Genomic DNA, 57671 nt, shown 5'->3' on the forward strand with positions numbered 1-57671 from the left:
GCTTCGGAGAGGAAATACCGGTGCGCAATCTCGGCATTGGAGAGTCCCTCGGCCATCGCCCCGAGCATCTCGTTTTCGCGCGGGGTTAGGTCCTCCAGCAGCGGATCCTTGACCGGACGGGCCCCGGCCGGGGATCCCGGACCGGGTGTGCCCGGGCCCACCCCGCTGCCTGCAGCACCGCCGCCCGTGCCGGCACCGCCGCTGCGGACATACGTTTCCAGCAACCGCCGGGTGATGCGCGGCGCCACCACGGCGTCTCCACTTGCCACCACCCGGACGGCGCTGATCAGTTCAGCGGGAGCGACGTCTTTGAGCAGGAAGGCCGAAGCGCCGGCCTGGAGGCCGGCGAAAGCGTATTCGTCGAGGTCGAAAGTGGTGAGGATGATGATCTTCGAGTGGATTCCGGACGCGGTGATGGCCCGGGTGGCCTCGATTCCGTCCAACACCGGCATCCGCACGTCCATCAGCACGACGTCGGGCTGAAGGTCACGGACCTGACGGATTGCTTCGGCTCCGTCGGACGCCTCGCCCGCAATTTCCAGATCGGCTTCGCCCTCCAGGATCAGCCGGAATCCCATCCGCAGGAGCGGCTGGTCATCCACCAGCAGGATGCGGATCGGTGCGGTCTCGCCCATCGGTTCCCCTTGACTCATGTGCACTTACTTTCCGTTGTCGCCGTTCAAGTGCAGGACGGCCCGCACTCGCCAACCGTATTCTCCGCTTCGTCCCGCCTCCACGGTGCCCGCATAGAATCTGGCCCGCTCCAGCATTCCGGCCAGCCCCTGGCCGGTGCCCACAGACCCGGGGGAGTTCAGGATCCCCCGGGCCGCAGCTGACCCGCCGGCGTCCAGGCTGCCCTTGCCATCGTCCACAACTTCGATGGTGACGGTGGAGCCGTCGCGGGCAATCACCACGTCCACCCGGCCCAGCGATCGGCCGTAGCGGAGCACGTTCGTCAGCGATTCCTGCACGATCCGGTAGACCGTTAGCTGGAACGCGGTGTCCAGGGGCAGCGCGGGACCGGTGTGGGTGTAGTGCAGCGGGAGTCCGGCGGTCCGGAATCCCGCCAGCAATTTGCCCAGGTTGTCACCTGTCACGAGCGGTTCGCGCGGAGCCTGCCCGGTGGCCGACTCGTCACGCAGCACGCCGAGGACGCGCCGCATGTCCGCCAGGGCGGTGCGCCCGGTGCTGGAGAGTTCCCCGAGGACATCGGCCGCCCGCACCGGGTCTTTTTTGATGACCACCGCTGCGCCGTCCGAAAGGCTGATCATGACCGTGAGCGCATGCGCCACGACGTCGTGCATTTCCCGGGCGATACGGTTGCGTTCGGCGGCCGATCCGAGCCGTGCGGCCCGAACGGCCCAGGCGGCAATCTCCTGTTCGTGCTCGCGCCGCTGCCGGACGGATATTCCGATCCCGGTAGCAATGACGCTGGAGAGTGTGATGCTGACGCCGGCGGCGATGCTGCTGATCAGCTGGAAGTTCTCCGGCGTGTTAACACCTGTGTCCGGCAACCTGCCGTCCAGCGGACCAACCGCCAGCAGGGCGTAGGGGATAACCAGCGGCACAGTAGCCGACATCAGGGATAACAGGGCAAACCGCCGGCTGCGCGCCACCGCCACGGAGTAGAGCGCAAACCACAGTCCGGCGGAGACGTTCGAACCCCACGGATGCAGCAAGGTCACACCCAGGTCGAGCACGGCCACGAGGGCCAAAACCGCCACCGGCCGGCTTCGCCGTAAGAAGAGCGCCCCTGCGCCCGCCGCAAGCAGTCCCACAACCGGCCACACGCCGTCGTGCGCTGACTCGACGCCCGCTGGAATGACGAGTCCAAGGTAGCAAAGCACCACGACGGTATCCATCACCCGCGGATGCTCAAACAGGTAGCGCCGGAACCGCCCCCGGCGGCGGTCGGTGATTTCAGCGAAGGACGCGTCAGCCGGGCCGGCTGGCGCGTCCTTCACAGGAACTGCATCGATCATGTTCTGAGCCTAGACGCTGGGCCGGCGGAGGTTAGACGTCCCGCCGTTTCAGTACCACGGCGGCCAGGACAACTGGGATGATGACCCAGGCGCCCAGGACCAGGGCAGCCTGCCAGGCTTCCAGCGTGTCCGGGACGTGCTGGACCGCTATCATCGGGTCGATCGTGTTGCCGGGGAGGTACTTGCGGGCTTCGACGAAGAAATCGCCGGGGATCAGCTGGAAGGCGATCGGGGCCACAAAGAACAGCCCGACCAGGCTCATAATGCCCCCGGCTGAGTTGCGGACCAGCGAGCCCAGTGCCATGCCGATAGCGGCGACGGCTGCGATGTAGGCGCTGTTGACGAGCATCATCTTCACCGACTGCGAACTGGCGAGGTCCAACTTAAGGTTGTAGTTGCCCAGGATCGGCAGCGACACAAGGCCGGCCAGGTACACGGAAGCCGCCGTGAGCACAAACGCCGTCACCATAACAACAAGCAGTTTCGCGGCATAGGCCGGAATCCGCTTGGGGACGGCGGCGAAGGTGGAGCGGGCCATGCCCGTGGTGAATTCGGAGCTCATCAGCAGCACACCCAGCGAGCCCAGGATCAGCTGGGCGAATGCGATGCCGGATGTGGGGACGCCGACGGCGAGATCTCCGCCCTGCGCGGCAAATGCCGCTGCCGCTTGCGGGTCCCGGGAGGCCGCCTCAGAGAACTGTCCCGTTCCCCACGCGGACAGGGCACCGAAGCCAACCATCACCAGGACGGTGGAAGCAAGCAGGATCAGGGTGGAGAGGAGGGTGCGGAATTTGATGAATTCGGAATTCAGGACCCGGAAGAAGCTCGGTCCCGGGCCGGTGCTGGACTCCTGGCCGGCCGCAACGCCACCGGCGCCTGCATGCGCGCCGCGGCGGGAGGGTTCGAGGGTTGTTGAGCTCATGGCTTAGTTGCCTCCGGTCTGGACGGGGGCCGCAGCGCCCGCGGTGATCAGCGAGTGGTATTCGACCTCATCCTTGGTCAATTCCATGTATGCCTCCTCGAGGCTGGCCCGAAGCGGGGTGAGTTCGTAGATCAGGACGTGGCTGTCGAGGGCAGCGCGCGCGATCCCGCGGGGGTCCAGGCCTGAGACCTCGAGGAGTTCGTTGTCCTGCAGTTCCACGGAGACGCCGTCAGAGGCCAACAGCTGCATCAGCTGGTCCGGCCTGTCCGTGCGCACACGCGTGCGGACCTGGCCCTTGCCGGTGATGATGTCCTGGATCGGCGCGTCGGCGATGATCCGGCCGCGGCCGATCACAATCAGGTGGTCGGCGGTAACTGCCATTTCGCTCATCAGGTGGCTGGAGAGGAAGACCGTGCGCCCCTCGGACGCGAGGTACTTAACGAGGTTGCGGACCCAGACAACGCCTTCCGGGTCCAGTCCGTTGACGGGCTCGTCCAAGATGATGGTCTGCGGGTCGCCGAGAAGTGCCGCGGCAATCCCGAGCCGCTGTCCCATGCCAAGCGAGAAGCCGCCGACCTTTTTCTTGGCAACGTCCGCCAGCCCCGTCATTTCGATCACGTCGTGGACGCGCTTTTTGGGGATGCTGTGCGTGGCGGCCATGGCCAGGAGGTGGTTGTAGGCGGAGCGGCTGGTGTGGACTGCCTTGGCGTCGAGCAGCGCCCCAACGTCGCGCAGCGGTGCAGCGTGGCGCGCCAACGGGGTGCCGTTGACGGTGACGGTGCCCGACGTCGGACGGTCCAGTCCCATGATCATGCGCATGGTAGTGGACTTGCCGGCGCCGTTAGGGCCCAGGAATCCGGTGACCCTGCCGGCTTCAATAGTGAAGTTGACCCCGGCGACGGCGGTTTTATCGCCGTACACCTTCGTCAGGCCTCGTGCTTCGATCATGGAAGCGGTCCTTTGCGTAGGAGTGGTTGGTGTACCCACCACGCTACCGAGGCCAACCGCCGGTTTCACCGGTCTCAGGGATGATTCCGGGTCGACCCAGGGTAGTCCGCGAGGATGACCCTGAGTCGACCCGGCGCCGGTCAGCGGCCCAGCAACTCCCGGAAAACCGGCGCCAGGGCTTCCGCCGACAAATCATGTCCTTGGCCGGCGATGTTGCGCCAGACGCCGCCGGGAATCATGGCGGCTACGCCCTTCGCAGCCTCGGCCAGTCCGGGGAAAGTTGCGTCGCCGCTCAGGACAAAGCTGGGGATCGAGACCCGGGACAGTGCCTCGACGCTCACGTTCGGGTCGCCGCAGATGGCCTGATCGTAAGCCAGCGTCTGGGCGATGGCCTCCATTCCCGGCCAAAAGGGTGCATTGCGCTGGCCGTGCAGAGCCGCTGGGGGGATCCCCACGACCACGGTCTGGAAATATTCGACGGCGTCACCGGGCCTGCCCCCGGCCACCAGCTCTTCGATCCGCCGGACATGTTCAACGGTGGAGGCCGGAGTGCCGCCGGCCATAAAGAGCGGAGGCTCATAAAGCACGATTGTCTGGAAGTCGAGGCCGTCCACGGCAGCCCGAAGGGCCAGGATGGCGCCGGATGAGTACCCAAAGACGTGGCCGCGGCCGCCGTAGAGCCCCAACAGCGCCTCAAGGTCTTCCACTTCACGGCGGATGTCGTAGGGCCGGGTATCCCCGCTGGTGCCCCTGCCCCGCCGGTCGTAGCTGATGCAGGTAAAACTTTCCCTGAGCGCCGCCGCCAGAGGCGCCGCGGCCATCCGGTCATTCGAGGCGCCGGTGACGAAAAACAGCGGCTCGCCGGCCCCGGCGGTCTCAAAGCCAATGCTGGTGCCGTCTGCGGATTGGACGGAGGACTGCTGCACTGGCTGCATGGCTTATCCCTTCAGGCCGGTCTGGACTCACTCACAGACTACGCCGGTCCATGCCGGGCGGGCCGGTAAATGCGTCAGCGTTCAGTCAGCGGGGAGTAGTACGTCAGGGCGCCCGGCCGCACCGAGAACTCGACGGTCCGGACCGCCGGCATAACCTCGCCGTCGACCGCTAGGACCATTGTCGAATCCACCGGTTCCACCCGGATCCGGGTGGCTTCGGACAGGTGCGTAATTCGCGAGGTGGCGACCGTCCCGGTCAAAACAGCCCACAGCAGCCGCAACCGGGCAAACGATTCGTCGGCTGTGATCATCCTGAGGTCGAAGACGCCGTCGTCAAGGACCGGACGAACCAGCGGGGCATGGTCGCGGGGATAATAACGTCCGCGGCCGATGTACAGGATCCAGACTTTGTGCCGTACGCCGTCGACGACCAGGCTGGTGGGGGTCCCGGCCGCGAAGGTCCGGAACATCGCGACGATGCCGGCCAAGGGTTTGCCAAGCGCCGGCTGCAACAGCTCACGCCGGCGAACCAGGTTCGGGTAGAGGCCTATACTCGCGGTGTTGAGCATCGTCACGTGCACCTGCTCGGGGTTACCGGGAAGCCCCCGTTCCACTGCCACCAAGCCCAGGTCCGCTCGGGCCGCTTCCCCCCGGGTCGCGGCTTCCACCGCCTCGGAGAGGGTTGGAATGCCCGCGTCGCGCGCGAAATGGTTCAGGGTTCCCCCCGGCAGGACCAGCAGCGGCAGGGAATGCTCGACGGCGGCAGCCGCGGCCGTTCCAACGGTTCCGTCACCGCCCCAGACGCCCAGGGCCACAACACCGGGCTGGCCAACGACCCGCGCAATCTCCTCCGCCAGGTCTTCGTCCTGGGAAACTTCCTTTATATGCGCCTTGGGGAATATTTTGTGCAGGGCCGCCGCGGTTTCCGCGGCGTAGGAGCCGCCCAGCGTATTCACAGCGATACCCAGACCTGTACCCTCCGGAAGCTTGGCGACTGTCGCTGCACTCCGGCGGATGGCCGGGAAGGGCGGCCGGACAGGCCACCATTTCCGGGCTGCCAGGGCAGCCCCGGCCCCGATCGCCGAGCCGAAAAACACATCAGAGGGCCAGTGCGCGCCGGTATGAACACGGGAGTAGGCGACGCCCGCGGCAAGCGGCGCGAGCGCGGCTCCGAGGGGCGGCCGGACCATACCGACGCCAAGGGCGAACGCGACGGCAGAGGCCGAGTGGCCCGAGGGCATGGACGAGCTCTTGGGTTGGGGGTGGACAAACCTGAAGGCCGGAAGGTGCTCCGGCAGCGGACGTGCCCTCGGCAGCAGCGTCTTGAATCCGAGGTTCGTGACTGCGGAGGCAACGGCCTGCGCCAGCACCCCGTGGACGGCAGCACGACGGGTCCGCCCCGGAAACAGTGCCATCACGGCGGCAATGCCTATCCACAACCTGCCGTTATTCGCTGCCGCGGAAAGCCGCCGGAAGAACTCGTCGTAATTTCCCCCGGGGAGGCCGGCCACCGCACGGACAATTCGGCGGTCCACTCTTCCCACGCGCCCCGGCGCCTTCCTCAGCATGCTTCGCATCCGACCACCTTACTGCCCGGGCGGGACGATCCCTTCGCTAGGATGAGACGATGACCCGAGTGCTGGACCCTCAGCGATTGTCCGCGGGCCGCGTGCTGGCGGCCAGTACGGCCCTGCTCACCTTGGGCGCAGTACTGACGGGGATGCTGCTCACGGACGTCCAGCATCCCCCGTTTCAGTCCCTGGACGAAGGCTGGGCCGGCGCGGTCACCGCCCTGCGCGCTCCGTTCTGGGACGGGCTCAATGGCTTCCTCAACCTGGCCGGCTACCGGGGCGTCCTGGTGCTGCACGGGTTGCTCGTCGTGGCCCTGCTGCTGCGAAGGCGCGCGCGGACGGCAGTTTTCGCCGCCGCAGCAGGGATAGTTGTCCTTGGTCTTACCCAGATCCTCAAGGCGGCCATCCTCCGCGAGCGGCCCGCCAACACCATTGTCCTGACCGACACGGGATCATTCCCTTCCGGCCACGTTGCGAGTACAGCCGCTTTCCTGGTGGTGGTGGCAATTTTGCTGGGCCGCGCCTGGGCCGGGGTGCTTGCTGGTCTTGGCGTCTTGGCCATGATGGTCAGCCGCACGTATCTGTCCGCCCACTGGCTCGTGGACACGGTCGGCAGCGTATGCCTGGCCGTCCCGGTGGTGCTCCTGCTCTGGCTGTCCTGCCGGAACATCTGCATTCAGGAAAATGCAGATGCCCGCCGGCTAATCAGCTGGCGCGCGCGGGCTTCGCGGCGCCGGCGAGCAGCAGTGCCCCAAGAATTGGAATCATGATGGTCAGCAGTGCCACCCGGATGCCGACCAGGTCTCCGAGGTAGCCCAGCAGCGGCGGCCCCGCCAGGAATGCGATGTACCCGATCGTGGACACCACTGCAACACGGGCGGCGGCATGCCTGGGATCGTCAGCCGCAGCCGACATCCCCATCGGGAACGCAAGTGCGGCCCCTGCACCCCAGAGCACCGCGCCCGCCGTGGCCCACCAAAGATTCCCGGCCAGCACAAATAGCCCCAGCCCTGCGGCGGCCGCCGCCATACTGGCACGGAGCACGGGTACCCGGCCGTAGGCGTCAATCGCCCGGCCGCCGAAGAACCGCACAGCGGTCATGGCCAGGACAAAGGCGGCAAAAAGCAGCGCACCGGTGGAATCTGTGGCCTTCAGGCCGTCGACGGCGGCTTTCGCGATCCAGTCGTTGCCGGCGCCTTCGGTAAGTGTCGCGCCGAGCACCACCAAACCGATCAGCAGTGTCCGACCGTCCCGCCAGGCCGTGCGCCCCTTGGGTTCCGTTCGCTCCCCGGATCCAGCCGCGGGTGCCGGGAGGTGCGGCAGGAAATAGCGCGGCGCAACAACCGTCAGTGTGGCGACAATGACGGCAATCACCAGCAGGTGCGCCGGAAGCCCGACACCCAGACCCGCCAGGCCAGCGCCGATCAGGGCGCCGAGGAACGCGCCGCCGCTGAAGGCTGCATGGAACTGCGGCATGATGGTTCGCCCCAGCTGGTGTTCGACGTCGGCGCCTTCAATGTTTTGGGACACGTCCCACAGGCCGATGCCCACACCGAAGAAAAACAGTGCAACGGCGGTTCCCGGCACGGAGCCGGCCAGCAGCGCCAGCGCCACGCCGACGCCGGCAAAAGCCGCGACCAGGCCGGCGGCGCGCACGGCATTCGCTGTCCCGATCCGTCCCACCACGTGGCCGGCAGTGGGCAGGGCGACCAGGGATCCCGCCGCCACGCACAACAACAGGGTCCCCATCTGCCCGGAGGAGATGCCAAGGATGTCCGTCACCGCAGGGATGCGGGCGGCCCAGCTGGCGAATACCAGCCCGTTAATTCCGAAGATCAGGAAGGTGGCCGCTGCGGCGGCGTTGAGTTGCGGGCGGGTTGCCGTCTTGGTCATACGATCACTACTTCCACCGAGTGTTGGGTGAGCTGGTCAAGGTCTCCGGCACTGAACTGATGGTCCGTGACGAGGACGTCCACGGCATCCAGCGACGCGACAAGTGCGACGGCGGTGGCGTTCCATTTCGCTGCGCAGCAGGCCACGATCACCCGGGCCGCGGACTCTACTGCAGCGCGTTTTACCGCCGCGTCGTCGAGGTCGTGGGCCATCATCCCATCCCGGAGGTTCAGTGCGCAGGGCGTGAGGACGGCTGCATCAAACCGCAGCGAACGGATGTTCGATTCCGTCATGGGTCCGCGGAATGACTGTTCGCCGGCGAGCAAACTCCCGCCGGGCAGCAGCAGGTCGGGATGACGGCCGGCAGCTGGGCCCCCTTCGGTCAACGCGCTGACAGCCTGCAACGACATCGGCATCACGGTCATCTGCCGCAGCCTCAGCTGGCGGGCCACCGCGGTGGCAGTGGTGCCGCTGTCCACCCAGACGTGCCCGCGGTCCGGGAGCAGTGCGGCGACGCCGGCCGCAATCCGCACCTTCACGGCGTGGTCCTCGATTTCGCGTTGGCCGTACTCAGGGTATCCGCCCCCGAGTACGAGGCTCCGGGCACCGCCGTGGACCCGGCGGAGAACGCCGTGCCGGGCCAGGACATCCAGGTCACGGCGGATCGTCGCCCCGGAGGCACCAACGGCGCCCATCAGCTCATCGATCGTTACATGCTCCTGGTGCCGCAACAGTGCTCCGATGCGGCGGTGGCGCTCCTCAGTCCCCATGTATAAATGATAACCGAGCGTGATCATTTGATCACGTCGTGCGCAAATGTATTCTGGCGTTATGGCTGAAGAACTATTTACGGACGGCAGGGTCTCCGGCGCCGGGGAGTACCTGGACGGCGAACGCCACGGCCGGTGGGTCTTTTACTTCCGCAGCGGCCAAGTTAAAGCCGAGGCCGGTTACCGTCGCGGACGGCTCAACGGCGACTGCGTCTGGTACCGCGAAGGAGGCGGACTGGTGCAGAAGGGGGCATTCCGGGACGGGCAGCAGGACGGCTTCTGGCAGCGGTGGCACCGCAGCGGCGAGCTGTTGGACGAGGGATCCTTCGACGTCGGACGGAAGACCGGCGAATGGATCACCTACGCCCCGGACGGCACCGGAACAAAGCGCAAGACCTTCAAATAGCCCAACGCTCTCCCACGTTTCGCACGAAAATCGCCAACGCTCTCCCATCCCGTGAGAAAGCGTTGGCGCAAAACGTGCAGGAAAGGAGGGAGCGTTCTGTCTACCGCGTGACCTCTTCCAGCAACTCGAGCACGTGCCTGTACTGGGCGCCCGTGGCCCGGGTCATGCCCAGTTCGCAGGTCCGGTTGCAGGAGGCGTGGGCGGCGGCTTCCATGTCGGCCACTTCTGCAGCCTGTTTCGCGGTCGCCGACGCTGTCAGTTCCGGGTGCAGCATGCCCCGGTCCCCGGCGAACGCGCAGCAGCCCCAGTTTTCCGGGATCTCAACCCGGTCCGCCACGGCGCCGGCGACGGCGTCCAGGGCATCGTCGAGGCCCATCCGGGTGGACGAGCAGGTGGGATGGAGCGCCAGTGACTCCAGCTTCTCGTGGCCGGGCAGCCGGGGCAGGATCCGTTTCGCGGCGAAGTCCACGGCGTCCAGCATCCGCAGGGCGCGCTGCCCTGCCGCGGGTGCGTCCGATTCCACCGCCTGGCGCAGGCCCTCGGTGCAGGAGGACGCGTCGCACACGATTGGAAGCTCCCCGTCCCGGGTCGCCTCCCGGAGGGCGGCCAAGGTCTTCTCCCTCATCGTTCTTTGGCCCGCCGCCATGCCTTTCGAGGACCAGGGCGTCCCGCAGCACAGGCCATCGACGCCTTCGGGTACGAGGAGGGTGAGCCCGGCCCGGACACAGAGTTGTTCGAAGCTGTACTGGACGCCGCGTCCCTGACCGTCTGGACCGGCTCCTGCCGGTCCGAACATAGTGCCAACGCAGGCCGGGAAGTAGACGGCGTCAACCGGGCCCGGCGGCGTCGGACGCTTCCGCACCGAACCGCCGCCGGGCAGTTCGGCGGAATACAGCGGGACGGTGTCTGAGCCCAACACTGCCCGCGCTGCGTGGTTGGGTGGGGAGATGGCAGCGGCCGGGAGCTTGTTGACGACCGTCAGCGCCAGGGAGGCGCCGCGCGTAACGCCCTCCCAGTGCTTCGCGGCGGCGTTCCAGGCACCGTTGGCGAGCGGGCCGGCGTCAGCCGTCCGGAGGCGTTTCACGAGCGATCCGGTGTTGATGTCCACCGGGCAGGCCGTCTGGCACATCCCGTCCACGGCGCAGGTGTCCACGGACTCGTACTCGTAGTCCTTTTCCAGCTCCTTGACCAGTGCCGTGTCCCCGGCCAGCCGCGCGGATTCGATGGCGCGCAGCGTGACGATGCGCTGCCGCGGCGTAAGCGTGATGTCCTTGCTGGGGCACACCGGCTCGCAGTAGCCGCAGGAGACGCAGCGGTCCACTTCCTCCGCGACGGGCGGCGCCGTCTTGATGTGGCGAAGATGCGCCAGCGGATCCTCATCCATCAATACGCCCGGGTTGAGCATCCCGGCGGGGTCGAAGAGCCGCTTGATGGTGCGCATGACGTCGTAGAGTTCATCACCGTACTGCCGGCGTACGAACGGGGCCATGACGCGCCCAGTCCCGTGCTCGGCCTTTAGTGATCCGCCCTCGGCCAGGACCAGCTCCACCATGTCCTCGGTAAAGGCGCTGTAGCGGTCCAGTTCGGCAGCGGTGGCGAAGCCGTCCGTGAGCATAAAGTGGACGTTCCCGTCCTTGGCATGGCCGAAGATCACGCTGTTGCTGTAGCTGTATTTGTCAAAGAGCCGGATCAGTTCCCGGCAGGTGCGCCCCAGCACGGGGACCGGGACCACAATGTCCTCCAGCAGCGCAGTGGTGCCCTGGGGCCGCGCGCCGGCGACCGAGGCGTAGAGGCCCTTACGGAGCTGCCAGAGCTGGGCGCGTTCCCGCGCGTCTCCGGTGAACCGGGCCGGGGCGGAAAGCCCGAGTCCGTGGAGGACGCCCTCGCCCTGGCCCTGGAGTTCGGCCAGGTGCCCGGCGCTGCCCGCGGAGTACTCCACAAGCAGGGCGGCATGGTCCCGGACCACCAGGTCCTGGACGACGGCGGGCGTTCCCTTGAGTGTCTGGCCCACCTTGAGCGACAACGCGTCCATCAGCTCAACGGTGGCGGCACCCGTCGCGACGAGGGCGGGCAGGGCAGAGTTGGCCGCCTCGAGGTCCGGGAACACCAGCAGGCCCGCAGCGGCATGCGGGAGCCGCGGGATCGTGCGGAAGACCGCTTCGGCCACGAAACCCAGGGTGCCTTCGCTCCCGACGATCAATTGGGCCATGATGTCCACCGGGGTCTGGAAATCCAGCAGGGAGTTCAGGCCGTAGCCCATGGTGTTCTTCATGGAGAACTGCTGCCGGATCCTCTGCACGGAGTCTGCGTTGTTCCTGATCCGCGCGGCCAGCCGGGCCAGGCCTTCGTGGAGTTCCGGCTCGAGGGCACGGAGTTTCTGGTCGGCGTCGGCCGCCGCGGTGTCGATCACGGTGCCGGAGGGCAGCACCACGGTCAGCGACTCCAAGGTGCGGTAGGTGTTGTCCACGGTGCCGCAGTTCATGCCGGAGGAGTTGTTGGCGACCACCCCGCCGATGGTGCACGCTGCCTCGCTGGCCGGATCGGGCCCGAATTTACGGCCGTAGCGGGCGAGCCTCGCATTGAGCGCCCGCACGGTGACGCCAGGCTGGACCCGGACCCGCGCGCCGCCGTCGAGCACTTCGATGTCCCTGAAGTTGCGTCGGACGTCTACGAGCACGCCATCGGTGACTGCCTGCCCGCTGAGGCTGGTGCCGCCGGAGCGGAAAGTCAGCGGCACTCCTTGGGCCGCGCTGGCGCGCAGCAGACCGCCGACGTCGGCGGCGCTCCCGGCCGTGACGACGGCCTGCGGGATCAGCAGGAAGTGCGAGGCGTCATGGGCATTCGCGTGCAGGTCGATCGCCCGGGTCTTCACCTGGGCGGGGTCCTGCACTGCCGAGCGGAGGCCAGCCAAATCCAGGGGAGCCATCAGGGCACCATCCAGCCGAGCACGGGGGTGGACTGCAGGAAGATCAGCACGGTGATGAGCGCAAGGAGCCCCAGGCTCCAGCCGATGAGTTTCCGGAACAGGGTCCCCTCGGCGCCGTCAAGCCCCACCGCCGCGGCGGCAACGGCCAAGTTCTGCAGCGACAGCATCTTGCCCATCACGCCGGCGGAGGAGTTGGCGGCGGCCATCAGCACCGGAGACAGACCCGTCTGCGCCGCTGCGGTGGCCTGCATCTGGCCGAACAGGGAGTTGGAGGAGGTGTCGGAGCCGGTCAGGGCGACGCCGATCCATCCGATCAGTGGCGAGAGGATGGCGAAGAAGCCGCCCGCTGACGCCAGCGCGAAGCCCAGGGTGGTGGTCTGGCCGGACAGGTTCATCACGAAAGACAGGCCCAGGACGGCGGTGACGGTAACGATGGTCCAGCGCAGCTGGACCAGAGTTTCCTTGTAGATGCGCAGGCCCTGGGATGCCGTGATCTTGTACAGCGCCATGGTGATCAGCCCAGAAAACAGCAGCAGGGTGCCGGTCGCCTTGAGGTGGTCGAGCTTGAACTTGGTGGCCGCAACCGGTTTGCCGGCCGAATCGGTGATGTCCAGGCCCGGCCAGGCGAACGTCACGCTGCCGACCTGGCCAAGCCAGGTTTTGACGGCCGGAAGCTGGGCGACGGAGAACACCGCGATGATGATCAGGTAGGGTGCGATCGCCATCCAGATCTGCCGGGGTTCGGGCCGGGAGTTATCGATCGGAACCCCGGTGCCGGGGGCGGCGGCCACGGAGCCCTTGGCGGCGGAACCGCCGTCCCGGGAAGTTCTTCCGGTCGTTGCGGCAGCAGCGGCGTGCACAGCCTCCGGGGTGCTCTCGGCGGACCCGTCCATCCCGACAGTTTCTGTCGGCTGCCAGAACTTCAGCATCAGCAGCACCGCGGCCACGGTCACGACGGCGGCGACAACGTCAGTCAGTTCAACGGCGAAGAAGTTGGACGTGACAAATTGGGCCACGCCGAAGGCGGCGCCTGCCACGAGGGCCACGGGCCAGGTCTGCTTGACGCCGCGGCGGCCGTCGACGATGAACACCAGCAGCAGCGGCACGATCAGTGCGATGAACGGCGTCTGGCGGCCGGCCATGGAGGACAGATCATGCAGCGGCAAGCCGGTGACGCCGTTCAGGGCGATGATGGGCGCGGCCATCGCGCCGAAGGCGACGGGAGCGGTGTTGGCCAGCAGCGAGACCACTGCTGATTTCAGTGGTTTCATGCCGGCTGCCATCAGCATGGCGGCGGAGATTGCCACTGGCGCGCCGAATCCGGCCAGGGATTCCAGCAGGGCGCCGAAGCAGAAAGCGATGAGGATTGACAGGATCCTCAGGTCGTTTGAGATGGAACGGATGGTGCGTCCCAGCACTTCGAACCACGGGGTGGCCACGGTGAGCCGGTATATCCAGAGTGCGTTGACAAGGATCCACAGGATCGGGAACAGTCCGTAGAAAATGCCGGCCGCGGTGGCGCTCAGGGCCTGGTTCACCGGCATCTGCCAGCCGACGATGGCCAGCAGGAGGGACAAGGCCAGGCTTGCCAGGGCCGCCTTGGGGGCTTTCACCTTGAAGACGCCGAGTAGGACGAAGAGCAGGACGAGCGGAAGCGCCGCGCAAAGGGCCGAAATCACCAGGGACCCGGCAATGGGATCGAGGATCTGCTGAAACATGAGTCTCCAGATTGTGTTAGGCGTCACAACACCGTGGCGCCCTTCGATTGTCTTACAAGTGCACATGTTGGTCAAGCCTGACCAGTTGTCTTGTCTGGCAAGATTGGGACTGAATCAAGAAACTCTTGGCGGAATGGGAGCTCCGGTGCCTGGCCGAATTGCAGCAGTCTCGATCGTGGACGCGGTCGCCTCGGATCTGCGAAACCGGATCTTTGCCGGTGCGCTTGGCTCCGGGGACGCCCTGACGGAGTCGGAGGTCGCCTCCTCCTACGACGTGGCGCGGCCGACGGCGAAGGCCTCAATCGAGAAGCTGGTCGGCGAGGGGCTGCTGGACCGCGGGACCCACAAAACCGCCCGGGTGGTCGAACTCGGCCCGGATTCCGTGCGGGACATCTATCTCGCCCGCGCGTATCTGGAAAGCGAAGTGCTGCGCCGGCTCGCAACCGCGCGGGAGGTTCCGGCCGCGGCGGTGCAGGCCAACCGCGACATCGCGGCGGTTCAGACCGGCGCTCCGCTCGACGTCGTCGAACCGGACATGCGGTTCCACACCAGCCTGATCGACGCCGTGGGCAACGAACGCATCAGCCGGATGTACCGCTCGCTCGTGGGTGAGGTGCGGCTGTGCATGGTCCGGATTCAGTCCCTCCACCTCCTGGACACCGCGCTGATCCAGGCCGAACACCAGAGGATCCTCGAGCTGATCGGGGCCGGACAGGGCGAGGCTGCCGCCGTCCTCCTCGACGAACACTTGGGGCGCGCCCGTGAGCGGCTGGTCGCTGCCATGGGAGGAACCGCCGGCCCGGAGGCTGCACAGCCGTCCGGGCTGTTTACGGAGTAGTTGGCGCAAAACCTGCAGCAAGGGAAGGCGCGTCGAGGAACTCCGTCCGCGGGCTTGTGGCTAGCGGGCGCGCTCGACGCGCTTTTCGTCCCAGACGGGCTCGGCCGATTCGTAGACCTTGCCGTCGGAGCCAAAGACCAGGAAGCGGTCGAAGGTCCGTGCGAACCAGCGGTCGTGCGTCACCGCCAGGACGGTGCCTTCGAAGTGGTTGATGGCGCGTTCCAGCGCTTCGGCCGAATGCAGGTCCAGGTTGTCCGTAGGTTCGTCCAGCAGCAGCAATGTGGCGCCGGAGAGCTGCAGCAGCAGGATCTGGAAGCGGGCCTGCTGGCCGCCGGAGAGGGATTCATACTTCTGTTCCGACTGCGGGGCCAGGCCGTATCCGTCGAGTGCACCGGCGGCGGCTTCGCGCCCCATCCCGGAGCGGTGCTCGTCTCCGCGGTGCAGGATTTCGAGCAGGGTCTTGCCCAGCAGGTCCGGGCGGACGTGCGTCTGGGCGAAGAAACCGGGCCGGATGCGGGCGCCCAGCTTCACCGTTCCGTCGTGCGGCACTTCGGCGATGTCAACGTCGGAAACCGGCAGGTGCTCCCGCTCCGGGTCGGTACCGCCGGTGGCCAGCAGACGCAGGAAATGACTCTTGCCGGAGCCGTTGGAACCCAGGACGCCGACTCGGTCGCCGAACCACACTTCGGTCGAGAACGGCTTCATCAAACCGGTGAGGCCCAGTTTCTCGGCGACGACGGCGCGCTTAGCGGTGCGCCCGCCCTTGAGCCGCATCTGCACGTTCTGCTCGATCGGCAGCGCCTCGGGCGGGCCGGCTTCGAGGAACTTCGCCAGCCTGGTCTGGGCGGCGTGGTAGCGGTTGGCCATGTCCGAGCGGAACGCGGCCTTGTTCTTGTACATGTTGACAAGTTCCTTGAGCTTCACGTGCTCCTCGTCCCAGCGCTTCCGGAGCTCCTCGAAGCGCGCGTTCCGGTCCGCTCGGGCCTCCACGTAGGTCCCGAACCCGCCGCCGTGGATCCAGGCCCCGGCACCGTTAATACCCGGTTCAAGGGTAACGATGCGGCCCGCTGCATTGTTGAGCAACTCACGGTCGTGGCTGATGAATAGGACTGTCTTTTTCGATTCGTTGAGCTTCGCCTCGAGCCAGCGCTTACCGGGAACGTCAAGGTAGTTGTCCGGTTCATCCAGCAGCAGCAACGGGTCCGGGCCGGCGAAGAGTGCCTCCAGCACCAGGCGCTTCTGTTCACCGCCGGAGAGGCTGGACGCGGGCCGGTGCTGCGCCCGGTCAAAGGGGAGCCCCAGGGCAGCCATACAGACCTCGTCCCAGACCGTTTCGACGTCGTACCCGCCGGCGTCGCCCCAGTCCACAATGGCTTGGGCATACTTCATCTGGGTGGGCTCGTCGTCGTGCTCCATCATCGCCAGTTCGGCCTCGTCGACGGTGCGGGCGGCGGCTGCCAGGGCGGGAGGCGCGGCGGAGACCAGAAGGTCACGGACGGTTGAATCATCCCGGACCTGACCCACGAACTGCCGCATAATTCCCATGTTGCCGGAGCGCCCGACCACACCTTCGTCCGGGACAAGGTCTCCGGAGATGATCCTGAACAGCGTTGTTTTGCCGGTTCCGTTGGGTCCGATCAGAGCAGTTTTAGTGCCGTCCGGAACCTTGAAGGTCACACCGTTGAGCAGCTGTGTGCCGTCGGAGAGGAAGTAATCGATGTTGGAAACGTCAATATGAGCCACCCTTCCATCCTCCCACGGCACACACGCGCCGCCGGGGGCGCCCCTAGCCCGCAGCGGTAAGGAACTCCTTCAGGAGCGGGCCGGAGGTCGTGGCGCCGAGTCCGCCGTCCTCGACGAAGACAGCAACAGCAAGGTCGCCGTGCACCGCCACGATCCAGGCGTGGGTCTTGGGTGGATCGTCCTTGCCGAACTCTGCGGTCCCGGTCTTGGCGCCCACCGGCGCTCCGGGAACGGATGCGAGGAAGCCTGCATGTCCGGAGGTCACGACGGCCCGCATCATGTCCGAGAGCAAGGCGGCCTCGGCCGCGGTCACCGGCGTCCCCGCGGTTTTCGCCGGAGCCGGAGCTGACGACGCCGGGCCAGCCGATGTCGTCGTCGGCTCGGCCGTCGCACCCGCCCGGGTGGAATCGTCGCCGGCGTTGGGATTCAGCACGAGCTGCGGGGTAACGGGGGCGCCCTTGGCGACGGATCCGGCCATAATGGCCGCTGACAGCGGAGACATCAGCACCTTGCCCTGGCCGATCATCGACGCGGCGTGCTCGGTGCCTTCGGCGGTCCCGGGGACGGAGCCAAGGAACGCGGCGGCTCCAAGACCGGGAGCTTCCACGGCCACGCCCAAGGAGGTGGCCGCGGATTCCTGCTGGGCCTGGCTGACAGTATCGCGGGCATTGATAAAGGCCGTGTTGCAGGAGTGCGCAAAAGCGTCCCGCAGGGTCACGGAACCCAGGGAAGCCGCCGGATAGCCTTCGGCATTTTTGAAGGTACGGCCGTCGACGGACAATGTTGCGGGGCACTCAACGATCGAATCGGGAGTTATACCGTTGCGGATCATGGCGAGGGAATCCACGATTTTGAAGATGGAACCGGGGGCGTACTGGCCCAGCATGGCAGTGTCGTAGCCGTTGCTTCCCGGGCCTGAAGCGGCGGCAAGCACCGCGCCGCTGGAGGGCCGCAGCGCCACGATGGCCGACGCCGGTGCGACCTTGCCCAGAACATCCTCGGCCAGTTGTTGCAGGGCCGGGTCCAGCGTGGTCTTCAGCGCCGTCCCCGGCGTGATCTCCACCTGGAACAAGCCCCGGCGTCCGCCGTTCAGCAGCCCTTGCCGTTCTTCGGCGGAGAGGCCGGCTTTTTCCGCGAAGACCTGGATGCCGTCGGTGCCGCGGAGTTGGGCATCGTACTGCTGCTGCAGTCCGCCGGTTCCCGTGGTGTCGCCGGCTTTGAGTGCCCCGCCGGACTTTTCAATTTGTTCGGCGTTGGCCTCGGCCACGGTGCCCAGAAGTGCGCGGGCGAATGTTCGGGTCGGTGCCAGCGGAAGGGAGTCAGCGATCGCCCGGGCCCCGGGAATCGCGGCAATTTGATCGTCAGTGATGCTCTGGCCGTCCTGGCGCAGGGTAATGGCCGGGACGAAGGCTTCCGCACCGGCCGCGGCGACCTGTTGGGAATAGGCGGCGGGGTCGACTCCCACCAGTTGGGCGAGCCGGGTGGCGGAAGCTGCGGGATCGGCGGTCCCCAGCCGGGGCTTGTCGATGCCGACGTTCACCACCGGCCGGTAGGTAACCAGCTTGGCGTCCCCAGCACCCAGGATGTCAGCCCGCGCCGGCGACTGGGACATGGTGCCGAGGACTTCGCCGTCTGCCAGTTCGGGCACCAGCGACGCCGGGTTCCAGACGGTGAGCCACTTGTCGCCCGATTTCTTGAGCTGGGCGAAGGTGGTGTATTTCCACTCGCCGGTGCCGATCTTCCAGCTGTAGTCCAGCGGGATCGTAGCGGTGTCCTTGTCCAGTTTCAGCTCGCCGGTCACGACTGAAGGCTTGGCCGGATCCAGCGCCTTGAACACCTCTTTTAGCTGTTCGTTGGCCGCTCCGGAGTCTTTGCCTTCGAACGGCACTGCCGCGACGTCGAGCGCCGCGACAGCGGAAGCAAGCTGTTTCGCCGCATCCTGCGCGCCGGCGCGGCCATCGGAGCAGCCCACCAACGAGCCGCCAAGTATGAGCCCCACCAGGGCAAGTGAAAGTTTTGATGATTTCCCCATCGCGCCATTATGCACCGGCCAGCGGAAGAATCTCGTGTCACATGGTCCTTGCCGGCGATCAGGGGTTCCGGAGCGGGAGGCCGGCGGACCCTGGGCCGGCCTGTGCCGGGCTCTTGGAGGGTGACGCCTAAAGTGCGAGCGAAGGCAGCGTGAGCCCGAATATGTCCTTCAAGGCATATTTAGCAGCATGGTACCCCGGCATCCCGGTCACCCCGGGACCCGGAGGTGTGGAGGACGAACACAGGTACACGCCCGGCAGCGGCGTGCGCCAGGGTGCGGTGCCCAGGACGGGCCGCCTGATGATCCCGCGGAGGTCCATCATTCCGGCACTGAAGTCACCGCCGACATAGTTCTCGTTATACCCTGCCAGGCCGGCCGCCGTCGTGACGTGGCGGCTGCGGACGAGGTCGCGGAATCCGGGGGCGAAGCGCTCCAGCTGGGCTGTTACGGCTTCGGCCATGTCCACTGTGGAACCTGCCGGCACGTGGCAATAGCTCCACAGGATGTGCCGGCCGGCGGGTGCCCGGCCGGCGTCAAAGCGTGATGGCTGCGAGACCAGGACGTAGGGCCGGTCCGGATGCCGGCCCGCGGCGACAAGGTTTTCGGCTTCGGCCATCTCCGCCCGGGTGCCTCCGACGTGGACAGTGCCGGCATCGGCCAGTTCGGGCGCGGCCCAAGGGACGGGTCCGGACAGGATGAAGTCGACCTTGCAGGCCGCGTCGCCGAACCGGAACGACTCCAGGGCGCGCCGGTACCGTTCCGGGAGCCGTCCGTCCGCCAGAGCCAGCAGCCCCGGCGGTGCCACGTCCAGTAACGTCGCCCGGACCGGTGGAAGCTCCGCCAGGGACCCGATCCTGGCAGCTGTTTCCACATCTCCGCCGTGCGCTTTGATGTCCGCCACCATGGCCTGGGCGATTGCCGCGGATCCGCCTATCGGAACGGGCCAGCCCCCCGTGTGGGCCAGCGTCGCCAGCATAAGGCCGGCTGCGGCCGCCGCCGGGGCCGGCAGCTTAGACACTGCGTGCGCCGCGACGCCGGTCAACAGCGCCGGTGCCAGCTCCTCCCGGAACCGTGCCCGCCAGAGCGGCGAGCCCTGTTCCAGCACCCGGGCACCGAACAGGGCCGCCGCCATCGGGTCCTTGGGCAGGCGCAGAAGCTGGTTCAAGGCCAGGTCCGTAACGCCATCGGCACGGTCCACCAACGGGGCCATGAGCCGCGCGAAAGCCACGCCGTCGCGGCCCAGGCCGGCAGCGGTGCGCTCGAGTGAGCGGTACGCAAGGGCCGCCTGGCCGCCGTCGAGAGGTGTCCCGTACGAAACGTCGGGAACCTCCAGCCGGATCCGGCGGGACAGCTCGAACTGCCGGAAGAAAGGCGAGGCCAAGGCCATCGGGTGTACTGCCGAGCAGACATCATGAAAGTGGCCGGGCTCCATCAGTTCCCCGGTGCGCAGGCCGCCGCCCAGTGTCGGCGCCGCCTCGTAAACGTGCACCTTCAGTCCGGCGCGGGCCAAGGTCACGGCCGCGGCAAGCCCGTTCGGTCCTGATCCCACAACTGCGACATCAGGCATCCGCTGATTCCTTACGCCAGGGCAGAACGGATTTAGTGGGGTGGAACAGGTCCACCCGCAACCTGTCCGGCGCGCCGTCGAACGGGCCGCCCTGCGGGTCATCCATGCCTTGGCGGCGGACCACGTCATAGCCGGGGTCCCAGATGTCCCACGCCACCCGCACCATCAGGTAGCCAATGGCGATCATATGGAAGGCCACCGCGAGGACGTAGTAGGGCATATCAATATTGTGCTGGGAGACCCCACCGCTCGTCACCTGTCCGAGATACATCCAGACTGCCGCCCAATGCAGGCCCTCGACGGTCTGCCAGATCAGGAAGTCCCGCCACCTCGGCCGGGCCAGGGCCAGCAGCGGGATGAGCCAGATGACGAACTGGGGTGAGTACACCTTGTTGGTCAGGATAAACGCGGCAACAATCAGGAACGCCAATTGCGCGAGCCGGGGACGCCTGGACGCTGCAAGGGCCAGCACCGCGATCAGCACACAGGCGAGCACAAACAGGTTCAGGGCGAGGGTGTTGATCGCCTCTGCCTGCAGGGGTTGCCATCCGAGGCGGCCGGCGACGAGGTTGTAGGCAAACCAGGGCGAGCTGTAGCCGGCAGGCCGGTCCTCGGTGAACTGGTAGAAGTATCGCCAACCCTCCGTGTTAGCGGCGGCGACCGGAACATTGACTGCCAGCCACGCGGCAGCGCCGGCGCCGGCAGTCACCAGGATCGCCCGTACCTTGCCCGTGCGCAGCGCCAGGAGCAGGACCGCCCCCAGGATCAGCAGCGGGTAGAGCTTGGTTGCGGTGCCCAGTCCGATGAAGATCCCGGCCAGCACGAGCTTGTTCCGGGAGAAGCAATACATGCCCAGAGCCAGCAGCCCAACCGCCCACATGTCCCAGTTAATGGTTCCGGCCAGGATAATACCGGGAGCCACCGCCACCATGGCCGCGTCCCACCGCCGTCGGCGGGCCATCCGTGCCGTGGCGAGCACCGTAATGATCCAGACGGCGGCGATCAGGGTGGCATTGATGTCAAAGTAGGCAAGAATCCGGGCCGCAGAAACGCCCCCGCCGGGTACCAGCACGGCGGTGCTGCCGGCGATGAATCCCATCAGGACGGGGTATTCGAAAAAAGTCCCTGGGGTGATGAAGGGAAAGGCACCGTCTCCCAGCCCGCGGTTCTTGAACAGCTCAGGGAAGTCCGAATAGCAGGTCGCGTAGAACTGACCAGGGGTTTCCCAGCCGCTGGTGCGGCAGTAGGACTTGATGAGGATGCCGAGCACGGCTGCCAGGACGGTCAGCATGATCAGGACGCGTTCGACGGTAAAAAATCCGGGGGAAATGACGCCGGGGGCGCAGCGGCGGCCCATCGGTCCGCCGACCAGCTCCGTGAAGTTCCTTAGCAGGGCATCGCTGCGGCTGGGGATAACCAGCCGGACACGTCTGCGGTGCTCCGGCGGCTTAGTCTCCTGCATGTCCCTGAGCATACCGGGGTGGAGGCGCCTGACCGCGCCGGGCAGGGCCGGTGCCCGCGGGAATGGCGCCGGTGTTTCCTGAACGGGCAGTTAACGGGGGAGCCCACGCGTCGCCGCGTGGGCTCCTTGCGGATCAGTTCCGTTGTCAGGCACCAGGTCCTCCTTCGATGGCGCGAACCTGCCTCAGCGGATGAACCCGATCCGGTGCATTGTAAGAAAGACATCTTCCCGCTTCTGGTCCAGGAGCGGGCCGTTGAACTGCGTCTTTCGCCGTGGGCCAGGGTTGAGGCTCAGCTGCAGTAGTCTCTGGAGTTTCTTCTTCATGGCGGTCACCTCCTTCCGGTGGTTCGCGCCGCGCGGCCGGGGAGTGGTACTGGCGATAGTCACGATGGACCTTTCATTGGTGCTACTGGAATAGGGAGTAATTGGGCATGACAATTAAGGCCTCTGTTAAATAAGGAAGAAAGGGCCTTAATGGGGCACGGAAAAGCCGAGGCTCTTTAAGGAATTTCGCTAAAGCGAAAAAGTGGCTCCTGGGCGCGGAAAGCGGCAACCCCAACAAGAAGCTGGGTTCCGAACTTTAGGGATGCTGCGAAACCACGTGGTTCCGTCCGGTTTGGTCCGTTGTCACGCCACCGCAGGGACGGGCGGTGGCGGTGTTATCCCGGCTGGGGGCCCAGTTACAAAAAACTAGGCCGCGAGCAGAAAATTCAGGAGACAGTCGGGCCAAAATTCGGGCGCGGCTCAGCGACAGAGGCCGGGGGGGCAGTGACGAGGTACATCCGTCCGCTAGTCAAAGTAATCATTTCTCCCAACCTCCTTTTCTGTTGTGCCGTGGCTCCGGCTGATCGGCCGTGCGACCTGCGCCTTGACCCCGGCAGGAAGCCTTTGAGTCAGAATTAAAATTACACTATGAATCCAGCGTTTGACCAGTGAATTCATTAACTTTCTTGGAGTTGTTTTATAAACAGTATTTATAGGCCCCAGCGGACCACTGCCGGCGTCTTTTTATCCCAACCGAGTGTGCAGACTTTGGCGGTTCCCAAGACGAAGTGGCGTCCTTCGTGCGCATCGAGCCCCAACCACCGCGCGGTGAGGATCCGGGAGAAGTGTCCGTGGGCCACGATCAACACATTATCCAGGCCGGATTCCAGCACCCGGGCCACGATCTTGTCTGCGCGCGCGGCAACGTCATCCAGCGATTCGCCGTTGGGCACGTCGTGGGTCCAGATCAGGTACTCCGGGTTGTCCTTGCGGATGAGGTCCGAGCTGATGCCCTCGTAATCGCCGTAGTCCCATTCGACCGCGAGGGGTTCCAGTTGCGCGTCGGGAAATCCAGCCAGTTCCGCGGTACGCCGGGCCCGGCGAAGCGGTGAAGTCAGCACCAGGTCAAAGTCGACGGCGTCGAGTACCTTGCGGGCCTCAACGGACTGCTGCTCGCCCTCCACTGTGAGCGGCACGTCGGTGAGGCCGGTGTATTGGCCACTCTTGGACCACTCGGTTTCGCCGTGCCGGAGGATCCACAGCTGCGGACGGGGACTGTTGGAGGGTGCAATCACTTAGGACTCCTCGGTTGAAAGTGGGAGGGCGGACTCGGGCTGGGCTGCCCACCATTGGTGAAGTTTGGCCTCGGCCACATCGGCATCCAGCGGCCCGTGCTCCATCCGTTCCTCCAGGAGGAAATTGTAGGCCCGGCCGACGACGGGTCCCGGCTTGAGTCCCAGGATTTCCATGATCCGGCCGCCGTCCAGGTCCGGGCGGACGGCCTCGAGGGATTCCTGCTCGCGCAGCGCCGCAATCCGTGCCTCAAGGTCGTCGTAGGCGAAGGAAAGCCGTTCGGCCTTGCGCTGGTTGCGGGTGGTCACATCCGAGCGGGTGAGCCGGTGCAACCGCTCCAGGAGCGGACCGGCGTCGGTGACATAGCGTCGGACGGCGGAATCGCTCCAGCCGGCATCGCCGTAGCCGTAGAAGCGCATGTGCAGTTCCACCAGCTTGGCCACAGCTTTTGTGGTGTCGTTGTCGAAGCGCAGCGCCTTCATTCGTTTTGACGTTAGTTTGGACCCGACCATGTCGTGGTGGCGGAAGCTCACGGCGCCGCCCGCTTCGAAACGGCGCGTGGCCGGCTTGCCGGCGTCGTGCATCAACGCGGCGAACCGCAGCACAAAGTCCGGACCCGGCACGGCGCCGTCGCTGGCGGTTTCAAGTGCAGCCGCCTGCTCGAGGACCTGGAGCGAGTGCTGGTAGACGTCCTTGTGCCGGTGGTGTTCATCCGCCTCCAGCCGCAGGGCCGAGACCTCAGGAAGGACAAAGCCGGCCAGTCCCGTGTCCACGAGCAGGTCCACTCCGGACCGGGGGTGCGGGGCGCAAATGAGTTTGACCAGTTCATCGCGAACGCGTTCGGCCGAGATCATGGTGATTCGTTCTGCCATCCGGGACATGGCGGCGCGGACATCCCCGTGCACAGTGATTCCCAGCTGCGCGGCAAAACGGGCAGCACGCATCATGCGCAGCGGATCATCGGAGAAGGAACTTTCCGGCGCGCCCGGGGTGGCGAGGATTAGCGTCTGCAGGTCGCGTACTCCGCCGAATGGATCCACGAGTTCCAGCGCCGGTAGGCGCAGTGCCATGGCGTTGATCGTGAAGTCGCGGCGCAGCAGGTCATCCGTCAACGACTTTCCGAACGCAACGACGGGTTTGCGGGAATCGGGATCGTAGGCTTCGGCGCGGTAGGTGGTGATTTCGATCTGGAAGCCCGACTTGCGCATCCCGATGGTGCCGAAGGCCCGCCCGATCTCCCAGAAGTTATCAGCCCATTTCTTGATGAGGGCAACTGTCTGGTCCGGAGTGGCGTCGGTGGTGAAATCCAGATCGGGGGAAGTCCGGCCCAGGAAAAGGTCACGAACGGGTCCGCCCACCAGGGAGAGCTCGTGGCCGGCGTCGACAAACCGTTGCCCGAGCTCCAGGACCACCGGGTCTACCTGGAAATCAACGGTGTGCGGGTAAATCTCGTGATGTGCGTGCGCCATAGTTTCTTAAGCTTGGCAGAAATCCCGGCCAGCACCACACCGAAAGCCTTCCGAGTCCGGCTGCTGGCCCCCACGAGGGAGCGGGAACAAGCGTCCGACTTTCCCTGGCGTCCACTTTCCTGCCATGTTCAGGTCATCAAGTGCGGGCAAGAGTCGTTAGAGTGGACATCATGGCCCACCCCGTACCGAGCGCTCCCGGCAGGAGGACAAACGCACCGTTGCCATCGGCAATCGGTGCCAACGTCGCGCCGGTGCAGCACTCCGGGCAGGCGTCCCTCCCTACTGTTGAGGAAATTTCGGCCGGCGGCGTTGTGGTGGACACCACCGACGCCGAACTCCGCGTAGCGATTATTGCCCGCCTAAACCGCGGCGGGCGGCTGGAATGGTGCCTCCCTAAGGGGCACCCGGAGGGCAGGGAAAGCAACGAGGAAGCCGCCGTGCGTGAAATCGCGGAGGAAACCGGCATCGAGGGCAAGATCCTCGCCCCGCTGGGCAGCATCGACTACTGGTTTACGGTCAGCGGACACCGCGTGCACAAAACCGTCCACCATTATCTGCTGCAGGCCACCGGCGGTGACCTGACGATCGAGAACGATCCGGATAAAGAAGCCGTGGACGTCGCCTGGGTTCCCATCCACGAACTGGCCCGGAAGCTTTCTTTCCCTAACGAGCGCCGCATCGCCGACCTCGCCAAGGATGTCCTTCCGGACCACCGCTAGGGCCTTGCCAGCCCCGCATTGCGGCCCGGATAGCGCACAAAGCCATATTCGGGTGAGACGATGAAGCTAATGTCATCTGCCAAACCCACCCCCGCGCCCTCCGGCCCTGCCGATTCCCAAGCTGTCCAATCCGGAGAAGTCCGTTCCAGCGCCATAATGGCCGCCGGTACGCTGGTTTCGCGTTTCCTGGGCTTTGCCAAGACGTGGCTGCTGGCAGCCGCACTCGGGTTGGGCTCCACCGTCAACGACACCTTTATCAATGCCAACAACCTGCCGAACCTGATCTTCCTGCTGGTCGCCGGCGGGGTGTTCAACGCCGTGCTGGTGCCCCAGATCATCAAGGCAAGCAAGGCCGCCGACCGGGGCGCTGATTACATCAGCCGGTTGCTGACGCTGGCCGTCCTGGTATTGCTGGGCCTGACCCTGGCGGTAACGCTGCTGGCGCCTTCGGTAATTGAACTGACCACGCAGGGTTACGCACCGCAGCAGAAGGCACTGGCGGTGTCCTTCGCGTTCTGGTGCCTGCCGCAGATCTTCTTCTACGGCCTGTACGCCCTCCTGACGCAGGTCCTTAATGCCCACGGAGCGTTCGGTCCGGCAATGTGGGCGCCGATCCTGAACAACATCGTGGCAATCGCCGGGCTGGGGATGTTCATTGGGATTATGGGCACCAATGCGGCCAACTCTCACACCCTGGACACGTGGGATTCGACCCAGACTGTGCTGGTGGCCGGATTCTCGACCATTGGCGTGATTGCCCAGACCGCCATCCTGCTGATTCCGGTGTTCAGGCTCCGGCTCGGACTGCGCCCGCGTTTCGGCTGGCGCGGGGTTGGACTGGGCCAGGCCGCCAAGCTCAGTGTCTGGACCCTCGCGACGGCCGCCGTCGGGCAGCTTGCTTTCCTCTATGTCATGCGCATCGCCACGATCCCGGGCGCGGAACGGCTCAGGCTGGAGCAGGCGGGGGATCCGGCCGCAGGCTCGTTGCCGGGCAATGCCGTGCTGGAGGTGGCGAGCCAGCTTTACTTGCTCCCGCATTCCATCATTGCCCTGTCCCTGGCCACTGTGCTGTTCAACCGGATGACGCGTGCCTCGCAGGACGGCGATCGTGTGGCGCTGCGCAACGCGCTCTCGCACGGGCTGCGAACCATGGCCGTGGCGACGGTTTTTGGTGCTCTTGCCTTGTTCGCCCTGGCCGGACCGCTGGGCATGTTCTTCTCCGGCGGGGTGCCCCAGGACGGCGTTATGCTGGCCCAAACGCTGACCATCCTGGCCCTCAGCACGCCGTTTATGAGCGCCAATTTTATGATGTCCCGGGTCTTCTACGCCAATGAAGATGCCAGGACACCGTTTTTCATCCAACTGGTCCTGGCCATCGTCAATGTGGTTACAGCTTTTGCCATCCAGTTCCTCCCCTTCGGCCAGATCATCTTCGCGATTGCACTCCTATACACCGGCGGCAACATCCTCTCCGTAATCGTCAGCGCGGTCTTCCTGCGGCGCCTCCTGGGCCACCTGGACGGCCCGCGGATCGCCAATGCCTACATTCGAATGGGCTACGCCGCGCTGGGTTCCGCGGCGGCCGGAGCGGCTGCCCTGTGGCTGTTGGGCAGCTACACCCCTGATGGCTTCGCCTGGAGCAGTCCCAGTGCCGCCCTTGTGAGCATCATCGTCGTCGGGCCCGTTATGCTGGCGGCTTATCTGCTCCTGCTCAAGATCTTCCGGGTGACAGAGCTGAGCGACCTGCTTCAGCCACTGCTCGGCCGCCTGCGCCGCCGGTCGGTTGTTCCGCAGGATGCCGGGAATCTTCCCGACGGCGCTGCGGCGGCGCGTCCGAAACCGGAGCGCGCCACAGTATCGGTGGATACCGGACTCATCCCGAGGATTTCCGGGGAATTCGACGCCGCATCCTTCCGTGCCGGCCCCGATCTGGCTGAACAGGACGAACGCTCAGCACACAGCGGACCCGACGGCGGCTACCTCGCCGCCGAGGACCTGCCCAGCACCGCTGAGGGCGGCCTGAGCGGTGACGTTCCCCTGCCCGGGCGCAGGACGTACCAGGGCCCGGTGGGCCACAACCCCTATTTTCCGTTCGGCGGCAGGAAGAAAAAATAGCAGACGGCGGGATTCGCAGCGCTGCGCGTCCGCGGCCGGCACAGTGCATCGGCTAGGATCGAAGACTAACAAGGGGAGTTGCAGACCAAGGGTCCACCGGCTTACCGGGCGATCTGCGGTTACTGACGACGTGATCAGTTCAGCGGCTCCCGGACAGTCTAGGAGGAGCCCGTGTCCCACCCGATCGATGTCGGATCAGTACTTGGTGGCCGCTACAAGGTCACTGCCACCGTACTGACCTCACATGACCAGGATCTGGTGCTGGACGGTGTGGACCAGGTACTTAACCGTGCGGTGAGCATCCTTGTGGCCGGGCCCGGTAACGCGGATCAAGTGGCACACAGTGCACGGGAAGTCGCCACCGGCGAGCGTCCGGGCAGTGTGCAGATCCTGGACCTTGGTGTCAGCGACGACACGACGTACCTCATCACCAACCACGCTTCGGCCGCTGACCTGCTGGACCTGGTTGTCTCCGCCAATCCGCCCTACGTAGAACCGTTCTTCACGGACACCCTGGGCAGTGAAATCTTCGGGCAACCCCGCTCCAGCGAGCCCGAAACCTACGACGGACTCTACGACGAGGAAGAAGTAGACGCGGGATACATCAACTACGGGACGAACCAGCCGCCGGCCGCACCCCCGGCAGCGGCGACCCGAATGCCCTCACGTCCGACCGCGGGGCCCGCCGCCGGCGCTGCTGCAATCGCCGGCGGCGCCGCGGCGTCTGCCGCGAACGCCCCCGAAACCGCGCCGCAAGAGGCTGCGCCGCAGGTCACAGCCCCCCAGCCGGTCCAGGGGCGCGCCCCGGGCTCCGGCGAACGAGGCACCACAGCAGAGGATCCCGGCGATTCACCCAAGGTTTCGCTGTGGTCTGACGACGATTACGGTCGCCCGGATACCGGCAACGACCGCGCTCCCCGGCAGAACCAGGAGGGCTCTGCGGGCACCGGCTCTGCAGCGGACCGCGCCCCGGGCTTTTTCCCGGGCTCAGCCCACAATACCGAGGCTGCTGACGCTGAGGAAGACTACGACACTGACGACGAGCCGCGCCGCGAGCCCCGCTCCATGCGCTGGCTGGTCGGTGGACTACTGGCGGCGGTCCTTGTTGTCGGGCTGGTTCTCGCCGTAACCAACCTCGGCGGCCTGTTCAAGAGCACACCCCAGCCCGCCGCCGGTGGTACTTCTTCCACCGTCGCCCCCAGTCCAACCTCGGCGGAGACGTCAGCCAGCGCCAGCCCTTCGCAGGCCGCTGGCCCGCCCGCCGTCGAGGGCGTCACCCGGCTGGGGAACTTCGACTTCGCCGGAACGTACGACGGCGACCTGGTCAAGACCGTCGACGGCAACGGAGCCAGCTACTGGTCGGACATGGAATTTGCGACCGAAAACTGGGGCGGGCTGGCCTCGGAGGTTCCACTCGTAGTCAAACTGAAGGCCCCGGCCAAGGTCTCGTCGGTGACGCTGAGCCAATTGGGCGCCTCGGGCGGAAACATCAGTGTTTATACCAACGACCGCCCGTCCCTCGATGGTGCAAAAAAAGTCGGCAGCAACAGCTTCACCTCCCCTGACCTGACGATGCCCCTGCCGGAGCCGGCGACTGCCCAGTACGTCATCGTTTCGATTGAATCCCTGCCCAAGCTCGCTGCACCCAAGACGCGCTACGGATTCGGGCTTCGCCTGGCGGAAATAAAAGTCCAGTAGCGCCTCAGTACCACCGTCAGTAACCCCGGCCTTCGATGCGTCCTACCGTGTCCGGCCGGAATATTCAACGCTTAGCAGTAGTTGTGCCATGTGGCCGGCCACCCAGGCGGGCGCATCGACAAAGGAAGAGGTTCACCGTTCAGTGAGCAACGCAGAAAACAGCACGTCCGAAGTACGTGATGTCATCATCGTCGGCTCCGGCCCCGCGGGCTACACCGCAGCGGTGTACACCGCACGCGCCAACCTGAAGCCGCTGCTCCTGGCAGGATCGGTAACCGCCGGCGGCGAGCTGATGAACACAACCGACGTCGAGAACTACCCCGGTTTCCCGGATGGCATCATGGGTCCGGACCTGATGGAAAACTTTGAAAAGCAGGCCGCGCGGTTCGGTACCGAAATCCAGTTTGAGGACGTAACAGAACTGGACCTTGAAGGCGACATCAAGACGGTGACCACTGGCTCGGGGGAGACCTTCCGCGCCCGCTCCATCATTTTGTCGACGGGTTCGGCCTACCGCGAGCTTGGCCTCCCCAATGAGAAACGTCTATCCGGCCACGGCGTGAGCTGGTGCGCAACCTGCGACGGTTTCTTCTTCAAGGATCAGGACATCGCCGTGATCGGCGGGGGTGACTCGGCTATGGAAGAGGCGCTGTTCCTTACCAAGTTCGCGAAGTCCGTCACAGTGGTCCACCGTCGTGAGACCTTGCGTGCGTCCAAGATCATGGCCGACCGCGCCCTTGCCCACGAAAAGATCAGCTTCGTCTGGAACACCGGCGTCGAGGACGTGCTCGGTGAAGACAAGGTCACCGGCCTTCGGTTGAAGAACCTTGTGGCGGGCACTGAGACCGAACTTGCCGTTACGGGTGTTTTTGTGGCCATTGGCAACGATCCCCGCACGGACCTCGTCAAGGGCAAGTTGGACCTGACTCCCGAGGGAACCATCGCCGTCGCCGGGCGCACCTCGAAGACAAGCCTCAAGGGTGTGTTTGCGGCAGGCGACGTCATCGACCCGACATACCGCCAGGCCATCACGGCTTCGGGTTCCGGCTGTGTAGCCGCACTCGACGTCGAGCACTACCTGGCCGACCTCCCCGCCTAAACGGCGCGCGCAGAAATCAACCGAAGAGAAGGACAAGGCTATGAGCAACGCAAAAGAAGTAACAGACGCTAGTTTCGGCACCGATGTACTGGCTTCTGACAAGCCGGTCATCGTGGACTTCTGGGCCGAATGGTGCGGACCGTGCCGCAAGCTTGGTCCGATCCTGGACGAGATCTCGGTGGAATACAGCGAGAAGGTGGATGTCGTTAAGGTCAACGTCGACGACAACCCGGCAATCGCAGCCCAGTACGGGATCACTTCGATCCCGGCTGTTTACCTTTTCCAGGGCGGCGAAGTGAAGAGCACCGTCATCGGGGCTCGACCCAAGCAGTTCTTTGAGAAAGAATTCGCTGACGTTCTGTCCTGATTCCAGTTTGGGGCGGTGCGTGTCACCGGCCAACACCAAGAATGGCCCTCCTTCCCCCCGGAAGCGGGGCCATTTTGGCCCTCCGCCTCAACCTCCCGTTCGCTCCTCGTTGCCGCCCCACGAGCTCGATAGGCAACGCTTCGGGGACGCGTGACGCGAACTGCATTAATTACCGGTTGTTTCTCCGGGAAATTTGCTCCACGAGCGTTGTACACCTTGGGGCTTTCCATTCCCTCGCCGGTGACGGGGTGGACGTAGTGCAACCAGGGACCTCACGGTCGGAGCTGATACCAAGGCGCTCAACGTAGGGCGCGCAGGTATTGCTGCCGGACCGGATCGTTGAACTTCTGTGGATCTCAGTGAATTCCGTTTCACGTGAAACAGTTTGGTCAGCTCTTAGCCGGTGACCAGAACTCTCGGAACTCGCGCTTATCGAAATCTCAAAAGAGTCTCACAGACACCCACGTCGCGACCAGCCACCATCTCCATAGGGCCTTGGTCCGACCTGATTGCAGTTCCTGGCCACCGCCAGATCGGGCCGCGCTTGTGTCCGCCAAAGAGCCCAATAACGGCGTCAGGCGCCGCACCATACGCGGCGGAAGTGCCCAAATGCCGGATTGTCCAGCTGGCAGCAGCCCGCTCCTGGCTTGCGTCCACCCCTCCACCCCGCGGGGTGAAGTACATATTCAGCCGCCCTCCGTGGACAGCGTGGTGCCAGTTTCACCTGGCTGCATATGTTTCACGTGAAACGTCCGCACCCCTGATTGCAGGCGCCTACTCCCACGGTGTGTTGACCCGTCGCGATCCGCACCACCAACTACTGCGTGCCTAACCAAGAGGGCTGCCTGTACATCCAGACGCAACGCCACCTATAGCCTCTCAGGAGAGCTCGGCACGGATATCGGGGGTCAAAGGATGGTTCAACTGCGGCGGACCCACCGGAACCAATTTGGAACCTTCGCAATGGACTCCCTGGAGCCGGATCACTCCTGATTACCATTGTTGGCACCCGGTCAGTGCCTTTATCGCAGCGGCGGCCGGGCGGCGCTAGCGCCGGGTAAACCGGACGCCGTCGCCGGAACTACGCCAATGTTTCACGTGAAACACATCATCCCTCGCATCGTCGCCGTCTCCGGTCACAAACGATGCGGAGTCTCAGGCGGCACGGGCGGGTTCACTTCCTGTACAGAGCCCAATATCTTCAGGGCCAGCCAGCTGGGGGACACGGGGCACAGAGGCGGTGCGGGCCACGATCAAGGACCTCGTACTGCAGTTGGGGTCCCGATGTCCTTCGGGCACCGCGCGTCTATCCGCGGCACCTCCTGCAGCGAACGCCGGTGCCTCGCGCTCCAGTCTGCGGTGAAGGACTGACAATAGAAAACCCGAGGAAAATACGGCAAACTCTGCCACAGGGGGACCGTGATACCCCCCCGCCGCCGAGAGGACTGCACCGTAGATGGAGAGGTCCACTGGGCGCTCTCTCTTCCGCCGGGCGAGAACGCCTGCAAGGACCGGCTGGAATGCCCGGCCGAACCATCCCTAGCGACATCATTTTGCCATTTGGCCGCCGTGGATCTCTTGGGAGGGCCCACGGATTAAGCGGTATCGTCCAGCCCGCGTTCTGCTGCATCAGCCAACTGATACCCAGCCTTCAGCGGAACCCTTTGGTGCGGGCCTCCAATGTCACTTCGGACACCCTAGAACGTACCTCGACAGGGGTCGCCAGATCACGATGGTCCGGGCATCCGATGGGGGAGGCTGAGGGAAGCAGGCCTAGCCGATACCTCCCCACTTCTCTTGTTGCCCTCGAAGAATGGGCTGTGCCGCAGCGACCGGGATTTGGCCCAGCGCTTCCCGAATCCAGTGTGCCCTGGCGGCACGCGGATGGTGATGCAGGGAGGCGGACTAAGACTGCCGATCATACCCAATAGCCCCAAACCGGGTAGATTCCCACAGCCTTCTCCACAGAGGTTACTCACAGGGTTATCCACAGGGGATGAGGGACTGATCACACGGTCGAAGCGTCGGCGCCCAGAGAGCCATTTGACGTTAACTCGGTTCGCGCCATTGCCCGTGATTCGAGGCCGTCCCTGGTCATCGACCCACGTACAGATTGTGGCTTGCATCAACAGCACCTTGTCTGAATATTCGTGGAAAATTAACCAGCTGCAGTGGATTAAGTAAGCACAGCCTAGCGTTTTCGGTGCCGCCAAAATAGCGTCGCCGGATGTTTCACGTGAAACGCTACGGGAGTCCTAACGCCCGGTTGGAAGCAGCTCGCAGCTGGCGCTCCAACGGCCCTGGCAGCAGCGTCGCGGCCCTGACCTGGGTGTCGAGTAATCCACAGCTTTATCCACAGCACTATCCACCGGGTTATCCACCGCCGACCACAACAGCCCAGGGAAGCCTCCGGGTACGCGGTCCCAATCTTCACCATCACCCGCCGAGCTGGAGGCATCCGTTATCGGCCCATGTCTGGCGTCCGCCACCCCGTCCAGCAGCCGTGGCAGCACGGATAAACGTGACGGTACCCCGCGATCGAAAGAGCACTCGCTCACGTCCGTGACGGCCGGGACAACTACTGTGAATAGCCACTACACACGATTGGGCTGCAGCGACCCTCAAAGCTCCACACGGGGGGCTCGTCGATTTCCGTCACTCGAAGCCCCATACGATCGGACGGCCACCCGAAGCTTGCAGACCCCCAGCCGCGCCCCGTCATCGCCAAACTCACACTGATGTCTGTCGCTTGGCGCGAGCATAAAGAACCGGTCTACCACCGTGCCACCCGCTGTGCCGGGTAAGGCCCGCGACGAAACAGCACGGCAACGAAGGTCGCCCACAGGGTGTGGGCAGAAAGGAGCTGTGGGCACGCTGCCGGCTCATGGGGGGCGCGCCCGCATGCCTGTCTAGGGCTTGTGCACGGCCTCCAGGCGTACATAGAGCGGTGCGGAGTGCAGTTGTCGAGAACCGAGACGCAAGGGGTCCAGAGAGCGGCCTAGGGGCCCCTAGACCGCTGCGAATTGCACCTGTCCTTGATCTGCGGCCAAGACCTGCCAGCCTAGCGCCCTGCAATTGTGAGTCATGGCGATCACCGCCCGGCGATGCCAGGCGTGTTGGTCATGCCCTGGGTTCGCTGCAATGAGACGCGGATCCAGCGGGGTTATGTGAATGTCCGGCACCCGGGCCTACCGCCGTCTACCGTACCCCAGTCCGTGCCATACCCCATCAACCGAGACAAGGAAGGATCCGACCGCCAGCTGAATGCAGACTCGATGCCGGGCCGCCAGCGTGCGGAGGCACAGTCTCCACTTTCGGGAATTGTCGAAGCAACAACCAGCTGACTGCGGCGATAGCCCAATAGTTAGTATTGGCGTCTGGCCGGGTAGCCCGCGGCAGCACGTGCTTTTGTGTTGGGCCAGCAGGAATTTGCCATTTCCAGCCGTGACTTCGGTGAACGGGCGCCTTTTGCTGCTTCAGCCGACAGGGCATCACCAGCAGGTGCAGCACCTTCGTGAGAATTGACGTCCATGTTTCACGTGAAACGTGTGTTCAGCGCGGGCGCAAATCTTCCGTGCAAACACCGTGGATCAATGAATGGGCACCGAAAACTGCCGCTGGCATGTCCTCTTATCTCCAGTTCGTCCATGGTCGTTGGGGGGCATTTGGCATGCGTGCCAGCTCCGTCCCTTGACTGCAGGACAGCCTTGCTATTGCACCATAGGCACTTGAACGACTGAGCGGGTTCCAAGCGTGGCCCGGCAGCTGAGTCCGCAGAATTTGGACTGCATAGCAGGAGCCACCAAACGACCAACGGGTCCGCGCAGACCTTGCTGGCGTTGGAACCGCCACCGCTACCAATAGAAAGGGGCCTGTTTCACGTGAAACAGGCCCCTTCCAGTGTGTCGTTGATGCGCTATCCTGCCGCTCCCGGCGTCAAGACATCCATGATGCGGTTTAGATCCTCCACGCTTGCGAATTCAATACTGACACGACCCTTTCGCGCCCCCAACGAGATCTTGACGTTGGTATCAAGGCGGTCAGAAAGTGAAGACGCCAGATAGTCCAGGCGCTCGTGCCGTGCACCGGGCCGCGGAATGTTGTTTTTCGGTGTCGCTGTCGGGTTCTGATACAGCGTTACAGCTTCCTCCGTCGCGCGGACGGACATACCCTCGGCAACGATCTTTTGGGCCATTCTTTCCATCGCGGGGGCGTCGGGGAGGGCGAGCAGCGCGCGGGCATGACCGGCAGAGATAACACCGGCAGCTACGCGGCGCTGAACCAGTGGAGGCAGCTTGAGCAGACGCAGTGTGTTGGACACCTGGGGCCGGGATCGCCCAATACGGTCCGCCAGTTGTTCATGTGTGGTGCCAAAATCTTCCAGCAGCTGCTGGTATGCCGCGGCCTCTTCCAGCGGGTTCAGCTGACTGCGGTGGAGGTTCTCCAAGAGGGCGTCGCGAAGCAGGTCATCATCCGTCGTATCCCGCACGATGGCCGGAATGGTTTCGAGCCCAGCAGCCTGTACAGCCCGCCAACGACGCTCGCCCATAACAAGCTCGTAGGGTTCTCCACCTATTTCGGTTGAAGTACGAACAACAATTGGCTGGAGGACGCCGATTTCACGAACTGAATGCACCAGCTCTGCCATATCGTCCTCGTCGAAGACCGAACGGGGCTGTTTCCGGTTGGGATGGATGTCGGTGACCGGAATCTCCGCAAACCGGACCCCGGGAACTTCGACGAGCTCCACGTCCTGGCCCTGCCTTTGGGAACCAGTCTCAGCATCCGGCGCCTTGCGGACCGGCGCCTTCCTGGTTTCGGAAGCAGGCTTCGAGGACGTATGCGCCGACCCATCAATGTTTGCCGCTGCCGGCGAAGACGTCTCCGCCGGCGCCGCCACCATGTCCTCGGCGGGGACTAATTCACCAGCTGCTGCACCTGCATCGGGTGTTCGCTTTCGGCCTTCCGGAAAGAAGAGATCCACGGGGCGGGACGGCGCGGAACCACTGCCTGAAGCCGCAGCGGAACTTGGAATGAGTGCCCCAAGTCCACGGCCGAGGCCGCGTCGCTTATCGCTCATGGATAAATCCCTCCATTGGAAGAGTCGGTCAGCACCGGACTCTAGCTAGTGCAATTCTCGAAAAGATACTAACGTTGTGCGATTTCGGCTGCGGCTTCAAGATAGGACAGCGCCCCGCTGGACGAGGGATCGTACGTCATCACGGTCTGCTGGTAGCTGGGGGCTTCAGAAATCCGTACCGATCGCGGCACCACAGCCCCGAGTACCTGTTCCGGGAAGTGTTCGCGAACCTCTGCAGCCACTTGGGCAGCGAGATTGGTGCGGCCGTCGTACATCGTCAGAAGAATCGTAGAGACGACCAGATCCGCATTTAGGTGCTTCTGGATCATTTCGATGTTTTTCAGCAGCTGGCTGAGTCCCTCCAGTGCGTAGTACTCGCATTGAATCGGAATCAAAACCTCATTGGCAGCACAAAACGCGTTGACTGTCAGCAAGCCTAGGCTTGGGGGACAATCGATGAAGATGTAATCCAGGCGTTCCTCACCATTCTTGGCGCGTTCCTGGGCATACACATCAATCGCCCGCCGGAGCCGCTGCTCGCGGGCAACGAGGCTGACCAGCTCGATCTCCGCCCCGGCGAGGTGGATGGTGGCTGGCGCACAGATCAGCTTGGCAATGTCGGGGCAGGGAGCTACAACGTCCCGCAAGGGAAAGTCATTGATGAGCACGTCGTAAATGCTGTCGACTTCGGCGTGGTGTTCAATTCCCAACGCTGTCGACGCGTTCCCCTGGGGGTCGATGTCGATAACCAGGACGTTCAAGCCAGCGGCGGCCAGGGCGGCAGCAATATTGACCGTTGTGGTGGTCTTGCCCACTCCGCCCTTCTGATTGGAGACGGTAAAAATTCTGGTCTTCTCGGGCTTCGGGAGTTCACGGCCAAGAAGACGTTCACGCCGTTTGTTCTCATGGGCGAGCTCCCGGGCAATCGGGCTGGAGTCGTCAAGGGAATCAAGCACATTTCCCTTGGCAACTACCGAAGTTTCACGTGAAACACCAGCCATGCCACTGGCCTTTGCAACCGATACCGGACGATTACCGGTGTTTCGATGAACGACGGGAGGCACAACCGTGGCCCGTGCGGACCCCAGGGACACAAACGGGGGAATCCGCTGTGTGGAGGCTTCGCTACTGGTCACTGTGACACACTCACTCTCGTTCGGCTCTTGCTGCCGGTTACTAGCCTAACCTCTTACCCAGGGGGACAGAGGGCACCGGGCGGACGCTAGGCTTTCTTTTGAGGCTTATTCACAACGATACGGACAACCGTTGTGGGTTCTTCGAGGAGTCCTTCACCCACAAGCAAAACAGTGGTCTGCGTGCCACCAAGCTTGCGGATCACCTTGGCTGCCTTTTCGACTTCCTCGCCGGCGCTTCGTCCCTTGATCGCGATAACTTCACCTTTGCCCGCCAACAGCGGAATTGTGAGGCCGGCAAGGTTCGAGAGTGCTGAGACGGCCCGGGCCGTCACGACGTCGGCCTTCACCATCCCAACCGCCAGCTCTGCCCGGCTGCGCATCACCGTTACATTAATAAGGCCCAGGTCATCAACGACCTCCTGAAGCCAAACCACGCGGCGTTCGAGGGGCTCAATCAGGGTCAGTTCAAGGTCCGGGCGGGCAATGGCCAGACACAGGCCAGGCAATCCGGCCCCGCTGCCGACATCCGCCACGTGGCTTCCCTCGGCAATCTGACTCTCAATTACGGCACAGTTCAGCACGTGCCGGCTCCACAACCGGGGAACTTCGCGGGGACCGATGAGGCCCCGTTCCGTGCCCGAGGTGGCCAGATGCTCCACATACCGCTTTGCCAGGTTCAGGCGGTCCCCAAAGATCGTCTGTGCTGCCTGCAATTCAGCGTCGGTTATCTCAACCATCAAGGTATCCGCCGGCATCAGTCTGCAGAAACGACGATGTGACGTTCGGCGCCTTCGCCTTCAGACTCGCTGACGAGTCCCAGATCGGCAACGGCGTCGTGCACAATTTTGCGCTCATAGGCGCTCATCGGAGCAAGAGCAACGGCTTTACCGGACTCCTTAACGGAGGCAACGGCGGCGTCTGCAATCTTTTGCAGTTCGCCGGAACGCTCGGAACGGTAGCCGTTGATATCCAGAACCAACCGCGAGCGGTTTTCGGTCGCGGACAACACCGCCAGCCGGGTCAGTTCCTGAAGGGCTTCGAGTACCTCCCCGTCCGCACCAACCAGATTTTCCAGACCGGCTGATTCTTCCTCGGTAACGATTGAAATGTACGTGCGACCATTACGCACTTCGATGTCAATATCGCCGTCAATGTCGGCGATGTCCAGAAGTTCCTCGAGGTAGTCCGCGGCCACGTCGCCTTCTTCTTCCAGCCGACCGGCGGATGAACCCTTGCCCTCGTCAGCTGCCGATTCTTCGGTACCTTCATCAGTGGTCCGGTCAGCATCGTGGGTTCCGCTCAGGGCCTCGCCCTGCTCATCAATGGCTTCAGCGGAAATAGCGTGTTCGGTGCTCTCGGCGGACATTACTTCCTCTTCCTGTTCTTGCGTTGTGGCTGGACACGCTGGCTCTTAGCCGCCAGGGCCGCAGCGGCCGCAGCCTCCGCGGATTCGGCCTCGGCCTTCTTGGCACTAGTCAACGGCAAGGCAGGCAGGCCCTTGGCAGCACGACGCTCAGCCAGCGCCTTGGCAGCGGGGGATCCCGGCGTCGGCATACGGCGAATAACAAAGAACTGCTGACCCATGGTCCACAGGTTTGTGGTGGTCCAGTAGATCAGGACACCGATGGGGAAGTTGATCCCGCCGACGCCGAAGACCAGCGGCAGGATGTACAGCATCATCTTCTGCTGGCGCATAAACGGACTCGCCATGGCTTCCTCGGACATATTCTTCGCCATGATCTGCTTCTGGGTGATGAACTGTGAGGCCGTCATCGCCAGAATCATCACAATCGAGAGAATCCACACCGCAACGACGTTGCCGCCGGCCGGCGTACCGTGCAGCAGGGTGGCAGAGAGCGGGGCACCAAAAATGCTCGACTCATCGAACTGCAGGACCTGTTCGTGACTCATCGCGCCGATGCCGACACCGCTGGTCGCCGCCGACGTAATCCCGGAAAGGACCTGGAAGAGCGCAAAGAAGAACGGCATCTGGATCAGCATGGGAAGGCACGCCGAGAATGGGTTGGTGCCGTGCTTCTTGTACATGGCCATCTGTTCCTGGGCCATGGCCTGGCGGGACAGCTGATCAGTTTTGCCCTTGTACTTGTCCTGCAGCTTCTTCAGGTCCGGCTGCAGGAGCTGCATCCCGCGCTGGGCCTTGATCTGTTTGACGAATACGGGAATAAGCGCCGCGCGGATCACCAGCACCAGCCCGATGATGGATAGGGTCCACGTCCAGCCATTGGCGGCAGGCAACCCGATGACGCTCAGTCCATCGTGGAAGACCAACATAATGGCGGACACAAGCCACTTGAAAGGAAACATGATTGTTCCAAAGAAATCCATACGATATCCCTATTCGTCAGGCCGCAGAGCGGCCTTCTCCATCAGTCCGAGCAGCCAGATACTTGTCCGGATTGTTCATCACAACAATTGTGGGGGTGTGGTCTGCGGGCCATTCGCATTTACCGGCGGGGACATGGTCCACACCACCGGCATTCCAGGGGTGGCAGCGCACCAGGCGCTTGGCCGCCAGCCAGCTTCCCTTAACCGCGCCGTGCACGGTGACCGCTTCAAGGGCATAGGCCGAGCAGCTCGGGAAGAAACGGCAGACCTGGCCGTACAGCGGCGAAATCACCTTGCGGTATGCCAGGAGCAGCAGGATGAGGATATTGCGGGGCGCATTCCAGACTGCCCGGCCCAACCATTCCGCTGCGAACTTTGCAGGAGGGACGACGGCGGCAGTTAAGTTACGCACGCGAGGTCCCTTCCTGTGTTGTCTCGTAAGAAACTGACGAAGCAGCCTTAGGAAGGCGGCTGCCCAGCCGTTTCATGTTGTTTTCCAGTGCGGCGTCATAGTCCGATCGCAGTTGGTCCCAACTGGCTCCCGCCGCGGCGGGCAAGGCCCGAACCACGATCGCGAACCCGCTGCCGTATTTCTGCAAGGACAAGGCGCCGACTTCTCTCAGTCTCCTCTTAACGAGGTTCCTGGCAACAGCGTTCCCGACACTCTTGGAAACGATGAATCCGATCCGGCTTGGTTCACCGGCAGCCAAGGCTGCCGTATATAACACTACGTTCCGGCGTCCATTGCGGACACCGGAACGTACAGTTGTTGAAAAATCGGTTGATGTCCTCAGACGGTTGCGGGTGGCCAGCACCGTTAAACTCGCACAGGGATGTGGACCGACGAGTCAGTTATTTAGGCCGACAGCTCGGTGCGACCCTTGCCACGACGGGCTGCCAGGATGGCACGGCCGGCACGGGTACGCATACGAAGGCGGAAGCCGTGCTTCTTGGCTCGACGGCGGTTATTCGGCTGAAAAGTCCGCTTGCTCACGTTAGTTACTCCAGTGGGATCAAAGGTGCGCCCACCCGATCAAGGGGAAGAACTGGTCGACGCTAAGTTTTGTATGTGCCGCTTACCTCAACTCGCAAGACGCGCGGGGCGCCGGGAAAGATTCAAATGAGGCTTAAAGCGTACACATGGGACTTCACAACGTTAGGGCTTGCCGCCCTCCAGAGTCAAACCGGGGGTCGCGCCGCAGAGTTTCCCCAGCTGTGGCTAACTCCCTTCCCGGCCTGTGGATGACGAGTGCCAAAGGGTCCCAATTCGAACTACAGCAGTGTGATTATCCACAGGACAGAACCCAGCTATCTTCTGCCCATTTGATCCCCTAGAGTGTCCCAGTAGCCGATTATCCACGGACTGTGCATAACCCTGTGGATTAAGCCGGGGCCAGCGCACTGGTTCGGGCCATGTGGCTGCCGGCAATTTAGGCAAGCAAGTTTGAGGAACTGATTGATGACAGTAGACGAAGCCAACCAAGCCAACACTGTCGGAAGTTCCTGGCGGCGGGTAGTAAGCCTGCTGGAGAACGATCACCGGGTATCACCCCGGCAGCGCGGCTTCGTCATCCTCGCCCAAGCCCAGGGGCTCATCGGTTCAACCCTGCTGGTGGCGGTCCCCAATGAACTCACCCGTGAGGTACTCCAGACACAGGTGAAGGAAGCCCTCGACGACGCCCTCCGGAGCGTCTTCTCCGACGAAATCCGTTGTGCAATCGACGTCGACACCGATCTGGTCCCGCTGCACCCGGAACCCGAACCCGCCGTCGAATTGTCTCTCGTGGCCGATCCTTCCGTCGAACTAAAACCACAACCCATGCTGCCGAGCACGTCGCATGAATTTGGCCGCCTCAATCCGAAGTATGTCTTCGACACCTTTGTGATTGGTTCCTCCAACCGTTTCGCCCATGCTGCGGCGGTGGCCGTCGCTGAAGCGCCGGCCAAGGCCTACAACCCGCTCTTCATCTATGGCGATTCCGGTCTGGGCAAGACTCATCTGCTCCATGCGATCGGCCACTATGCCCGCAGGCTGTACAGCGGAATCCGGGTCCGCTACGTGAACTCCGAGGAATTCACCAACGACTTCATCAACTCCATCCGCGACGATGAAGGCACCAGCTTCAAAACGACGTACCGCAACGTGGATGTCCTCCTGATCGATGACATCCAGTTCCTGGCCGGCAAGGACCGGACGCTGGAGGAGTTCTTCCACACCTTCAACGCCCTGCACAACAACAACAAGCAGGTGGTCATCACCTCCGACCAACCACCCAAACTGCTCGCTGGCTTCGAGGACCGGATGAAGTCCCGCTTCGAGTGGGGCCTGCTGACCGACATCCAGCCGCCGGAACTCGAGACCCGGATCGCAATCCTGCGCAAGAAGGCCCTCAGCGAGGGCCTCTCGGCACCGGACGACGCCCTGGAATACATCGCGTCGAAGATCTCCAGCAACATCCGCGAACTGGAGGGGGCACTGATCCGGGTCACGGCCTTCGCCAGCCTCAACCGCCAACCGGTGGACGTTGCCTTGGCAGAGATGGTGCTCAAGGACCTCATCACCGATGACGGGGCCCAGGAAATCACCTCCGCGCAGATCCTCACCCAGACCGCCGACTACTTCAAGCTCAGCATGGAGGAGCTCTGCAGTAAGTCGCGGACCAGGACCCTGGTCACCGCCCGGCAGATCGCCATGTATTTGTGCCGTGAACTCACGGATATGTCCCTTCCCAAGATCGGGCAGGAACTCGGCGGCCGCGACCACACCACGGTCATCCATGCAGACCGCAAGATCCGTGAGTTGATGGCTGAGCGCCGAGTGATCTACAACCAGGTCACCGAACTGACCAACAGGATCAAGCAGCAGCAGCGTAATTCCTAGGCAGTCGCGCCAAGCACTCTTACCTTATTAACAGACGCCTGTGGACAACCCTGTGGATAGTTAAGGGGACAACTGCGGTTAATGGGCTTAAAACCCTTAAGGCGCCTGTGGATCACGGGCAGCGGCGAAAACGTTATCCCCATCCACACCCTGTTTAAAACCTACTCCGCCCACAGTCCATGAACAGGCGTTAACCGCGGGAACGCACCGTCAAACGGGGTTATCCACAGTATCCACAGCAGTTATTAACACTACTAATCCCTCAATAATGAAATTCCCTCAAATAACAATCTCCGTCCCACCCCGGAACACGGCCAGGAACGAGCCGGCCGTCGGCAGAACCCGGGCACCGGAGCCGCCCGGACAATCTGCCCGGTTCCAACTCGGAGATGGGAGAATCACACTTCATGCGGCTAAGCTGTCTGCAGTGTGTCCGTCCTGGACATCTTTTGTGATTCCTTGCCGGGCCGGTGGCCCGGCCATCAGTGATGACAGCAGCAATGAAAGGCGGCACCCTTCCGTGAAGTTCAGAGTCGAACGGGACGTCCTGGCAGAAGCCGTGACCTGGACCGCCCGGTCGTTGTCTCCGCGGCCGCCAGTACCCGTCCTTTCCGGTCTGCTACTGAAGGCTGAAGCCGGTACGGTGAGCCTCTCGAGCTTTGACTACGAGACCTCGGCAAGGCTCGAGATCGCTGCTGACATCACCACCGAGGGCACGATTCTGGTATCGGGACGGCTGCTCGCCGAGATATGCCGCAGCCTCCCTTCGGCGCCGGTCGACGTTGAGACCGACGGCAACAAAGTCACATTGACCTGCCGGCGCAGCAGCTTCCATCTCGCCACCATGCCCGAGGCCGAATACCCTCCGCTGCCTGCTCTGCCCGCAATCAGCGGCACAGTACCCGGCGACGCCTTCGCCCAGGCTGTCTCCCAGGTGATCATCGCAGCGAGCAAAGATGACACCCTGCCCATCCTCACCGGCGTCCGGATGGAAATCGAGGACGACATGATCACCTTGCTGGCCACCGACCGTTACCGTCTGGCCATGCGCGAGGTTCCGTGGAAACCGGTCACTCCGGGCATCTCCACAAGCGCACTCGTCAAGGCCAAGACCCTCAATGAAGTTGCCAAGACTCTCGGCGGCACCGGTGACATCCACCTCGCCCTCGCTGATGACGACAGCCGGCTCATTGGCTTTGAAAGCGGCGGCCGCACCACCACGTCCCTCCTCGTTGACGGCGACTACCCCAAGATTCGATCACTTTTTCCCGAGTCCACGCCGATCCATGCCACCGTGCAGACCTCGGAACTCGTCGAGGCCGTCCGTCGTGTCTCGCTCGTTGCGGAACGGAACACTCCGGTCCGGCTCGCGTTCACCCAAGGCCAGCTGCACCTCGATGCCGGCACCGGCGAAGATGCACAGGCATCAGAAGAGCTCGAGGCCCAGCTCACGGGCGAAGACATCACCGTCGCGTTCAACCCGCATTACCTGATTGAGGGCCTGAGCGTCATCGAGACCAAGTTTGTCCGGTTCTCCTTCACCAGTGCGCCCAAGCCGGCCATGATTACGGCCCAAAACGATGCCGACGGAGAAGACCAAGGCGACTACCGTTACCTGGTTATGCCGGTGCGGTTGCCCAACTAACCCGCAGTTGAGGCCGTTTTGAGGGATCAAAACGGCCTCAGCTGCCAGTCAGTTGGGTGGACGCCATCACCCGAAACACCCCAGCGCAGAAAAGAGTTCATCTAAGTGCACATTGGACTGATCGGCCTTGGAAAAATGGGTTTCAACATGCGCGAACGGCTGCGCGCGGGTGGAATTGACGTTACCGGTTTCGACCGCAACCCTGAGGTCACCGACGTCGCCAGCGTTGATGACCTGATCGCCGCCGTCCCGGCGCCGCGCCTGATCTGGGTGATGGTTCCCTCCGGCGGGATCACCGACGCCGTCATTACCGAACTCGGCGCCAAACTCGACGCCGGTGATCTGGTCATCGACGGCGGTAATTCCCGCTTCACCGAGGACCAAAAACACGGCGCCGCACTGGCTGAAGTGGGCATCCGATTTGCCGACTGCGGTGTGTCCGGCGGCGTATGGGGCCTGCAGAACGGTTACGGTTTGATGGCCGGCGGGGATGCGGTGGATATTGAGCGCGCCATGCCCGTCTTCGACGCACTTCGTCCCGAGGGCGAACGGTCCGACAGCTTCGTTCACGTCGGCGGGGTTGGAGCCGGCCACTACGCCAAGATGGTTCACAACGGCGTCGAATACGGCCTGATGCAGGCCTATGCAGAGGGGTATGAACTCCTCGCCGCTAAGGACATTGTGACTGATCTTCCCGGTACTTTCCGCGCCTGGCAGAAGGGGACTGTGGTCCGCTCGTGGCTGCTGGACCTGATGGTGAAGGCGCTCGATGAGGATCCCGGCCTGGAATCGATCGATGACTATGTTGAAGATTCCGGCGAGGGTCGCTGGACCGTGGAGGAAGCGATCGCCAACGCCGTGCCGGCCCCAGCCATCACGGCAGCCCTCTTTGCCCGCTTTTCATCGCGCGAGGACAACTCACCCGCCATGAAGATGGTTTCCGCACTGCGGCATCAATTCGGCGGACACCCAACCCGTCCGGCAAAATAGTCCTGTCCCGAAATCCTGACCCGGCGTGTACCTAGAACAACTTTCGCTCACGGACTTCCGCAGCTATGCCCAGGTAGAGCTGAGCCTGGAGCCGGGTGTCACCGTGTTGGTAGGGTCCAACGGCATCGGCAAAACCAACCTGATGGAAGCCATCGGCTATCTGGCCTCACTCAGCTCGCACCGGGTCAGTTCCGATGCGCCGCTGCTGCGGTTTGGAACCGATCGGGCGATGATTCGTGCCAAGCTGGTCCGCGGCGAGCAGTCCACGGTGCTCGAAGTCGAAATCAACGCCGCGCGCGCCAACCGCGCGCGGATCAACCGCAGCAACCCGGTCCGGGCCCGCGACATCTTGGGTATTTGCCAGACCGTTTTGTTTGCACCGGAGGATCTTGCCCTGGTCAAGGGTGACCCGTCCAGCCGGCGCCGTTTCCTCGATGAGCTCCTGGTCAGTCTCATTCCGAGGCATGCTGCCACCCGCAGCGACTATGACCGGGTGCTGAAACAGCGCAACGCGCTGTTGAAGTTCGCCAGGTCAGGAAGATTCAGCCCGGGACACGAATCCACCCTGGATGTCTGGGATCAGCACATGGCCCGGGCGGGAGCGGAGCTGCTGCATGCACGACTCGAATTGGTGGAAAGGCTTGGACCGCATCTCAAAAGCGCCTATGCCCAGCTCACCGACGGGTCCAAGGAAGCAGGTGTGATCTACCGTTCCACCCTGCAGGGTGTTGTGGACGATGACGGCGCTGTGCCGGTCGAAGCCTTGGTGGCGGTTCCGGGTCCCAACGGGCAAGTTCCGGGACCCGGGGATTTGCGGCTTCTCTCGATTGATCAGCTGACCGAACGCTACATCCAGGCTTTCGCATCGTCTCGGCGCAGGGAATTGGAACGCGGGATCTCCCTGGTTGGCCCGCACCGCGACGAACTCGAACTGGTGCTCGGTTCCGCCCCCGCGAAAGGCTATGCCTCGCATGGTGAAACGTGGTCCATGTGTCTGTCCCTCCGCCTGGCCTCGTACTATGTCATGCTCGATGACGCCCGCACGGGCGGATCAGCTCCCATCCTGATTCTGGACGATGTGTTCGCGGAGCTTGATGTCCAGCGCCGGCGTAAACTGGCCGCGATAGTATCCGGTGCCGAGCAGGTGCTTGTGACCGCCGCCGTTGAGGACGATATCCCCACGGAACTGGCCGGACGGCGGGTGAGGGTAGTCCCGGGAGGAATCGATGTGCGGGAAGATCGATGAATAAGGATACCGACGGCGGCCTGCAGCCGGGACGCGATCCGGACGATATCGATGCCGCGCAGTCGGCATTAAACAGAATGCGTGAGGCGGCGGCGGCGCGCGGAGAAATACGGCGCAAAGCTCCACCACGCCCCGGAACGGCTCCGCCAAAGCCTGGCCGCAGCTCCAGCAGCACCCGCGGCTTCGGACAATTCCACGGCACCGGCAGGGACCCGATGGGGCTGGGCAAAGTGGTGGGCCGCCTTGTTGCCGAGCGTGGTTGGAGCTCTCCTGTGGCCGTGGGATCGGTGATGGCCGAATGGTCGACGCTTGTGGGACCGGAAATATCCGCGCACTGCACGCCGGAGAGTTTCACCGATACCACTTTGCATGTCCGTTGCGATTCCACCGCCTGGGCTACGCAATTGCGCCTGCTCAGCATCAGCCTGCTGGATAAATTCCGCACCGAACTCGGTGAAGGTGTGGTGACCAAGATCCAGGTCCTCGGACCTGCGGCGCCGAGCTGGCGCAAGGGTGGCCGGACGGTCAACGGGCGCGGACCGCGGGACACCTACGGATAGCGTTCAGCCTGCTGGTACGCCAGGCCTGAAGCACTCCTTGCAAAAACTCTTGAAAATTCCGCAAACGGCGTGTAGGGCGCTCAGACGTACCGGAGTCGTATAGTCACCCGCGTCCGGTACTCCCGGAGCCTTGCAGGTGGAGTCTGTGGCCTCCCAGCGGCACTTTCCTTCCCGTTTGGCGCGATGGAATGCGGGATTCACCCCTATAACACGGTAGAATCGGGGGAGATAACTGGGCGCCGGTGAAACGTTGACTGAGTCCGTTTCCGACGAAATTTTCGCGTGCGGTTAACGGATCCTCAAGTCGGCAGGACAACCGGTGTCATCAGTGCCGTGCCCGTTGGCAGAAGCTGTTTCCTCCGGAAAGGGGCGACGGCTGGCCTTTAACGAAAAAAGAGGAGTCGAAAGCGCCTGTGGCTAACGACAATGCAGAGATCCCGGCAGTGGAACCAGCAGTGGTAGCGGCGGATACCCCGCCGGAAGCCACAATTGCCCACGGCTACGGTGCCAGCGACATTACGGTGCTCGAAGGCCTGGAAGCCGTCCGGAAACGTCCCGGCATGTACATCGGTTCCACCGGACCGCGCGGATTGCACCACCTGGTCTATGAAGTCGTGGATAACTCCGTCGATGAGGCCCTGGCCGGGTACTGCACCCACATTGAAATTGTGCTGCAGGCCGACGGCGGGGTCAAGGTGGTTGACAACGGCCGCGGCATCCCGGTGGATATGCACCCGACGGAGCACAAGCCCACGGTGGAGGTCGTGATGACCATCCTGCACGCTGGCGGCAAGTTCGGCGGCGGCGGTTACGCCGTCTCCGGTGGCCTGCACGGGGTGGGCATCTCAGTTGTCAACGCGCTCTCCAGCCGGGTCGATACCGAGGTCCGCCGCCAGGGCCATGTTTGGCGGATGTCCTTCGCGGACGGCGGCAAACCCCAGGGCGGACTTGTCCAGGGCGAGGAAGCCAGCGAGACCGGCACCACCCAGACGTTCTACCCGGATGCCGGTATTTTTGAATCGACGGAGTTCGATTTCGAAACACTGCGCGCCCGCTTCCAACAGATGGCGTTCCTGAACAAGGGACTGCGGATCACGCTGACCGATGAGAGGCGCGTTGCCGAGGAACCGACCGAGGACGCTGACCTCGACCTCGACGCCGTTGCAGTCGACGGCGAAGTCCCGGCGGAGTTCCACACCGTTGTGTACCAATACGATGACGGGTTGCTGGACTACGTCAAGCACCTGAACTCCGGCAAAAAGGTCGACGTGGTCCATGAAGATGTCATCGCCTTTGAAACCGAGGATACCGAACGTCACATCGCGCTGGAAATGGCGATGCAGTGGACCAACGCGTACTCCGAGAGTGTCCACACCTATGCCAACACCATTAATACCCACGAGGGTGGCACCCACGAAGAAGGATTCCGCGCTGCGATGACCTCGCTCATCAACCGCTATGCGCGGGAAAAGAGCATCATCAAGGAAAAGGATGACAACCTTACCGGCGACGACATCCGTGAAGGACTGACGGCAGTCATTTCGGTCAAGCTTGCCGAGCCTCAGTTTGAAGGCCAAACCAAGACCAAGCTCGGCAACTCCGAGGTGAAGGGATTCGTCCAGCGAGTCGTCACGGACGGCCTTGGCGACTGGCTGGAACGGAATCCCGGCCCGGCCCGCGACGTTATCCGCAAGGCCATCTCCGCGGCCCAGGCCCGGATGGCAGCCCGCAAGGCCCGCGATAACGCCCGCCGGAAGAGCCCGCTGGAATCTTTCGGGATGCCTGGCAAGCTCTCGGACTGCTCTTCCAAGAACCCGGAAAAGTGTGAGGTCTACATCGTGGAGGGCGACTCCGCCGGTGGTTCCGCCAAGCGCGGCCGCAACCCGGAAACCCAGGCCATTCTTCCGTTGCGTGGAAAAATCCTCAACGTCGAACGGGCGCGGCTGGACAAGGCACTGGGCAACGCCGAGGTCCAGTCCATGATTACCGCCTTCGGTACGGGGATTGGCGAAGACTTCGACCTGAGCAAACTCCGCTACCACAAGATTGTCCTGATGGCGGATGCTGACGTCGACGGCCAGCACATCACCACCTTGCTGATGACCCTGTTGTTCCGCTACATGCGCCCGCTGATAGAAAACGGCTACGTCTATCTGGCGCAGCCTCCGCTGTACCGGATCAAGTGGTCCAACGCTCCGCACGACTACGTCTACAGTGACCGGGAGCGCGATGCGCGCCTGCTGTCCGGCCAGGCGGCCGGCCGCCGCATTCCCAAGGACAACGGCATCCAGCGCTACAAGGGCTTGGGTGAAATGGACTATACGGAACTGTGGGACACCACAATGGACCCCGATCACCGCACACTGTTGCAGGTCACGATGGACGATGCCCTGGCCGCGGACCAAACCTTCTCCACCCTGATGGGTGAGGACGTTGAATCCCGTCGAAACTTCATTCAGCAGAACGCCAAGGACGTTCGGTTCCTGGACATCTAGGGTACTCAAGCCCTACATATCCCTGGACCGATATATACCTGAAACGGAAAATATAGACTATGAGTGACGAAACACCAGAAGTTCCGGCCGGCGCGGCCGACGCTGAGCCCGTTATTGAGGGCACCGTCCTTGGCACCGATGTGCTGACCGACCGGGTTGAACAGGTTGACCTGCAGACCGAAATGCAGCGGTCCTACCTTGACTACGCGATGGCCGTGATTGTGGGGCGTGCCCTTCCGGACGTCCGCGACGGCCTCAAGCCGGTCCACCGCCGCGTGCTCTACGCCATGTTCGACGGCGGCTACCGACCGGAGCGCTCCTTCAATAAGTGCGCCCGTGTGGTCGGCGAAGTTATGGGCCAGTACCATCCGCACGGCGACACCGCCATCTACGATGCCCTGGTGCGCCTGATCCAGGACTGGACGATGCGCTACCCGCTGGCGCTGGGCCAAGGCAACTTCGGCTCTCCCGGCAATGACGGCGCGGCGGCACCCCGATACACCGAAACGAAGATGGCGCAGCTGGCCATGGAGATGGTCCGCGACATCGACGAGGAAACTGTCGATTTCCAGGACAACTACGACGGTAAAAACCAGGAACCCACCATCCTGCCGGCGCGGTTCCCGAACCTTTTGGTCAACGGATCCTCGGGCATTGCCGTTGGTATGGCAACCAACATTCCGCCGCACAACCTCCGTGAGGTTGCCGACGGGGTGCAGTGGTATCTGGCCAACCCGACCGCCAGCCGGGAAGAACTGCTCGAAGAGCTGATCACACGCATCAAGGGGCCCGACTTCCCGACCGGGGCCACCATCCTGGGCCACCGGGGGATTGAGGATGCCTACCGTACGGGCCGCGGCTCGATTACGATGCGGGCCGTTGTCAACGTTGAGGAACTCCAGGGCCGTACCTGCCTCGTGGTCACCGAGCTGCCCTATCAGGCCAACCCGGACAACCTGGCGATCAAGATCGCCGAGCTCGTCAAAGACGGCAAAATCTCGGGCATCGCCGACCTGAGGGATGAGACCTCGGGACGCACCGGACAGCGGCTTGTGATTGTGCTCAAACGCGACGCAGTCGCCAAGGTGGTGCTGAACAACCTCTACAAGCACACCCAGTTGCAGGACAATTTCGCCGCGAACATGCTGGCGATCGTTGACGGGGTGCCCCGCACCCTGAGCCTTGATGCCTTTATCCGGCACTGGGTGACCCACCAGCTCGACGTCATCGCCCGCCGGACCCGGTACCGGCTCCGCAAGGCCGAGGAGGAAGCGCACATCCTGCGTGCCCTGTTGAAGGCGCTCGATGCACTCGACGAAGTCATTGCACTGATCCGGGCCTCGAACACGACCGAAGCGGCCCGCGATGGTCTGATGCAACTCTTGGACATTGACGAGCTTCAGGCCCGGGCCATCCTAGACATGCAGCTGCGCCGGCTGGCTGCCCTGGAACGGCAGAAGATCCAGGACCGCCACGCAGAACTCCAAGCCATGATCACCGAGTTCAACTCGATCCTGGCCTCTGAAGAACGCCAGCGTGGAATCATCAGCACCGAGTTGGCCGAAATCGTAGCCAAACACGGCGATGACCGGCGTACCAAGGTCCTGCTGGGCTTCGACGGGGACATGTCGATGGAGGACCTGATCCCCGAAGAGGAAATGGTCGTCACGATCACCCGCGGCGGCTACGTCAAGCGCACCCGCAGCGACAACTACCGCTCGCAGCAGCGCGGAGGCAAGGGCATCAAGGGTGCACAGTTGCGTGGCGACGACGTCGTCGAACATTTCTTCGTCACCACCACCCACCACTGGCTGTTGTTCTTCACGAACCTTGGCCGGGTATACCGGGCGAAGGCGTACGAGCTCGTGGAAGCCGGGCGCGACGCCAAGGGCCAGCACGTGGCCAACCTGCTCGCGTTCCAGCCGGACGAACACATTGCCCAGGTGCTGGACCTGCGCGACTACCAGCAATCGCCGTATCTGGTCCTCGCCACCAAGCGTGGCCTGGTGAAAAAGACCCGCCTCGAGGACTATGACACCAACCGCTCCGCAGGCGTTATCGCAATCAACCTTCGCGATGAAGATGAACTGGTTTCGGCCCAGCTGGTTTCCGAAACGGATGACCTGATGCTGGTTTCCCGCATGGGCCAGTCGATTCGTTTCACCGCCACCGATGAAGCCCTGCGCCCGATGGGGCGGGCAACGTCCGGCGTTACCGGCATGAAATTCCGCGAGGACGACGAACTTCTGGCCGCCGACGTGGTGACGGAGGGCTCCTTCGTCTTTGTCGTCACGGAGGGCGGCTACGCCAAGCGCACCGCCGTGGAGGAATACCGCCTCCAGGGCCGTGGCGGCCTCGGCATCAAGGTGGGCAAGTACCAGGAAGAGCGCGGCCATCTGGTGGGCGCCCTGATTGTCCAAGCCGAAGACGAGGTCCTGGTGGTTATGGAAGGCGGAAAGGTGGTCCGTTCCTCGGTGGCCGGAGTGCCGGCCAAGGGGCGCGACACCATGGGCGTTATCTTCGCCAAACCCGACAAGAACGACCGCATCATCGAGGTGGCACGCAACAGCGAGCGTGGACTGGAAACCGACGAGGTGGTCGAAGACGAAGATGCAGTCGATGCTGCCGAAAGTCAGGCATCGGCGACGGATGACGTAACGTTGGCTGAAGATACCGGATCACACGAGGGGTCCGCAGCGGAAGAATCAGCACCGGCCCCGGAGTCAGATGAGTCATCAGGCAGTGCCGAGCTGGACGAAGACAATACCGGAGGTAACGCGTGAGTAATTCCGACTCATATCCCAAGCCGAACAGCGGCGTACCCGGCGGGGTGCGGCAGCCCGCCTCCGCACCGCGGGTAGGTGCACCGTCGCGTCCCGAGCAGAGTCCGGGAGCTTCGGGTGCGGCTGCTGGCTCGGCCCAGCGGCCGCAAGCCCCCGGGCAGCGTCCCGCGCAGGGACGACCCGCTGCTGCCGGGCAGCGCCCGGCCACCCCCGGACAAGGTCCGGGGCAGAACCGCCCGGGGCAGAACCGTCCGGGACAAAACCGTCCGGGACAAAACACAGCCGGACTGATTAAGCCGGCGCCCAAGGCCAAGGTCCGCCGGGCGCGCCTGTTGGTGAGCAAGGTTGACCCTTGGTCCGTGTTGAAGATGGCATTCCTGCTCTCCGTGGCACTGGGCATCGTGACGGTTGTGGCAGCCATTGTGCTCTGGACGGTCTTGGACCTGACCGGAATCTTCGACCAGGTCGATGGCCTCCTTGGCACGCTGGCCGGCTCCGAAGGCGGCGGTTTCGAGTTGAAAAAGGTCGCTTCATTGGGGCAGGTGGCATCGTTCGCTACCATCATCGCCGTCATCAACGTTGTGCTGCTGACGGCGCTGTCCATGCTCTCGGCCGTGCTGTACAACATCTCCGCCACCCTGGTAGGCGGCATCGGCGTCACCCTCACGGACGACTAAACCCGCGGTTTTCCCCGAAAAGTTGCGGGAAAATGCCTCGATTTGAGATCGGGCCGGGATGTGCTGTAAAGTCGTATCTCGGCCCGATGAGGCATCGGGGCGTATAGCTCAGGCGGTTAGAGCGCTTCGCTGATAACGAAGAGGTCCCAGGTTCAAGTCCTGGTACGCCCACGGAATCTGTACAGATTCAAGTGGAGGGTCGGTGGTAGTACTTACCACTGAACCGGAACGGGGTGCATGTGAAGAAGTTGTTGGTTTTTATAGCCACGATCGCAGGCGTCCTGCTCTACAAGAAAGTGCAGGAATCCGAGGCCCGGAAAACAGTCTGGAGCAGATCGACCGACACGGTTGATTAGCCCAGATCCCAGGCGCAGGAGCTGGAAAACAGCTCCACGAACTGGGGTATGATTGTCGGGTTGCTTCTTATGGGGGCATGGCGCAATTGGTAGCGCACCTGCTTTGCAAGCAGGGGGTTCGGGGTTCGAGTCCCCGTGCCTCCACCATAGGAAAGGCCCCGGTCCGCGGAAACGCGGACCGGGGCCTTTTGCGTTTCCGCTGACGTGCAGGTCGGCGCCGGGACCCTCGTTTCACTCCGGACGCATACGGTTAAGTGCAGCGTTTCCGCGCCCATTACTCTTAGACCGTGAACTTCTTCCTAGCCGCCCTGGGCGTCCTTGGCGTGGCTTCCTCCGGGCCGCTTATAGCAGCGACGCTGGGGGCCACGTCGGTCAGCGCACTGGCGATCGCCTTTTGGCGCAATGCCATCGGGTCGGTTGTGATGGCCGGCCCCGTCCTGGTCCGGGGCCCGCGTCAGTTCGGCAGGGTCACCGGCAGCGAGTTCCGTTGGTCACTGGCGGCTGCAGTTGCCCTGGCGCTGCACTTTGCGTGCTTTATTACCTCTTTGCAGTTGACCTCGGTCGCGGCAGCCACTGCCCTCGTCTGCCTGCAGTCCGGCTGGATAGCCATCTTCCAACTCTTCCGCGGCGTCCGGCACCGCTGGCCCGTCCTGGCCGGCCTGGGCCTCGCGTTTGTTGGGGTTATTGCCATCACGGGATTCGACATGGGAGCTTCCCAGGGTGCCCTGCTGGGCGACCTCCTGGCGGTGGTAGGCGGCGCCCTGGCGGGAATCTATACCATGGCCGGCGGCAAGGCGCGCCAGAGCCTGGGGACGGGCGTCTACACCACGCTGTGCTACGGGATGTGTGCGGCCGTCGTTGCGCTGCTGGCGCTGTTCTCGCAGCAACCGCTGGCCGGCTTCGAAACAACCGGCTGGCTCGGCATCCTGGCCATCACAGTCTGCGCACAGCTCATCGGCCACACCGCCTTCAATCACCTGCTGGCCACCATGAGTCCGCTGCTGGTCTCGATGATCATCCTGCTGGAGATTCCTGGAGCCGCGCTGCTGGCTGCGGCGTTTCTGTCCGAGACCCTGCCGGCCGGAACCTACGCAGGTTTGGCGTTGATCCTGGTGGGTCTTGGCGTGGTGGTCCTGGGCCAGCGTGGTTCCCGCTCGGTGCAGGGTGCCGGGGCTCCGCTGGCGGAACTGGGGACGGACTGACAACGGCGGGACAGCGGCCCCGCGTCGCAGCGCCGGGTGTTACTGGCCGCCGCGGCGGCCAGGCTGGGCGGTGTTGACAGTGTGGATGGCGCGGAGCAGCTTGGCAGGAAAGTAGACGGAGAAGAAAACGACCATGGGGGCCTTGAGCGCCATCTTCTTGACGTTGTGGGCCTTGTACGTGCGGTCGAAACGCGTCACGTAGTAACGGTAGTCGCGGGGCGAGTCTTCCAGCCGGCGCGCGGACATCCCCGAGACCATCTGTGGCCAGTATTGGATCCGGAGTTCATGGTCGGCCAGGTGCAGGGACAAATCGATGTCCTCGTGCATCTCGTCCTTCTCATCCCGGCACGTCTCGCTCCGGATTATTTCCCAGGCTGAGCGGCGGAGGGCCATATTTGACCCAAAGAGGAAGTGGTACTGATGCTTGGCCAGCCTGAGCATCAGTTGTCGCATTTTGTCGTCTGCTTTCAGGCCAAAACGACGCATCGGCATGTCGTAATAGACCACCGGTCCGGTCGCGGCGTGCACCGCCTTGTCCCGGAAAGCCTTCTGCACCTGTTCGACCCAGTCGGGTTCGAGGACCGAGTCGGCGTCGATCCGGCCCAGGATGTCTCCGGTGGCGCGGTCCAGGCCGAAGTTGCGGGTCGGGATCAGTCCCTGGTCCCGGTCCTGGCTGAGCAGGATGATGGGGCTCTCCGGGTACTCCAACTGCATTTGCCGGACGATTTCACCTGTACGGTCCGTTGACATGTTGTCGACCACAATGATCTCGTGTGCCGGAACGGACTGGTACACGGCAGCAATCAGGCACTGCCGGATCACACTTTCCTCGTTGTAGGCCGGAATCACGATCGAGACGTCGGGCGTCTGGACAGCATCGTCTAAGGCATCCTCAGAGGATTTTTCGGGTGACATTCCCCCCAATTTAGCACCACTGCGGTCTTTCCAGCCCGGTGCCGGGCAATGCCGGGCCACGAACTGGTAAACATCGTGCGAAAAGAAGGGAAGGACCCCGCCCGCGGCGGAGTCCTTCCCTCAACGACCGCCTGGTGACGGCCCTAGGCCTGCTTAGCTGCCGGCATTCTTGTCCGTGCCGTTGTTGCGGCTCGCAGCGATGTTTCGGACTGCGGTCTTCGCGTCCGTGGCGACCTTGGCTGAGGTGTCCTTGACGTCCTCGGCAGCGTCCGCGACGACCGTGGCGGCATGCTTGGCTTTGTCCGCGGCGTCACCGGTGGACTTGGCAGCATCTGATGTGGCGTCGGCGGCAGCGTCTGCAGCGTCAACCGTTGCTGCGCCAGCCTGGCCCGCGGCTTCCTTGGCGGAATTCTTGACGTCGTTGACCGTAGTGGCCGGCACGGGAGCGGGGGTGACCGGCGCAGGCGTCTGCCAGGGATCTTCGACCGGCCTGGAAGCCTTCCACGCGGCCACACCGGCCGCGGCAGCGGCCGCGATGACGCCGAAGATCAGCAGCCCGCGGTGCTTGGGTTTCTGCGGTTTGGCCACCTCGACGCCAACGGCGTGGCCGGCCTTCTTGGCAGCGACCTTGACGTGCGTCCCAGCAGTCTTGGCCTGCTCCTGGACGGAGTGGATGATCCCCGCGTCGCCGAGGCGCTGGGCAACTGCATCGACATGGGCCGGCGCGTTCTGGAGTGATCGGTGTACGGCGTCGGAGGCCTGGCCGAGCTGATCCGAGAGTTTCGGCAGATAGTCCGCGACAACCCGGTCGCGGGCGTTGGCGAGGACCGGAGTTGCCTTGTCCAGCGCCTCCTGCAGGCGGGGGGTTGCTCCCTCAACAGCGTCATTGATCCGCGGCGCGAGATTGGCAAGCCCGTCCTGCAGGCGCGGGGTCACCGTCGCAACGCCGTCGGCGAGATTGTGGGCCGCCGACTTGAGCCCCTCCTGGATCTTGGGGGAAGCTGAATCCAAGCCATGCTGCAGGCGCGGAACGGCCCAGCTGACTGCCGCTTCAACCCTTGGGGTCGCCCATTCCTTGGCATTCTCGACCCCGGTGCTGACTGAATGCTCCAGCTCACGGGCAATTCGATCCGTTTTCTTCACAACTACCTCCCGATTAAATGTGACGGTTCTGGAGTTAGCCTACGTGTCCGGGACCCCACCGGCTATTCTTCAGGCCGATTCCGGGCGGATTTCACCCAGCGCGGAACTGGCGCACCCGCCCCGCCCGCAGGGGTCGTTCGTGGAAGAATAGGGGCCATGACTGCCATCGCAACTGCAAAAGCAACTATCCACACGAGCCTGGGCGACGTCGTTGTTAATCTCTTCGGCAACCATGCTCCCAAAACCGTCGAAAACTTCGTCGGCCTGGCGACCGGCGAGAAGGCCTGGACGCACCCGGAATCGGGCGATGACAAGACGGGGACGCCCCTGTATGACGGCACTATCTTCCACCGCATCATCAAGGACTTTATGATCCAGGCGGGCGATCCCCTGGGCCGTGGTGTTGGCGGACCCGGCTATAAGTTCGATGATGAAATCCACCCGGAGCTGACGTTCAACGAGCCCTACAAACTGGCCATGGCGAACGCCGGCATCCAGATGGGCCGCGGTACCAACGGTTCGCAGTTCTTTATCACAACCATCCCCACCGGCTGGCTGCAGGGCAAACACAGCATCTTCGGCGAGGTGGCCGACGACGAGTCCAAGAAGGTTGTTGACGCCATTGAAGGTGTCCGCACCGGAATGGGCGACCGTCCGGTCGAGGACGTCACCATCAACAGCATTGATGTAGTGAAGCTCTAAGCCCGGCTTATGAGCTACGGAATTCCGGCGGCGGAGCCGTCCGCGCAGATCCCGGTGTGCCCCAGGCACCCGGAACGGGCCGCCTACGTGCGTTGCCAGCGTTGTGGGCGCCCCGCCTGCCCCGACTGCCAGCGGGCGGCCGCCGTCGGATTCCAATGTGTTGACTGTGTCAACGAAACAAAACGTACGACGCCGGATATCCGGACGGTCTATGGCGGCGCGGTGACCACAGGCAAACCTGTGGCCACGCTTACCCTCATCGGCCTCTGTGTCCTGGTCTATGTTCTCCAGTGGCTGGTGCCCAATGACGGCATCTACCAGAACTTCGCGTTCGCTACGGTTTATGCCACCCCGGAGTATGGGGTCTTCGAACCCTGGCGCATGGTGACGTCCGCCTTCCTCCATTCCCAGGGCTTTATCCTGCACATTGTGCTGAACATGTATATGCTCTGGGTGTTTGGTCAGGCGCTCGAGCCCCTGCTGGGTCGGATCCGCTTCCTTGCCGTCTATTTGTTGTCCGCCTTCGGCGGCTCGGTCGGCTACCTCGTGCTGACCCCCGGATACGTCCCGGGCCAACCGCTCAGCGGCGTCGTGGGCGCCTCGGGTGCCATTTTTGGACTTTTTGGCGCCATGCTTGTGGTCCAACGCCGCCGCGGCGGCGATACCAGGCAACTCTGGGTGCTTATCCTGATTAATGGTGTTATCGGTTTCCTGGTCCCGACGATTGCCTGGCAGGCCCACCTGGGCGGGGCGGTAACCGGTGCCCTGTGCGCAGCC

47 protein-coding genes and 2 tRNA genes (2 of these 49 cut by a window edge) are annotated in these 57671 nt (G+C 63.7%); 22 read left to right on the plus strand and 27 right to left on the minus strand.

Annotated elements, in window-relative coordinates:
- From QK287_RS10735 to QK287_RS10760, 6 genes are all read right to left on the minus strand, one after another.
- Positions 1 to 635, minus strand: partial view of a response regulator transcription factor gene (locus QK287_RS10735; protein ID WP_253031678.1) — the 5' portion only. The gene continues 118 nt to the left of window position 1, outside the view; the window shows 635 of its 753 coding nt (coding positions 1-635); the start codon lies at positions 633 to 635; the stop codon falls past the left edge of the window.
- Between the two features lie 24 nt (positions 636 to 659).
- Positions 660 to 1982 carry a histidine kinase gene (locus tag QK287_RS10740; protein WP_282360030.1) on the minus strand — a complete coding sequence of 441 codons (1323 nt, stop codon included), beginning with the start codon at positions 1980 to 1982 and terminating at the stop codon, positions 660 to 662.
- Between the two features lie 31 nt (positions 1983 to 2013).
- Positions 2014 to 2904 carry an ABC transporter permease gene (locus QK287_RS10745; RefSeq protein WP_282360031.1) on the minus strand — a complete coding sequence of 297 codons (891 nt, stop codon included), beginning with the start codon at positions 2902 to 2904 and terminating at the stop codon, positions 2014 to 2016.
- 3 nt (positions 2905 to 2907) lie between these two features.
- Complete coding sequence (locus QK287_RS10750) at positions 2908 to 3852, minus strand: ATP-binding cassette domain-containing protein (RefSeq protein WP_226775590.1); 945 nt, start codon at positions 3850 to 3852, stop codon at positions 2908 to 2910.
- Positions 3853 to 3992: 140 nt separating this feature from the next.
- Entirely contained in the window at positions 3993 to 4787 is a 795-nt protein-coding gene (locus QK287_RS10755; RefSeq protein ID WP_282360032.1) for an alpha/beta hydrolase, read from the minus strand.
- Between the two features lie 74 nt (positions 4788 to 4861).
- A complete protein-coding gene (locus QK287_RS10760) occupies positions 4862 to 6364 on the minus strand; it encodes a bifunctional phosphatase PAP2/diacylglycerol kinase family protein (RefSeq protein ID WP_282360033.1) in 1503 nt (500 codons plus the stop codon).
- A 50-nt stretch (positions 6365 to 6414) separates the two neighbouring features.
- On the opposite strand from QK287_RS10760, the gene QK287_RS10765 reads away from it, so the two are divergent.
- Positions 6415 to 7128 (plus strand): phosphatase PAP2 family protein, encoded by a 714-nt coding sequence (locus QK287_RS10765; protein WP_282360034.1) that lies wholly within the window; start codon positions 6415 to 6417, stop codon positions 7126 to 7128.
- Here QK287_RS10765 and QK287_RS10770 read toward each other — a convergent pair.
- Both QK287_RS10770 and QK287_RS10775 read right to left on the minus strand, forming a co-directional pair.
- On the minus strand, positions 7064 to 8251 hold the full coding sequence (locus QK287_RS10770; protein ID WP_282360035.1) for an MFS transporter: 1188 nt from the start codon (positions 8249 to 8251) through the stop codon (positions 7064 to 7066). The genes QK287_RS10765 and QK287_RS10770 overlap by 65 nt on opposite strands.
- The gene (locus QK287_RS10775; protein ID WP_282360036.1) at positions 8248 to 9021 is read right to left on the minus strand and encodes a DeoR/GlpR family DNA-binding transcription regulator; all 774 of its coding nucleotides are present in this window, start codon (positions 9019 to 9021) and stop codon (positions 8248 to 8250) included. Before QK287_RS10775 ends, QK287_RS10770 begins: the two co-directional genes overlap by 4 nt.
- 61 nt (positions 9022 to 9082) lie before the next feature.
- Between QK287_RS10775 and QK287_RS10780 the strand changes: the two genes are divergently transcribed.
- Positions 9083 to 9427: a hypothetical protein gene (locus QK287_RS10780; protein ID WP_282360037.1), complete on the plus strand. Its 345-nt coding sequence runs from the start codon at positions 9083 to 9085 to the stop codon at positions 9425 to 9427.
- Positions 9428 to 9527: 100 nt separating this feature from the next.
- Here QK287_RS10780 and QK287_RS10785 read toward each other — a convergent pair whose 3' ends face one another.
- Both QK287_RS10785 and QK287_RS10790 read right to left on the minus strand, forming a co-directional pair.
- The gene (locus QK287_RS10785; RefSeq protein WP_282360038.1) at positions 9528 to 12353 is read right to left on the minus strand and encodes an FAD-binding and (Fe-S)-binding domain-containing protein; all 2826 of its coding nucleotides are present in this window, start codon (positions 12351 to 12353) and stop codon (positions 9528 to 9530) included.
- The gene (locus QK287_RS10790; RefSeq protein WP_282360039.1) at positions 12353 to 14071 is read right to left on the minus strand and encodes an L-lactate permease; all 1719 of its coding nucleotides are present in this window, start codon (positions 14069 to 14071) and stop codon (positions 12353 to 12355) included. The genes QK287_RS10785 and QK287_RS10790 overlap by 1 nt, the downstream gene beginning before the upstream one ends.
- Positions 14072 to 14216: 145 nt before the next feature.
- Between QK287_RS10790 and QK287_RS10795 the strand changes: the two genes are divergently transcribed.
- Positions 14217 to 14909, plus strand: a complete 693-nt coding sequence (locus QK287_RS10795) for a GntR family transcriptional regulator (protein WP_226775581.1) — start codon at positions 14217 to 14219, stop codon at positions 14907 to 14909.
- A gap of 60 nt (positions 14910 to 14969) precedes the next feature.
- Here QK287_RS10795 and QK287_RS10800 read toward each other — a convergent pair whose 3' ends face one another.
- From QK287_RS10800 to QK287_RS10830, 7 genes are all read right to left on the minus strand, one after another.
- A complete protein-coding gene (locus QK287_RS10800; RefSeq protein WP_282360040.1) occupies positions 14970 to 16652 on the minus strand; it encodes an ATP-binding cassette domain-containing protein in 1683 nt (560 codons plus the stop codon).
- Between the two features lie 43 nt (positions 16653 to 16695).
- Complete coding sequence (locus QK287_RS10805) at positions 16696 to 18684, minus strand: penicillin-binding transpeptidase domain-containing protein (RefSeq protein ID WP_282360041.1); 1989 nt, start codon at positions 18682 to 18684, stop codon at positions 16696 to 16698.
- A gap of 127 nt (positions 18685 to 18811) precedes the next feature.
- Positions 18812 to 20251, minus strand: a complete 1440-nt coding sequence (locus QK287_RS10810; protein WP_226775578.1) for an NAD(P)/FAD-dependent oxidoreductase — start codon at positions 20249 to 20251, stop codon at positions 18812 to 18814.
- Positions 20244 to 21713: a glycosyltransferase 87 family protein gene (locus QK287_RS10815; RefSeq protein WP_282360042.1), complete on the minus strand. Its 1470-nt coding sequence runs from the start codon at positions 21711 to 21713 to the stop codon at positions 20244 to 20246. Before QK287_RS10815 ends, QK287_RS10810 begins: the two co-directional genes overlap by 8 nt.
- A gap of 183 nt (positions 21714 to 21896) precedes the next feature.
- Positions 21897 to 22037 (minus strand): hypothetical protein, encoded by a 141-nt coding sequence (locus QK287_RS10820; RefSeq protein ID WP_226775576.1) that lies wholly within the window; start codon positions 22035 to 22037, stop codon positions 21897 to 21899.
- Positions 22038 to 22687: 650 nt separating this feature from the next.
- Positions 22688 to 23272, minus strand: a complete 585-nt coding sequence (locus QK287_RS10825) for a histidine phosphatase family protein (protein ID WP_226775575.1) — start codon at positions 23270 to 23272, stop codon at positions 22688 to 22690.
- Positions 23273 to 24739, minus strand: coding sequence for a CCA tRNA nucleotidyltransferase (locus QK287_RS10830; protein WP_282360043.1), 1467 nt, complete (start codon positions 24737 to 24739; stop codon positions 23273 to 23275).
- Positions 24740 to 24909: 170 nt separating this feature from the next.
- On the opposite strand from QK287_RS10830, the gene QK287_RS10835 reads away from it, so the two are divergent.
- From QK287_RS10835 to trxA, 5 genes are all read left to right on the plus strand, one after another.
- Positions 24910 to 25458, plus strand: a complete 549-nt coding sequence (locus QK287_RS10835) for an NUDIX hydrolase (protein WP_226775573.1) — start codon at positions 24910 to 24912, stop codon at positions 25456 to 25458.
- Positions 25459 to 25518: 60 nt separating this feature from the next.
- Complete coding sequence (gene murJ, locus QK287_RS10840) at positions 25519 to 27573, plus strand: murein biosynthesis integral membrane protein MurJ (RefSeq protein WP_282360044.1); 2055 nt, start codon at positions 25519 to 25521, stop codon at positions 27571 to 27573.
- Positions 27574 to 27744: 171 nt separating this feature from the next.
- Positions 27745 to 29271, plus strand: a complete 1527-nt coding sequence (locus QK287_RS10845; protein ID WP_282360045.1) for an ABC transporter substrate-binding protein — start codon at positions 27745 to 27747, stop codon at positions 29269 to 29271.
- Positions 29272 to 29413: 142 nt separating this feature from the next.
- Complete coding sequence (gene trxB, locus QK287_RS10850) at positions 29414 to 30370, plus strand: thioredoxin-disulfide reductase (protein ID WP_253031649.1); 957 nt, start codon at positions 29414 to 29416, stop codon at positions 30368 to 30370.
- A 40-nt stretch (positions 30371 to 30410) separates the two neighbouring features.
- Entirely contained in the window at positions 30411 to 30737 is a 327-nt protein-coding gene (trxA, locus tag QK287_RS10855; protein ID WP_226775569.1) for a thioredoxin, read from the plus strand.
- A 3916-nt stretch (positions 30738 to 34653) separates the two neighbouring features.
- Here trxA and QK287_RS10860 read toward each other — a convergent pair.
- From QK287_RS10860 to rpmH, 8 genes are all read right to left on the minus strand, one after another.
- Positions 34654 to 35817: a ParB/RepB/Spo0J family partition protein gene (locus QK287_RS10860; protein ID WP_226775568.1), complete on the minus strand. Its 1164-nt coding sequence runs from the start codon at positions 35815 to 35817 to the stop codon at positions 34654 to 34656.
- Positions 35818 to 35885: 68 nt separating this feature from the next.
- A complete protein-coding gene (locus QK287_RS10865; RefSeq protein ID WP_282360046.1) occupies positions 35886 to 36953 on the minus strand; it encodes a ParA family protein in 1068 nt (355 codons plus the stop codon).
- A gap of 86 nt (positions 36954 to 37039) precedes the next feature.
- Entirely contained in the window at positions 37040 to 37690 is a 651-nt protein-coding gene (rsmG, locus tag QK287_RS10870) for a 16S rRNA (guanine(527)-N(7))-methyltransferase RsmG (RefSeq protein WP_282360047.1), read from the minus strand.
- Between the two features lie 17 nt (positions 37691 to 37707).
- Positions 37708 to 38319, minus strand: a complete 612-nt coding sequence (locus QK287_RS10875) for a R3H domain-containing nucleic acid-binding protein (protein ID WP_226775565.1) — start codon at positions 38317 to 38319, stop codon at positions 37708 to 37710.
- Complete coding sequence (gene yidC / locus QK287_RS10880) at positions 38319 to 39299, minus strand: membrane protein insertase YidC (protein ID WP_226775564.1); 981 nt, start codon at positions 39297 to 39299, stop codon at positions 38319 to 38321. The genes QK287_RS10875 and yidC overlap by 1 nt, the downstream gene beginning before the upstream one ends.
- Positions 39300 to 39315: 16 nt before the next feature.
- Complete coding sequence (yidD, locus tag QK287_RS10885) at positions 39316 to 39711, minus strand: membrane protein insertion efficiency factor YidD (protein WP_226775563.1); 396 nt, start codon at positions 39709 to 39711, stop codon at positions 39316 to 39318.
- On the minus strand, positions 39704 to 40114 hold the full coding sequence (rnpA, locus tag QK287_RS10890; RefSeq protein WP_226775562.1) for a ribonuclease P protein component: 411 nt from the start codon (positions 40112 to 40114) through the stop codon (positions 39704 to 39706). Before rnpA ends, yidD begins: the two co-directional genes overlap by 8 nt.
- 41 nt (positions 40115 to 40155) lie before the next feature.
- The gene (gene rpmH / locus QK287_RS10895; RefSeq protein WP_003800212.1) at positions 40156 to 40293 is read right to left on the minus strand and encodes a 50S ribosomal protein L34; all 138 of its coding nucleotides are present in this window, start codon (positions 40291 to 40293) and stop codon (positions 40156 to 40158) included.
- 465 nt (positions 40294 to 40758) lie between these two features.
- Here rpmH and dnaA point away from each other — a divergent pair, with 465 nt between their 5' ends.
- The 12 genes from dnaA to QK287_RS10955 all read left to right on the plus strand — a co-directional run bounded on the left by dnaA (position 40759) and on the right by QK287_RS10955 (position 54134).
- Entirely contained in the window at positions 40759 to 42180 is a 1422-nt protein-coding gene (dnaA, locus tag QK287_RS10900; protein WP_226775561.1) for a chromosomal replication initiator protein DnaA, read from the plus strand.
- A gap of 520 nt (positions 42181 to 42700) precedes the next feature.
- Positions 42701 to 43825 carry a DNA polymerase III subunit beta gene (gene dnaN / locus QK287_RS10905; RefSeq protein ID WP_282360048.1) on the plus strand — a complete coding sequence of 375 codons (1125 nt, stop codon included), beginning with the start codon at positions 42701 to 42703 and terminating at the stop codon, positions 43823 to 43825.
- Positions 43826 to 43930: 105 nt separating this feature from the next.
- A complete protein-coding gene (gnd, locus tag QK287_RS10910; protein ID WP_282360049.1) occupies positions 43931 to 44815 on the plus strand; it encodes a phosphogluconate dehydrogenase (NAD(+)-dependent, decarboxylating) in 885 nt (294 codons plus the stop codon).
- Positions 44816 to 44840: 25 nt separating this feature from the next.
- Positions 44841 to 46061, plus strand: coding sequence for a DNA replication/repair protein RecF (gene recF, locus QK287_RS10915; RefSeq protein ID WP_282360050.1), 1221 nt, complete (start codon positions 44841 to 44843; stop codon positions 46059 to 46061).
- Positions 46058 to 46621, plus strand: a complete 564-nt coding sequence (locus tag QK287_RS10920) for a DciA family protein (RefSeq protein WP_282360051.1) — start codon at positions 46058 to 46060, stop codon at positions 46619 to 46621. The genes recF and QK287_RS10920 overlap by 4 nt, the downstream gene beginning before the upstream one ends.
- A gap of 413 nt (positions 46622 to 47034) precedes the next feature.
- Entirely contained in the window at positions 47035 to 49116 is a 2082-nt protein-coding gene (gene gyrB / locus QK287_RS10925) for a DNA topoisomerase (ATP-hydrolyzing) subunit B (protein WP_282360052.1), read from the plus strand.
- Between the two features lie 59 nt (positions 49117 to 49175).
- On the plus strand, positions 49176 to 51899 hold the full coding sequence (gene gyrA / locus QK287_RS10930; protein WP_282360053.1) for a DNA gyrase subunit A: 2724 nt from the start codon (positions 49176 to 49178) through the stop codon (positions 51897 to 51899).
- Positions 51896 to 52576, plus strand: a complete 681-nt coding sequence (locus QK287_RS10935) for a DUF3566 domain-containing protein (RefSeq protein WP_282360054.1) — start codon at positions 51896 to 51898, stop codon at positions 52574 to 52576. Before gyrA ends, QK287_RS10935 begins: the two co-directional genes overlap by 4 nt.
- A 97-nt stretch (positions 52577 to 52673) precedes the next feature.
- Positions 52674 to 52747: transfer RNA gene (locus QK287_RS10940), tRNA-Ile, on the plus strand.
- Between the two features lie 68 nt (positions 52748 to 52815).
- Positions 52816 to 52932 carry a DLW-39 family protein gene (locus QK287_RS10945; RefSeq protein WP_226775554.1) on the plus strand — a complete coding sequence of 39 codons (117 nt, stop codon included), beginning with the start codon at positions 52816 to 52818 and terminating at the stop codon, positions 52930 to 52932.
- Between the two features lie 71 nt (positions 52933 to 53003).
- Positions 53004 to 53079: transfer RNA gene (locus tag QK287_RS10950), tRNA-Ala, on the plus strand.
- Positions 53080 to 53219: 140 nt separating this feature from the next.
- Positions 53220 to 54134 (plus strand): DMT family transporter, encoded by a 915-nt coding sequence (locus tag QK287_RS10955; protein ID WP_226775553.1) that lies wholly within the window; start codon positions 53220 to 53222, stop codon positions 54132 to 54134.
- A 39-nt stretch (positions 54135 to 54173) separates the two neighbouring features.
- Here the strand turns inward: QK287_RS10955 and QK287_RS10960 are convergent, their stop codons facing one another.
- A complete protein-coding gene (locus QK287_RS10960) occupies positions 54174 to 55049 on the minus strand; it encodes a glycosyltransferase family 2 protein (protein ID WP_226775552.1) in 876 nt (291 codons plus the stop codon).
- Between the two features lie 153 nt (positions 55050 to 55202).
- The gene (locus QK287_RS10965) at positions 55203 to 56192 is read right to left on the minus strand and encodes a hypothetical protein (RefSeq protein ID WP_282360055.1); all 990 of its coding nucleotides are present in this window, start codon (positions 56190 to 56192) and stop codon (positions 55203 to 55205) included.
- 156 nt (positions 56193 to 56348) lie between these two features.
- On the opposite strand from QK287_RS10965, the gene QK287_RS10970 reads away from it, so the two are divergent.
- Entirely contained in the window at positions 56349 to 56894 is a 546-nt protein-coding gene (locus QK287_RS10970) for a peptidylprolyl isomerase (RefSeq protein ID WP_226775550.1), read from the plus strand.
- Positions 56895 to 56903: 9 nt separating this feature from the next.
- Positions 56904 to 57671, plus strand: partial view of a rhomboid family intramembrane serine protease gene (locus QK287_RS10975; RefSeq protein WP_282360056.1) — the 5' portion only. 114 nt of this gene lie beyond the right edge of the window; only the first 768 of its 882 coding nucleotides appear in the window; it begins with the start codon at positions 56904 to 56906; its stop codon lies beyond the right edge, outside the window.

Origin of the sequence: Arthrobacter sp. AL05 (assembly GCF_029960715.1) — a bacterium.
Lineage (GTDB): Bacteria > Actinomycetota > Actinomycetes > Actinomycetales > Micrococcaceae > Arthrobacter.

Bases quoted from the DNA above. Each gene is read 5' to 3' on its own strand.
- dnaA (WP_226775561.1), top strand. From the start codon at position 40,759: ATGACAGTAGACGAAGCCAACCAAGCCAACACTGTCGGAAGTTCCTGG.
- QK287_RS10770 (WP_282360035.1), bottom strand. From the start codon at position 8,251: ATGACCAAGACGGCAACCCGCCCGCAACTCAACGCCGCCGCAGCGGCC.
- QK287_RS10960 (WP_226775552.1), bottom strand. From the start codon at position 55,049: ATGTCACCCGAAAAATCCTCTGAGGATGCCTTAGACGATGCTGTCCAG.
- QK287_RS10830 (WP_282360043.1), bottom strand. From the start codon at position 24,739: ATGGCGCACGCACATCACGAGATTTACCCGCACACCGTTGATTTCCAG.
- QK287_RS10760 (WP_282360033.1), bottom strand. From the start codon at position 6,364: ATGCGAAGCATGCTGAGGAAGGCGCCGGGGCGCGTGGGAAGAGTGGAC.
- QK287_RS10780 (WP_282360037.1), top strand. From the start codon at position 9,083: ATGGCTGAAGAACTATTTACGGACGGCAGGGTCTCCGGCGCCGGGGAG.
- QK287_RS10755 (WP_282360032.1), bottom strand. From the start codon at position 4,787: ATGCAGCCAGTGCAGCAGTCCTCCGTCCAATCCGCAGACGGCACCAGC.
- QK287_RS10860 (WP_226775568.1), bottom strand. From the start codon at position 35,817: ATGAGCGATAAGCGACGCGGCCTCGGCCGTGGACTTGGGGCACTCATT.
- QK287_RS10815 (WP_282360042.1), bottom strand. From the start codon at position 21,713: ATGCAGGAGACTAAGCCGCCGGAGCACCGCAGACGTGTCCGGCTGGTT.
- QK287_RS10805 (WP_282360041.1), bottom strand. From the start codon at position 18,684: ATGGGGAAATCATCAAAACTTTCACTTGCCCTGGTGGGGCTCATACTT.
- QK287_RS10835 (WP_226775573.1), top strand. From the start codon at position 24,910: ATGGCCCACCCCGTACCGAGCGCTCCCGGCAGGAGGACAAACGCACCG.
- QK287_RS10740 (WP_282360030.1), bottom strand. From the start codon at position 1,982: ATGATCGATGCAGTTCCTGTGAAGGACGCGCCAGCCGGCCCGGCTGAC.
- murJ (WP_282360044.1), top strand. From the start codon at position 25,519: ATGAAGCTAATGTCATCTGCCAAACCCACCCCCGCGCCCTCCGGCCCT.
- QK287_RS10785 (WP_282360038.1), bottom strand. From the start codon at position 12,353: ATGGCTCCCCTGGATTTGGCTGGCCTCCGCTCGGCAGTGCAGGACCCC.
- QK287_RS10920 (WP_282360051.1), top strand. From the start codon at position 46,058: ATGAATAAGGATACCGACGGCGGCCTGCAGCCGGGACGCGATCCGGAC.
- QK287_RS10750 (WP_226775590.1), bottom strand. From the start codon at position 3,852: ATGATCGAAGCACGAGGCCTGACGAAGGTGTACGGCGATAAAACCGCC.
- rsmG (WP_282360047.1), bottom strand. From the start codon at position 37,690: ATGGTTGAGATAACCGACGCTGAATTGCAGGCAGCACAGACGATCTTT.
- QK287_RS10970 (WP_226775550.1), top strand. From the start codon at position 56,349: ATGACTGCCATCGCAACTGCAAAAGCAACTATCCACACGAGCCTGGGC.
- trxA (WP_226775569.1), top strand. From the start codon at position 30,411: ATGAGCAACGCAAAAGAAGTAACAGACGCTAGTTTCGGCACCGATGTA.
- QK287_RS10775 (WP_282360036.1), bottom strand. From the start codon at position 9,021: ATGGGGACTGAGGAGCGCCACCGCCGCATCGGAGCACTGTTGCGGCAC.
- QK287_RS10810 (WP_226775578.1), bottom strand. From the start codon at position 20,251: ATGCCTGATGTCGCAGTTGTGGGATCAGGACCGAACGGGCTTGCCGCG.
- QK287_RS10765 (WP_282360034.1), top strand. From the start codon at position 6,415: ATGACCCGAGTGCTGGACCCTCAGCGATTGTCCGCGGGCCGCGTGCTG.
- QK287_RS10820 (WP_226775576.1), bottom strand. From the start codon at position 22,037: ATGAAGAAGAAACTCCAGAGACTACTGCAGCTGAGCCTCAACCCTGGC.
- gyrA (WP_282360053.1), top strand. From the start codon at position 49,176: ATGAGTGACGAAACACCAGAAGTTCCGGCCGGCGCGGCCGACGCTGAG.
- QK287_RS10745 (WP_282360031.1), bottom strand. From the start codon at position 2,904: ATGAGCTCAACAACCCTCGAACCCTCCCGCCGCGGCGCGCATGCAGGC.
- QK287_RS10875 (WP_226775565.1), bottom strand. From the start codon at position 38,319: ATGTCCGCCGAGAGCACCGAACACGCTATTTCCGCTGAAGCCATTGAT.
- QK287_RS10790 (WP_282360039.1), bottom strand. From the start codon at position 14,071: ATGTTTCAGCAGATCCTCGATCCCATTGCCGGGTCCCTGGTGATTTCG.
- yidC (WP_226775564.1), bottom strand. From the start codon at position 39,299: ATGGATTTCTTTGGAACAATCATGTTTCCTTTCAAGTGGCTTGTGTCC.